We start from the raw sequence: 57671 nt of genomic DNA on the forward strand, positions 1-57671 counted from the left end.
GCCGGCCAGCGGGTCGAGGGCCGACCAGGCACCGGCCAGGCCCAGCAACAAACCGTACAGCGCCTGGGGAGTCGCCACCCGGGTGTTCAGGCTGCCTTCGACTTCCGGCAGGCGCGCCCACAAGGCGGTCATCTGCCGGCGGATCTCCAGCGCATCGTCCTGGTTGCCGGCCGCCTGAGCCTGGCGCAGCCGACCGGCGAGAAACAGGCACTTTTCCCGGGCCCGGGCACACAGCCCGGCCACTCGCCGGCCGAGCATCGATTCAGGCAACAGTACCGGCGTGGGCGGCGTATAGGGCATACGCAGAAAGCCGCCGCCGTCCTTGCGAATGCGCAGCAGCGGCAGGCAGATCGAATCGGCCTTGCTCAGTTGCGTGCACAGCCTCGGATTCGGGCGCCAGACGGTGATGGACTCGGGAAACTCGCCGCTGGTGAGATCCGGCAGCGCATCACCGACCACCGATTGCAGGCGCCCCTTGAGCGGCAGCAATTGCCCGGCACGCCAGAGCGGACTGATCGCCAGGTAGACGGTGACGGTAGCATCGTCGGTTTTGTTGACCGCCTCGGTGATATCCAGCTCCAGGGTCGGCCCGACGCCGGCCTGAAGATTGACCGGCAAGCCGTCCGGCAAGGTGCCCTGCAATTGCAGCAGCCGGACCTGGCCGGCGCTGAGGGCCGAAGGATCGACCTCCAGTTGACTGACACCCCAGAACCAGGGATTGCAGGCAGCCGCGACATGCGCAGCCAGGGCCTCGGCGCGCAGCCCTTGCAGTTGAAAATGTTGGGGCAGCAGTTGCATGCCCTCATGCCAGCACACCGCGTCAGGTAACAGACTCATACGACTCCCTTCGACATCCCAGTGTCGCCGCACAAGGCGGCCCGCGGTCATTCAAGGCTGACTTGCATTGAGCTGGCCATCATCGACGAGGCTCATCTCACGACTGTCGAACTTCAGCCAGGCCTTGCGCTGATCGTCCAGCCGGAGCCGGTGGGCTCCGGGAGTGTTATAGCTGGCGAAGACCAAAAGTCCAGCGGCGCGCCGGCCCTCCAGTGGGAAGGGCTGGCGGTCGATGAACTGCCCCGGGACCAGCTCCAGCCCCCACACCGACATGAGTTGACGATAGTCGCGCTGGAACTGTTCGCGCTCGGCGAACCACTGGCTGGCAGTGATAGCCGACAGTTGCTTGAGCAGTTCAGGATCATTCACGGCGATGAAATCCACGGCAATGGGCGTGTTGTCGTTGGCGCCGGACGCGACGTCGAGGGTCAGGCTGTCCAGGTCGACGCTTGGCGCAAAGAGCGAGCAACCGCTGAGCGCCATGCTGAAAAAAAATCCGTAAAAAAAAACACGCAAAATGAATTTTCCTTTTCGTCGCGGTCAAAATTTGTTTTTGCTTGCATTTTTATAGACCTGTTCTAGCTTCTTGGGTAGTTCGACCTGCACGGTCGAATGCACCAGGTTCGTCAAGGGAATGACAGATTTTCTGCTCTCCATTTGCAACCTGCGGATCAGCAAGGGAATGCGATGAGCGGGCCTCCCGATGCATTGCTCCCCCACATGCAATCGGAGTCGGCCGCCATGGCAGAAAGTACCCAGCACAAGCTTGACAGAGTCCGCCCTCCCCGCGTCCAGATCACCTATGACGTGGAAATCGGCAACGCCATCGAAAAGAAAGAATTGCCACTGGTCGTCGGCATTCTGGCCGACCTCTCGGGCAAGCCACTGGACCCGCTGCCCAAGCTGAACGAACGGCGCTTCACGGAAATCGATCGCGACAACTTCAACGAAGTGCTCGCCTCGATCTCCCCTCGCGCCACGCTCCAGGTGAACAACACCCTCAGCGGCGACGACAGCAAGCTCAACATCGAACTCAACTTCCGCCACATCGATGATTTCGACCCGGTCAAGGTCGTGGAACAGGTCACGCCGTTGCGCCGCCTGTTCGAAGCCCGTCAGCGCCTGCGCGACCTGCTGACCAAACTCGACGGCAACGATGACCTGGACAAATTGCTGCGCGACGTGATCGTCAACACCGAAGGCCTGCAAGAGATCAAGTCGGCCCGGCCCCAGGACGCGCCGCAAGAGCTGCCGGCCGTGGCCGCCAACGATGATCCGGCTCCGGCCGAACCACAGGCCTGATCGTGCTCATCACTCAAGGGAGATAAAGCCATGCCTGCTTCATCCAGCGCTCAAACCAGCGAGAGCACGACCCAGACCTTGTCCCTGCTGGACAAGATCATCGCCGAAGGCCGTATGGCCCATGACGACAGCCAACAGGACTACGCCCGCGACATGCTGGCCGAATTCGCCACCCAGGTCCTCGACGAAGGCATGGCCATCGACAAGGACACCGTGGCGATGATCAACGACCGCATCAGCCAGATCGACCAACTGATCAGCGCCCAGCTCAACGAAGTGCTGCACCACCCCGACCTGCAGAAACTCGAAGCGTCCTGGCGCGGCCTGCACCTGTTGGTGCAGAACACCGAAACCAGCACCCGGCTCAAACTTCGCCTGCTCAACGTCACCCAGAAAGAGCTGCAGAACGATCTGGAAAAAGCCGTCGAATTCGACCAGAGCGCGCTGTTCAAGAAAATCTACGAGGAAGAGTACGGGACCTTCGGCGGGCATCCGTTCAGCCTGCTGGTGGGCGACTACACCTTCGGCCGACACCCGCAGGACATCGGCCTGCTGGAGAAACTCTCCAACGTTGCCGCCGCGGCCCATGCCCCGTTCATTGCCGCCGCCAGCCCGCGCTTGTTCGACATGACCAGCTTTACCGAACTGGCAGTGCCCCGGGATCTGTCGAAGATTTTCGAGAGTCAGGAACTGATCAAGTGGCGCTCGTTCCGTGAAAGCGAAGATTCGCGCTACGTGTCCCTGGTGCTTCCGCACTTCCTCCTGCGCCTGCCCTACGGCCCGGACACCCGGCCGGTGGAAGGCATCAACTACGTCGAAGACGTCAACGGCACCGACCACAGCAAGTATCTGTGGGGCAACGCGGCCTGGGCACTGTCGCAACGCATCACCGAGGCCTTCGCCAAATATGGCTGGTGCGCGGCGATTCGCGGTGCCGAGGGTGGCGGCGCGGTGGAAGGCCTGCCGGCCCATACCTTCCGCACCAGTTCCGGAGACCTGTCCCTCAAGTGTCCGACCGAGGTGGCGATCACCGACCGCCGCGAGAAGGAGCTCAATGACCTGGGCTTCATCGCCCTGTGCCATAAGAAGAACAGTGACATCGCGGTGTTCTTCGGCGGCCAGACCACCAACCGGGCCAAGGTCTATAACACCAACGAGGCCAATGCCAACGCGCGGATCTCGGCGATGTTGCCCTACGTACTCGCGGCCTCGCGTTTCGCCCACTACCTGAAGGTGATCATGCGCGACAAGGTCGGCAGCTTCATGACCCGCGACAACGTGCAGACCTACCTCAACAACTGGATCGCCGACTACGTGCTGATCAACGACAACGCGCCCCAGGAGATCAAGGCGCAGTACCCGTTGCGCGAGGCGCGGGTGGACGTGACGGAAGTGGCCGGCAAGCCCGGAGCCTACAACGCCACGGTGTTCCTGCGACCGCACTTCCAGCTTGAGGAGTTGACCGCCTCGATCCGCCTGGTGGCGACCCTGCCGCCACCGGTTGCTGCCTGACCGCTGAAACCTGAGGCGAGGATGCTCGTTGTGGCGAGGGGATTTATCGAAACGTCGCACCGCCCCGCTGGGGCGCGAAGCGGCCCAAAATCCCGGCAACTCGGTCTATTCGAGAGATTGAGCTGACTGTTCAAGGGGCTGCTACGCAGCCCAGCGGGGATAAACCCCCTCGCCACAGGGGTTCGGCGTTCGTTTTTAGCGGTATTGGGTACCCCCCATTTGTCTTCTTCTGGAGTTCCACACCATGGATGCAATCATTCTCGACCTCGGCGGCGACATCAAGGGCGACAGCCTGCTGGAGGGTTTCACGGACAAGATCGAGGTCATGTCCTACAGCCACAACGTGGCGATGCAAGTCACCAACGACGTCAGCAACTCGGAGCGCACCTCGGGTCGACCGCATATCGGTGAGTTCACCCTGACCAAATTCATCGACAGCTCCACCCCTTCCCTCAACGAATATTGCTGCGCCGGCAAACCGATCCCGCAAGCCGTCATCACCATCGGACGCAATGCTGCCGAAGGCAGCGGCAAAATCATGCCCTTCATCGTCTACACCCTGACCAACGTCGTACTGTCCAACGTCAGTGTCAGCGGCGGCACGGGCGGCAAGCCGGTGGAAACCCTGTCGCTGAACTTCACCAAGATCAAATGGGAACTCACCGCCCAGAAAGACGACGGCACCAAGGAAGGCACGGCGGGCACGACCTGGGACCTGGCGGCCAACAAGATGACCAAGTAGGGACACTGCCCTGATGACTGGCTTCGGGCTTCGCCCGCCGCTGTTCGAACGCCTGGCCAGCCAGGCGGATGAACATGGCCGGGTGTTCGACCGGCAGGCGCTGCAGGATTCGGTCCACGCCGAACTGCATCGCCTGTTCAACACCCGACGCGGCCCCCAGGCGCTGACCGAACCGCCGAGCATTCTGGACTACGGCATAGCCGACTGGACCGCATTGCAACAGCAACGCAGCGATGACCGGCGCCTGCTGACTCGGGAAATACACCAGGCCATCAGCCATTTCGAACCCCGCCTGCAACTGGGCGAGGTCCAGGTCGTCCCGGTACCGGGCCACCCACAACAACTGGGCATACGGCTGTTGGGGGTGCTGCGTGGCGACCCGCACTCATGGCCCGTGGCGTTTGTCATCGAGCACGCCGGCGACGGTCTTGAGGTGCGACATGAGCGACTCGATTGATCCGCAACTGCTGGATTACTACCAGCGCGAACTGACCTGGTTGCGTCATGCCGGAAGCCTGTTCGCCGAACGTTACCCCAAGGTTGCCCGACGCCTGGAGCTGTCCCCCGGCGAATGCCCGGACCCGCACGTCGAGCGACTACTGGAAGGCTTCGCCCTGCTGTCCGCCCGGCTGCAACGCCGGCTGGACGACGACTACGCCGAATTCAGCGATGCCCTGCTCGAACAGCTCTATCCGTTGGCCATGCGCCCGTTGCCTTCGTGCGCAATCGTGCAGTTCGAGCCCGACCCGAGCAAAGGCAACCTCGACGACGGCTATCCCCTGCCCCGGGACACGCCCTTGTTCGTCACCACGGACAAGGGTCAGAGCATTCACTTTCGCACCACCGCCGCCGTGCACCTGTGGCCGCTGGAAGTCAGCGAAGCCCTGTTGCTGGGCAGTGACGAGGCCCAGGCGCTGACCGGGGTGGTCCAGGCGCGCTCAGCCTTGCGCCTGAACCTGCGATGCCTGGGCGAGCGCCAATGGTCGACGCTGGGGATCGACACCCTGCGGGTGCACCTGGCGGCCTCGCCAATGATCAACGCCTGGCTGTACGACCTGCTCGGCGCCCACACGGTCAAGGTCTTGGCCGGCTCGCCGGGCAGCGTACCGGAACCGTTGGCCGGCCTGCCGCGGATCGTCGGTTTCGCCAGCGACGAAGCCCTGCTGCCGGATGAGGATGGCGTGCATCCGGGCATGCGCCTGCTGGCGGAATACTTTGCCTTCCCCGACAAGTTCGGTTTCTTCGACCTGCCCCTGGCCGGAGCGACCAGCGACAGCTCGTCCCTGTACCTGTACATCGTCTTCGATCGCGCCCCCGCCAATCGCCTGCCGCTCCAGGCCAGCGACATCGCCCTGGGCTGCACGCCGGTGATCAATCTCTTCCCCAGGACCAGCGAGCCGCTGCGCCCTGACGGCACCCGCAGCGAATATCGGCTGGTGGCCGACAGTCATCGGGAAAACAGTGTCGAGATCCACAGCATCCGCACCGTGCGTGCCACGTCCAGCCAGGGCGTGCGTAAAGTGCCGACCTATTACGGCAGCCAGCACGGCAACGACCAGCACTGCTATTGGCATGCACGGCGGGTCAGCGGCATGAGCCCGAACCGGCTGGGCACCGACTTGTTGGTCAGCCTGGTGGACACCCAGCTCGACCCGCTCGCCGACACCCGCGACTACAGCCTCACCGCCGAATTGCTGTGCACCAGCCGACACCTGGCCCAGAGCCTGCCGGCGGGCACGCCGCTGGGCTTCGAGCGTCCGGGCCCGGTGGCCTGGGCCCGCCTGCGCAACCCGCCGAGCCCGCAGAGTCTGCCGCGCCTGAATGGTGAATCGCGCTGGCGGCTGGTGTCGCAATTGACCCTCAACCATTTGTCCCTGGTGGAAGGCCCCCAGGCGCTGGATGCGCTGCGCGAGATTCTGGAGCTGCATAACCTGCGGGACGAGGCCAGTGCCCACCGCCAGATCGAAGGGGTCATGGGCCTGGGTTGCGACCGGGTCATCGCCCATGTCGGTGAAGATGCCTGGCGTGGCTGGCGCAATGGCCTGGAAGTACGCCTGCAACTGGACCCGCAGCATTTCGTCGGCAGCAGCGCCGTGCTGTTCTCCGGCGTCCTGGCGCAGTTCTTCTCACTCTATGCCACCGCCAATCGCTTCGTGCGCACGGTGCTGGTTCAGTCCGACAGGGAGGTTAAGACATGGCAACCCCAAGCCGGCAAACCCCTGACGCTCTGAACCTGAGCCAGCGCCTGAGACGCGATCCACAGCGTTTCGAATGGCTCCAGGCCTTGTTGCTGCTGGAGCGCGAACATCCCCAGGCCGAGCCTCTGGGCAGCGGCACCGCGCCCCACGCCGAAGCGTTGCGCCTGCGAGGACCGTTGACGCCGCTGTTCGCCGCCAGCGAAGTCGAGAACCTGAGCCAGGAACCCGGTTCGCCCCCCGTGCTGACCACGCCGATCTTTGGCCTCGGTGGCCCCGACGGCCCGTTGCCCTACGCTTATCAGGAATGGCTGCAACAGCGGGCACGGGCGCGGGACCATGCGCCGGCGGAATTTCTCGACCTGTTCCAGCACCGGCTGCTCAGCCTGCTTTACAAAGTGATGCGCAAGCATCGCATTGCTCTGGGCTTCACTCCCCCGGGCGCCTCCGCCGTGCAGACACAATTGCGCGCCCTGACCGGCCTGCTGCCCAAGGCCTTGCAGGAACGCCAGGCCGCCCCCGATTCCGCCGCGCTGGCGTGCACCGCGCTGTACGCCGACGGCCGCCGCTCCCTGGCCGGGTTCGCGGCCATTGTCCGCGAGCAGTTCGGTCTGCCAGTGGAACTGACCGCCTATGAAGGCGGCTGGCGCGAGATCCCGCCGGCCAGCCGCAGCCGCTTGCAACCGGGCGGCCGCAACTTGCGCCTGGGTCGTAGCGCCGTGGCCGGCACCCGGGTCTGGGACGAGCATGCCGGCGTGCGTCTGACCCTCGGCCCATTGAGCGCAGCCCAGGCCAGCGGATTGCTGCCCAACGGCGAAACCCATCCGTTGCTTGCCAGCCTGTATGCCCTGTATTTCGGCCCCGACCTGGATTGCACCCTGGTGCTGCTGATCCGGGGCGCCGGCCCACTGCAACTGGGCCACCAGGCCCCGCCACGACTGAACTGGAACGGCGGCCTGCAACGGCAGTCGAGCCTGGCCCTGCAACGGATCGAAACCCGCCTTCGTCAGCCGGAGATCGCCTGAAATGGAACTGGCCAGCCTGATCGGACGCCTCAACCCGGACAATCGTCGCGCCCTGGAACGGGCCGCCCAGCGCTGCCTGCAACGCAGTCATCATTACGTGGAAATCGAACACCTGTTGCTGGAGTTGCTGGACATCGAAGGCGGTGACTTCGCCTGTCTGCTACCGCGCTTCGGCCTTGAGCGTGACGCGGTGGCGGCGGAGACCAACAAGGCCCTGGACCTGTTCAAGTCCGGTAGCACACGCACACCCGCGCTGTCGGCGCAAACCATCGGCCTGCTGGAAGACGCCGTGGTCCAGGCCAGTGTGCTCGGCCTGGCCAGCATCCGCTCGGGGCTGTTGCTGCTGGCGCTGCTGGACCGCGATGAGCGTCGCAGCCTGTTGCTCAACAGCGCCTCGTCGCTGCTGCGTATTCCCCGGGATGCCCTGCGCACCCATCTGTTGGAATGGACCGAAAGCTCCCGGGAACATGCCGGCGTTGCCCGTCCGGCGAAACCCGGGCAGGCAGCGCAAAAACAGGACCCGGTACTCGACCAGTACACCCAGGACCTGACCGACGATGCCCGCAATGGCCGCATCGACCCCATCGTCGGGCGCGACGGCGAGATCCGCCAATGCATCGATATCCTGCTCCGGCGCCGGCAGAACAACCCGATCCTGGTGGGCGCACCGGGTGTCGGCAAGACCGCCGTGGTAGAAGGCCTCGCCTTGCGCATCGCCGCCGGAGATGTGCCGCCGTCGCTGCAGGAGGTCACGTTGCGGGTGCTCGATCTCGGTCTGTTGCAGGCCGGCGCGGGGGTCAAGGGTGAATTCGAGCAACGCCTCAAAGGCGTGATCGACGCGGTACGCAGTGCCGAGAAACCGATCATTCTGTTCATCGACGAAGCCCATACCCTGATCGGTGCCGGCGGCGCAGAGGGCGGCAGCGACGCGGCCAACCTGCTCAAACCGGCCCTGGCCCGGGGCGAACTGCGCACCCTGGCCGCCACCACCTGGCTGGAATACAAGAAATACTTCGAGAAAGACCCGGCCCTGGCCCGCCGCTTCCAGTTGGTACAGGTCGAAGAGCCGGACGAACTCACTGCCGTGGAAATGCTTCGTGGCGTGGCCAGCAAACTGGAACACCACCATGGCGTGCAAGTGCTGGACGCGGCGATCCACGAAGCGGTGAAGCTCTCCCACCGCTACATTTCCGGACGGCAACTGCCGGACAAGGCCATCAGCGTGCTCGACACCGCCTGCGCCCGGGTCGCCCTCGGCCAGCACGACGTACCGCCGCCACTGGAAAGCCTGCGACACCGGCAGAACAGCCTCAAGGACGAAGTCGAACGACTGCGCCGGGAACAAGCCACCGGGCTGGACCATCGCGAACGCATCACCCTGCTCGAAGGCGAATCCGCCGACAACGTGCAGGCCATCCGCGAACTGGAAACCCGCTGGGGCGAAGAGCGCGAAGCCGTGCGCGAACTGCTCGATACCCGGCGCGAACTGCTGGCCCTGAGCGAACGCGCCGACGCTGAAAAAGCCGACACCGATATCGATAACCGCATCGACCACCTGGCGGCCGAACTGCTGCGCCTGGAAGCCGGCCTCGATGCCATTCGTCAGGACGACCCACTGGTGCCCGAGCAGGTGGACAGCAAGACCGTGGCCGCCGTAATCGCCGGCTGGACCGGTATTCCCGTGGGCAAGATGCTCGCCGATGAAGCCCATGCCGTGCGCACCCTCGGCCAGCGCATGGGCTTGCGGGTCATGGGCCAGGGCACGGCCCTCAATACCATTGCCCAACGCCTGCAAGCCTACCGCGCCGGCCTCACCGACCCGCAAAAACCGGTGGGCGTGTTCCTGCTGGTCGGCCCCACCGGAGTGGGCAAGACCGAAACCGCCTATGCCCTGGCCGATGCCTTGTACGGCGGCGAACGCAACCTGATCAGCATCAACCTCTCGGAGTACCAGGAAGCCCACACCGTCAGCCAACTCAAAGGCGCCCCGCCCGGCTACGTCGGCTATGGCAGCGGTGGCGTACTCACCGAAGCGGTGCGGCGCAAACCCTACTCGGTGGTGTTGCTGGACGAAATCGAAAAGGCCCACCCGGACGTGCTCGAAGCCTTCTACAACGTGTTCGACAAGGGCCTGATGGAGGACGGCACCGGCCTGGTGGTGGATTTCAAGAACACCGTGATGCTTGCCACCAGCAACGTCGGCGCCGAATTACTGCTGGACACACCGGCTGCGCAACTGGGCAGCGATGCCTTCAACGAAGCCTTGCACAAGGTGCTGCTGCAAGCGTTTCGTCCGGCGTTCCTGGCGCGCATGACGGTGGTGGCGTATCGACCGCTCGATGAGGCAACGCTGGAGGGCATCGTGCTGGCGAAGCTGGAGAAATTGCGCGGGCGCTACAAGGCCGCGACGGGCAAGCAGTTCGAGTTCGATGCCGGGATCGTCAAAGCGGTGCTTGCCAAGTGCAGCGCGGCGGGGGCACGGGATGTGGAGAATGTGTTGATGACGCAGGTGACCGGAAAACTGGCGGAATGGGCATTGGAATAAAACGTTGCCCCAGTGCCTATCGGAGATGTGATCAAAACCTACAGGAGCTGCAAATATGGGCTATGCACAATCAACACTTACCGCAGCGAGTATTGCCACGCACGATCCTTGGACACCGATGGTGAACTCCATCATTAAATCCGGGGCTGTCTACGGAGAGGAACTTGATGTAATCGGTGCTGTGGGTGGTACAAATCTTGTCACCGGCACCCGTTCAGGGATGCTTCTGCTTGATGGCCTGAAGGTGGGTGACAATAGCGCGCATATTTCTATTACTCCGAACGATTCAGGCATGTGGACCTATTTTCATGTAACTATGGTAGGTGGAAAAAATAACGGATCTATTTACTTTCAACTTGAAACTGACCAAGACGATCAACTTGACGTCAAGTCTTCAACGAAGACCTTGCTGAAAGAAGAAGGTAAAAAAGCAAAAATATCCAAAGCCACTCATACCATTACCACGCCACCTGAACACTTACTCAAAGACCTGAAAACAGTGATGGAGAAGCTGTTAGGCAGTAATTTCGTGAAGGGTGAGGCGGTATAGAGGTATCAATCGATGGCCCGCTCCACCGACAGCAACACCACCCTATCCCTCACCGCCGCCACGGTGTCGGCGCTGTACCCTGAATCGCTATCCGGCGAAGAAAGACTCAATGCCTTGGGCTCGCACATCCTCAATGGCGTCGTCGACGGCGCCCCGCTGACGCTCGCCAGCGCAGTCGCCAGCCATGTCACCACTACCCTGCACAAGGACGCCCTGCTACGTCCGCTGGATTGGCTGGTCGCCGAAATCCGCCAGTTGCCCGCCGACGCTACCGCCGAGCGCTATCAGCTGTTGCTCAGGCCCTGGCTCTGGTGGCTGAGCCTGGCCAGCAACAACCGGGTGTTCCAGAACCTCGCCACGTCGGACATCGTCACCACGATCTTCAAGGCCCACGCGTTTACCGATTTCCAGCTCAAACTCAGCGGCAGCTACACGCCGAGGGAGTATTGCGTGCAGTACGGCGAAACCGATCTGGCCTTCATTTCCCGACTGTTGGAAGAAGATGGGATTTTCTGGTTCTTCAGCCATGAAGCCGGCACGCACACCCTGGTGCTGGCCGACAGCAACGACGCCTTCGCACCGATTCCCAACGGACCGACGGTGAACTATCTCGGGCAGGGAATGGGCGAGCGGGAACTGCATGGCATCCGCTCGGGGCACGTGTCCCTGCAAGCGGTGGCCGGGGTCTATCAGGCGACCGACTATGAATTCACCACGCCGACGACCTCGCTCTACAGCCAGGCCGAAGCCGTGGCCGGCCCCAGTTCGATATACGAACATCCGGGCGGCTACAACGCCAAGGCCCAGGGCGATGCATTGACCAAGCAGCGGGTGGACGGCTTGCGCAGCCAGGCGCAGCGGTTTGTCGGTGAAAGCGATTGCCGCTGGCTGGTGCCGGGGTATTGGTTCACCCTCGCTGGCCACGAAGATCCGTCGTTGAACATCGATTGGGTGGTGACCTCGGTCAGTCATGAAGCCAGCCACGACAGTTACCGCAATCGCTTCGAAGCGATTCCCAAGGCCACGCCATATAGACCGGCCCGCCTCACGCCGAAACCGCGCATGCACACCCAGACCGCACTGGTGGTGGGCAAGGCCGGCGAAGAAATCTGGACCGATGAATACGGGCGGATCAAGCTGCAGTTCCCCTGGGACCGCACCGGCAAGAATGACGAAACCTCGTCTTGCTGGGTGCGGGTGGTCCTGCCCTGGAGCGGCAAGGGTTTTGGCATGCAGTTCGTACCCCGGATCGGCCAGGAAGTCATCGTTACGTTCATCGACGGCGACCCCGACCGACCGCTGGTGACTGGCTGCGTCTACAACGGCGACAACGCCCTGCCCTACGCGCTGCCGGCGAACCAGACCCAATCCGGGATCAAGACCAACTCGTCAAAGGGTGGCGGCGGTTTCAATGAGTTGCGCTTCGAGGACAAGAAGGATGCCGAGGAGGTGTTTCTCCAGGCCCAGAAGGACTTCAACATCAACGTGCTCAACGACACCACCGCCACCGTCGGCCATGACGAAACCCTTACCGTGCAGAATGCCCGCACCCGCACGGTCAAGGACGGCGATGAGACTGTCACACTGGAGAAAGGCAAACGCAACGTGACGATCCAGACCGGCAGCGACAGCCTCGATGTGAAAGACACCCGCACCGTGACCGTGGGCTCGGACCAGACCCACAGCACCGGCGGCAACTACACGCACAAGGTCACCGGCAACTACGAGCTGACCGTGGACGGCAACCTGACCATCAAGGTCAGCGGCACCCTGACCCTGCAAAGCGGCGGCAGTTTCGCCATCAAGAGCGGCGCGGACCTGGCGGCCCAGGCCAGCACGTCCATCAGCCAGAAGGCTGGCACGGCGCTGAGCAATCAGGCCGGCACCTCGCTGGAGAACAAGGCCGGCACCACCCTGACCAATGACGCCGGCATCAGCCTGGTCAATAAGGCCGCCGCGGAACAGACAGTGGACGGCGGCGGCATGCTGACCATCAAGGGCGGCCTGGTGAAGGTCAACTGACAGGAGCGCGACGATGGCCTCGAAGAAGCTTGACCTGGAACGTGGCGACAGCCAACTGAGCGGTCAGTTGATCGACGGCCGGCTCGACGGCCCATTGCACATCGAAGAAGCCCGACGCCCGCAAGCGAAACTCAACTACAGCCAAGGTGAACTGCAAGGCACCAGCACCTTGTACCACCCCAATGGAAAGGTTTCGGCGGTGTTGCCGTTCGTCAAAGGCAAGTTGCAGGGCGTGGCGAGCTTTTACGCGGCCGAAGGTGGGTTGCAGCGCCAAGCCACCTATCGCGGCGGGTTGCTGCACGGCGAAACCAACAACTATTTCCCGGACGGGCAATTGGCCGAGGCGGAGTTTTATCGCGACGGCGTGCGCGACGGTCGCTATCGCCGCCTGCACCCCAACGGTAACCCGGCCATCGAAGCCCGCTACCTCAACGGCCAACTGCTGGAACCCGCCCACGCCTACGCCGAGGATGGGCGCCCGCTGGATGCCGACGGCAAGCCGATTTCCCGGGTACGCTGGTGGTTCCGGCGCTGGAATGATCCGGCGCAGGCCTGAGCGCCTGGCTTCTGCTGGACTTTGAGACCTGAACCCACCGGCAAACCTTGTGGGAGCGAGCCTGCTCGCGATGGCGTCGGCACACTCAACATCTCCATGACAGACACTCCGCTATCGCGAGCAGGCTCGCTCCCACACTGGATTTGAGATGTAGGCATCAATTTCATACACCACCAGCCCCTGTGGGAGCCAGGCTTGCCCGCGATGGCGTCGGCACATCCAACATCTTCATTTCAGACTCTCCGCTATCGCGAGCAAGCTTTGCTCCCACACTGGATTTGAGATGTAGGCAGCAATTTCACACACCACCGGCCCCTGTGGGAGCCAGGCTTGCCCGCGATGGCGTCGGCACATCCAACATCTTCATTTCAGACTCTCCGCTATCGCGAGCAAGCTTTGCTCCCACAGCAGATCCTCGATAAAACGCCCCTGTCAGGGAATCAACATCTGCACCTGCCCCGGCACAACAATCTTGATCACCCCCGCCCAGGTACACATCAAGGTGCTGTTGGCATCGATCGCCGGCATATTGCCCAACAACAAGGTAGGCGCACCGCCGGGTATCCAGGGTGCGGCAGTAGCGGGAATACAAGGCATGGGCGTCAACACACCCAGGGCCGCCGCAGTCGCAGCGGCTACGGTGGGATTGGCCAGGCTCGTGCACATGCCGAACGTGGTGATGTTCACCAGCGGAATGTGATCCATGATATTCGCCGCCGGCATGCCACCGGTCAGCATTCGATTGACCGGCAATACGTTGAGCACCGCCGGGGCTGCACCGAAGCTGCATTGCAGGGTGGCGGTACTGCAGACTTGCGGGCATCCCATCGTGGGCGACTCCTTGAAGCGACCCCGAAACCATAGCTCACCTGCGCGCATCAGGCCCGCTGATTATCCGGCAACACGCTAACCTATAAGACCCGGGCGTGCTTGTGACGCCTCCCACACGCCATTAGATTAGCCAATGATTGATGGCCTCCAGAATAAGCAGAAGGGATAAGCATGGCGTTTACTGATCAGTCCACCCGCGTGCGCGACGGTGAAGAACTCGATGCCAACCTGATCGACCCGTACCTCAAGGCCCACATTCCCGGCCTGACCGGCGCGCCACGGATCAGTCAGTTTCCCGGTGGCGCATCGAACCTGACCTACCTGCTGGAGTATCCCGAACAGGAATTCGTCCTGCGCCGTCCACCGTTCGGCCACAAGGCCAAATCCGCCCATGACATGGGCCGTGAATTCCGCATCCTTAATCAGTTGCGCGACGAGTTCCCGTATTGCCCGAAAGCCTATGTGCACTGCACCGATGAGTCCGTCATGGGCGCCGAGTTCTACGTGATGGAACGGGTCAAGGGCATCATCCTGCGTTCCGACCTGCCGCCGGAGCTGGGTTTCGACGCCGCCCGCACCGAAGTGCTGTGCAAGAGCTTCATCGACCGGCTCGTAGAACTGCACCGAGTCGATTACCACGCTTGCGGCCTGGCCGACCTCGGCAAGCCCGAAGGCTACGTGGCCCGCCAGATCCGTGGCTGGAGCGAACGCTACGAAAAAGCCCTGACCCCCGACGCGCCGAAATGGGAGACGGTCAAGGCCTGGCTCAACGACAAGATGCCGGCCGACCATCCAGTTTCCAGCATCGTCCACAACGACTACCGCTTCGATAACGTGATCCTCGACCCGGACAACCCGATGCAAATCATCGGCGTGCTGGACTGGGAACTGACCACCCTTGGCGACCCGCTGATGGACCTGGGCAACAGCCTCGCCTACTGGATCGAAGCGACGGACCCGGCGCCGGTCCAGTTGATGCGCCGCCAGCCCAGCCACGCGCCCGGCATGCTGACCCGTCGCGAGTTCGTGGATTACTACGCCGAACGCGCCGGTATCCGCATCGACAATTTCGACTTCTATTACACCTACGGCCTGTTCCGCCTGGCCGGTATCGTCCAGCAGATCTACTACCGCTTCTTCCACGGCCAGACCCAGGACCAACGCTTCGCCCAGTTCGTTCAGATGAACAAACTGCTGGAGCAAATGAGTTTGCAGGTCATCGGCCAATCCACGCTCTGAGCGCTCCATGACAAGGAAACAGCATGTCCAAGACCCAGTTGTTCGACCTCGACGGTAAAATCGCTTTCGTTTCCGGCGCCAGCCGTGGCATCGGCGAGGCCATCGCCAAGTTGCTGGCCCAGCAAGGTGCCCATGTGATCGTTTCCAGCCGCAAGCTCGACGGTTGCCAGCACGTGGCCGACGCCATCATCGCCGCGGGTGGCAAAGCCACGGCCATCGCCTGCCACATCGGTGAAATGGAGCAGATCAGCCAGGTCTTCGCCGGCATTCGCGAACAGTTCGGGCGCCTGGACATCCTGGTGAACAACGCGGCCACCAACCCGCAGTTCTGCAACGTGCTGGACACCGACCTGGGCGCCTTCCAGAAAACCGTCGATGTGAACATTCGCGGTTATTTCTTCATGTCGGTGGAAGCCGGCAAGCTGATGCGCGAGCACGGCGGCGGCAGCATCATCAACGTGGCATCGATCAACGGCATCTCGCCGGGCATTTTCCAGGGCATCTACTCGGTGACCAAGGCCGCGGTGATCAACATGACCAAAGTGTTCGCCAAGGAGTGTGCGCAGTTCGGCATCCGCTGCAACGCCCTGCTGCCGGGCCTGACCGACACCAAGTTCGCCTCGGCACTGGTCAAGAACGACGCGATCCTAAAAACCGCCCTGGCGCAGATTCCGCTCAAACGCGTGGCCGACCCAAGCGAAATGGCTGGCGCCGTGTTGTACCTGGCCAGTGACGCGTCGAGCTACACCACCGGTGTGGCGCTGAATGTGGATGGTGGGTTCCTTTCCTGACATCGCACTTTCCCCCTGTGGGAGCGAGCCTGCTCGCGATGACGGTGGCTCAGTGGCATTGATGTTGACTGATACACCGCCATCGCGAGCAGGCTCGCTTCCACAGGGGCCCTCACCCACGAAAGAATATTTATTCCAATATTTGCAATTTACGAATATTTATTCCATAAAGAGCCCTCCTGAACATCACTATTCAAAGGGCTCTTTCTCATGCGCGAACTTGGCATTGGCTTGATTGGCACCGGTTTCATGGGCCGTGCCCATGCCTTGGCATTCAACAATGCCAAAGCGGTATTCGACCTCCCCTTTAACCTGACCCTGGCGGCCCTGGCCGATGCCGATCCGCAGCGTGCCCTGCAATGCGCCAGCAACTGGGGTTTCGAGACGGTTCATAGCGACTGGCAACAACTGATCGACGACCCGAAGGTCCATCTGGTAGCCATCACCACCCCCAACCACCTGCATTATCCGATGGCCATGGCGGCGCTGGCGGCGGGCAAGGCGGTCTACTGCGAAAAACCCCTGGCGGTGTCCCTGGAACAGGCCGAGCAGATGCGCCAGGCCGCCAAGGCCGCCGGCGTGGTCACGCGGGTCGGCTACAACTACCAGCACAACCCGATCATTCATCTGGCACGGGAGATGATCCAGCGCGGGGAGCTGGGCCGGATCATCAGTTTTCAGGGTGAGTTCAGCGAGGACTTCATGGCCGACCCGACTTCGCCATGGTCATGGCGCTGCGAAGCGGCCCATGCCGGTGGCGCATTGGCGGACCTGGGCAGCCATCTGCTGGCCATGGCCCGTTACCTGCTGGGCGATGTCGAAGCGGTCTGCGCCGACAGCCAGACCGTGCACAACCAACGCCCGGCCAGCACGGGCAATCCCGAACAACGCACCATCGCGGTAGATGATCAGGTCCACGCCCTGCTGCGCTTCAGCAGCGGCGCCCGCGGCACAGTGAGCAGCAGTTGGCTGAAACACGGGCGCAAGAATCATCTGGGCTTCGAGATCAGCGGCACCCTTGGCACGCTGATATTCGATCAGGAACGACTGAATGAACTGCAGGTGAGCCGTGTCGGCCAGGCGGGTTTCCAGCGGTTGCTGGCCGGCCCGGACCTGCCGGGCTATGCCGCGTTCAGCCCGGCCGCCGGGCACCAGTTGGGCTACAACGAATTGAAGACCCTGGAGGTACAGGAACTGATCATGACCCTCGCCGATCAAGGTGGCAGTGGGACGGACTTCGAAGAGGCCTGGGAAGTGGAGCGGCTGGCGGCGGCCATTCGCTTGTCGGCACGGGAACAGCGGTGGGTGCAAGTCTGCGGATTATGACCCCCTCTTCCACCTCACCACTGGCTGTCTCGTCTCCAGAGGTCAAATCACCACGTTGCGTACGAACCGCGTCGCCTCCGCCCCATCGTTGCGGTAACCATGGGGCTGGTTGCTGGCGAACATGAAAAACTCTCCCGCGCCGATCCGAAGCTCATCATTGCCCAGCAGCAAGGTCAGGCAACCCTCGAAGACATAAAGCTGCTCACTCCAACCATCGTTATCGGGCTCGGAGGCGTAGTGTTCGCCAGGCTCCAGGCGCCATTCCCACAGTTCGACTTCACGGCTGGCATTGGCTTTGGCCAGGAGCACGGCTTTACTGCCAGGGACCGCGCCGGCCCAGGCCAACTCGTTGATGCGACTCGGGTCACGGGCATCGGGGGCCTGGATCAAATCGCTGAAGGCCACATCGAGAGCTTCAGCCACACGGTCGAGGGTGGTCAGGCTGACGTTCTTTTCACCGGCCTCGATGGCGACCAGCATCCGCCGGCTGACCCCTGACAACTGCGCCAGCGCTGTCTGGCTGAGCTGCGCGGCGTGTCGCAAACGGCGGACGTTCTGGCTGACGTGTTGAAGGACTGAGGCGCGCGGGCCATTTTCTTTGTTCACGGTATGACTCATTTTTCGAGATTGCGCATTATACTGCCCAACTTCGGACGCATTGTGCGTCCCTCTCCAGTGGCGCGCAAGGTCATGGCATCGGTGAACTCTCCTCAAACTTCCTCCCGCTTTCTGCGGCTCAGCAAGGCCGAGTGCGTGCTGGTGCTGATCACCATGATCTGGGGCGGGACTTTCCTGCTGGTGCAGCACGCCATGACCGTCAGCGGGCCGATGTTTTTCGTCGGCTTGCGCTTCGCCGCCGCAGCGGCGTTTGTCGCGCTGTTCTCCTGGCGCCATCTACGGGACCTGACCCTGTTCGAACTCAAGGCCGGCTGCTTCATCGGCGTGGCGATCATGCTCGGCTATGGTTTGCAGACGGTCGGCCTGCAAACCATCCCCAGCAGCCAGTCGGCGTTCATCACCGCGCTCTACGTACCCTTCGTGCCGCTGTTGCAATGGCTGGTGCTGGGCCGTCGGCCGGGCTTGATGCCAAGCATTGGCATCATGCTGGCGTTCACCGGGCTGATGCTGCTGTCAGGCCCCGCCGGCGCATCGCTGAACTTCAGCTCCGGCGAAATCGCCACGTTGATCAGCGCCATCGCGATTGCCGCCGAAATCATCCTGATCAGCACCTATGCCGGCCAGGTCGATGTTCGCCGGGTGACCGTGGTGCAATTGGCAAGCACGGCAGTGCTGGCGTTCCTGATGGTGGTACCGACCCAGGAAACGATCCCGGGATTCTCCTGGCTGCTGCTGTCCAGCGCCGTGGGCCTGGGGGCCGCCAGCGCGGCGATCCAGGTGGCGATGAACTGGGCGCAGAAAAGCGTCTCGCCGACCCGCGCCACGCTGATCTACGCCGGTGAACCGGTATGGGCCGGCATCGCCGGACGCCTGGCGGGCGAGCGGTTGCCGGGGATTGCCTTGCTCGGCGCGGCATTGATCGTGGCGGCGGTGATTGTCAGTGAACTGAAGACCCGGAATAAAACTGCCGTCGAGGCGGATAACGTGCTGGAGGGTGAAGGTTGAGGTCCGCCACTGAAACAACGCAAAGCAGGAAAAATCTGCCTATCTTGTAGGATTCTGCGACACCCTCGCGGTTGGTGATCGGGGACACGCCACGTATGATCCCTCACTATCTCCCGCCGAATAGAAGCCTATGTCACTGATAGTTCTATTGCTTTTGCCCTTCATCGGCAGCGGCGTCGCGGCGCTGCTGCCGCATAACGCCCGTAACGCCGAATCGCTGCTGGCAGGCCTCGTCGCCCTGGTCGGCACCGTTCAGGTGGCCTTGCTTTACCCGCAGATCGTCGACGGCGGCGTGATCCGTGAAGAATATTTCTGGCTGCCGAGCCTGGGCTTGAACTTCGTGCTGCGCCTGGACGGGTTTGCCTGGTTGTTTTCGTTGCTGGTGCTGGGCATCGGTACGTTGGTGTCGTTGTACGCCCGCTATTACATGTCACCGGAAGATCCGGTGCCGCGTTTCTTCGCGTTCTTCCTGGCATTCATGGGGGCCATGCTCGGGCTGGTGATCTCCGGCAACCTGATCCAGATGGTGTTTTTCTGGGAACTGACCAGCCTGTTCTCGTTCCTGCTGATCGGCTACTGGCATCACCGCGCCGATGCCCGGCGCGGCGCCTACATGGCCCTGATGGTGACCGGGGCCGGCGGGCTGTGCCTGTTGGCCGGAGTGTTGCTGCTCGGCCATGTGGTGGGCAGCTATGAACTGGACAAGGTCCTGGCGGCGGGCGACCTGATCCGGGCCCATGCCCTCTATCCCATCCTGCTGCCGCTGATCCTGATTGGCGCCCTGAGCAAAAGTGCCCAGTTCCCGTTCCATTTCTGGCTGCCCCACGCCATGGCCGCGCCCACGCCGGTCTCGGCCTATCTGCACTCGGCGACCATGGTCAAGGCCGGGGTGTTCCTGCTGGCACGGTTGTGGCCGTCGCTGTCGGGCAGTGAACAATGGTTCTACATCGTCGGCGGTGCGGGAGCCTGTACGCTGCTGCTGGGTGCCTACTGCGCGATGTTCCAGAATGACCTCAAGGGATTGCTGGCCTATTCCACCATCAGCCACCTGGGATTGATCACCCTGCTGCTGGGCCTGAACAGCCCGTTGGCGGCCGTGGCCGCGGTGTTCCACATTCTCAACCACGCCACCTTCAAGGCCTCGCTGTTCATGGCCGCCGGGATCATCGACCATGAAAGCGGCACCCGGGACATTCGCAAGCTCAGCGGCCTGGTGCGGCTGATTCCCTTCACGGCGACGCTGGCAATGGTCGCCAGCGCGGCGATGGCCGGGGTGCCGCTGCTCAACGGCTTCCTTTCCAAGGAAATGTTCTTCGCCGAAACGGTGTTCATTTCCGCCACCGCCTGGGTCGAGCTGGCGCTGCCGATCATCGCCACCATCGCCGGGACCTTCAGCGTCGCCTACTCCTTGCGCTTCACGGTGGACGTGTTCTTCGGCCCCGCGGCCACCGACCTGCCCCATACCCCCCACGAACCACCGCGCTGGATGCGCGCGCCGGTAGAGTTGCTGGTGTTCACCTGCCTGCTGGTGGGGATCTTCCCGGCCCAGGTGGTCGGCTCCTTGCTGGCGGCGGCCGCGCTGCCGGTCGTGGGCGGCAGCCTGCCCGAATATAGCCTGGCAATCTGGCATGGCCTCAATGCGCCAATGATCATGAGCCTGGTGGCAATGTCCGGCGGCGTCGTGTTGTACCTGCTGCTGCGCAAGCAATTCAAGCGCGGGCAGATCACCCGCACGCCGCTCATTGGCCGGTTCAGCGGCAAGCGACTGTTCGAGCGCAGCCTGGTGCTGATGATGCGCCAGGGCCGGCGACTGGAACGACTCATCAGCACTCGGCGCCTCCAGGCCCAGTTGTTCCTGCTGGTGCTGGCTGCGTTGCTGGCCGGGCTGATCCCGATGCTGCACAGCTCACTGGCCTGGGGCGACCGGCCGAAGATCCCCGGTTCCATCGTCTTCGTCATCCTTTGGCTGCTGGCCATCGCCTGTGCCCTGGGCGCGGCGTGGCAGGCCAAGTATCACCGTCTCGCGGCCCTGACCATGGTCAGCGTCTGCGGCCTGATGACCTGCGTGACCTTCGTCTGGTTCTCCGCCCCCGACCTGGCCCTGACGCAACTGGTGGTGGAAGTGGTGACCACGGTGCTGATCCTGTTGGGCCTGCGCTGGCTGCCGCGGCGGATCGAGGACGCATCACCCCGGCCCAACAGCGAACGGCGCGCGCGTATCCGTCGCCTGCGGGATTTGCTGTTGTCCGGCGCAGTGGGCGGCGGCATGGCGCTGTTGTCCTATGCGATGCTGACGCGCCAGACGCCCAACGACATCTCGTCGTTCTACCTCAGCCGGGCCTTGCCCGAAGGCGGCGGCAGCAACGTAGTGAACGTGATGCTGGTGGATTTCCGCGGCTTCGACACCCTGGGGGAAATCACCGTGCTGGTGGCAGTGGCCCTGGCCGTGTTTGCCCTGCTGCGACGTTTCCGGCCACCTAAGGAAAGCATGCAATTGCCGGCGCAGCAGCGCCTGCTGGCGCCGGACGTGGTCACCGACCTGGTCAATCCGCGGCATGCCAGCGATACCGCATTGGGCTTCATGATGGTGCCGTCGGTGTTGGTGCGCCTGCTGTTGCCGATTGCCCTGGTGGTGTCGTTCTACCTGTTCATGCGCGGCCACAACCAGCCGGGTGGCGGCTTCGTTGCCGGCCTGGTGATGTCGGTGGCGTTCATCCTGCAGTACATGGTGGCCGGTACCCAGTGGGTTGAGGCGCAAATGAGCCTGCGTCCACTGCGCTGGATGGGTACCGGATTGCTGTTCGCAACGGCGACAGGCCTGGGCGCTATGGCCGTGGGCTATCCGTTCCTCACCACCCACACCTGGCATTTGAAGTGGCCACTGCTGGGTGACGTTCACCTGGCCAGCGCACTGTTCTTCGATATCGGCGTGTACGCCGTGGTGGTTGGCTCGACGCTACTGATCCTCACCGCACTGGCGCACCAGTCGGTGCGGGCCCACAAGCCGGCCCTGCTGTCCAAAACCGCCGCCCCCCTCAAAGGAGCCACCTCCTGATGGAAGAAGTCATCGCTATAGCAATCGGCGTCCTGACCGCCTCCGGCGTCTGGCTGGTGCTGCGGCCGCGGACCTTCCAGGTAGTCATGGGCCTGTGCCTGCTGTCCTACGGCGTCAATCTGTTCATCTTCAGCATGGGCAGCCTGTTCATCGGCAAGGAGCCGATCATCAAGGACCGCGTGCCCCAGGACCTGCTGCACTACACCGACCCCCTGCCCCAGGCCCTGGTGCTGACCGCCATCGTCATCAGCTTCGCCATGACCGCGTTGTTCCTGGTGGTATTGCTGGCCTCCCGGGGCCTGACCGGTACCGACCACGTGGACGGCCGGGAGCCCAGGGAATGATGCTGACGCCTCACCTGATCGCCGCGCCTATTCTCCTGCCATTGCTCACCGCCGCGTTGATGCTGATGCTGGGGGAAAAGCACCGCGCGCTCAAGGCACGGATCAATCTGTTCTCCAGCCTGCTGGGCCTGGGCATCGCGGTGCTGTTGCTGTACTGGACCCAGGACCAGGCCCTGCCCGCCTCCATCGGCGTGTACCTGCCGGGCAACTGGCAGGCACCGTTCGGCATCGTCCTGGTGGTGGACCGCCTGTCGGCGCTGATGCTGGTGCTGACCGGCATCATCGGCGTCAGCGCCCTGCTGTTCGCCATGGCCCGCTGGCATGGCGCTGGGGCCAGCTTCCATGCCTTGTTCCAGATCCAGCTGATGGGCCTCTATGGCGCCTTCCTCACCGGGGACCTGTTCAACCTGTTCGTGTTTTTCGAGGTATTGCTGGCCGCCTCCTACGGCTTGCTGCTGCATGGCTCGGGCCGGGCACGGGTGTCGTCGGGTTTGCACTACATCTCGATCAACCTGCTGGCCTCCTCGCTGTTCCTGATCGGCGCGGCGCTGATCTATGGCGTCACCGGCACCTTGAACATGGCCGACCTGGCGCTGAAAGTGCCTCTGGTGCCGGAAGCCGACCGCGGCCTGCTGCATGCGGGGGCGGCGATTCTCGCCGTGGCGTTTCTGGCCAAGGCCGGCATGTGGCCACTGAACTTCTGGCTGGTGCCGGCCTATAGCGCCGCCAGTGCCCCCGTAGCAGCGCTGTTCGCAATCATGACCAAGGTAGGCATCTATACGATATTGCGCTTGTGGACCTTGCTGTTCTCCGGCCAGGCCGGCGCTTCAGCGTATTTCGGCGGCGACTGGCTGATCTACGGTGGCATGGCGACCATCGTCTGCGCGGCCATCGCCATTCTGGCGGCCCAGCGCCTGGAGCGCATCGCCAGTCTGAGCATCCTGGTATCGGCCGGCATTCTGTTGTCGGCTATCGGCTTCGCGCAGCCGAACCTGGTGGGCGCTGCGCTGTTCTATCTGGTGAGTTCGACCCTGGCGCTGTGCGCACTCTTCCTGCTGGCCGAATTGATCGAGCGCTCGCGTTCGGCCAATGAGCTGTCGCTGGAGGACGACCTCGACACCTTGCCGCGACCGCTGGAGTCCCTGCAACCGCCCAAGGGCACCAACCTTGATGACGAGCAAAAAGCCGTGGTCGGGCAAGTGATTCCCTGGACCATGGCCTTCCTCGGCCTGAGTTTCATTGCCTGTGCGCTGCTGATTGTCGGCATGCCGCCATTATCGGGATTCATCGGCAAGCTGGGTCTGTTGAACGCCCTGCTCAATCCCCACGGGCTCGGAGTCGACGCCGGCCAGCCGGTGTCGCCTCAGGCCTGGGGGCTGCTGGCGCTGCTGATCCTGTCCGGGCTGGCCTCGTTGATCGCTTTCTCACGCCTGGGCATCCAGCGCTTCTGGACGCCGCAAGAGCGACCCTCGCCCCTGCTGCGGCCGTTCGAGTGCCTGCCGATCATTGCACTGCTCGGCCTGGGAATCGCGCTGACGTTCAAGGCCGAACCCCTGCTGCGCTACACCCGGGACGCCGCCAATGCGTTGAACACCCCCGAGCACTATGTGATGTCGGTGCTCGGCACCCGCAGTGTCCCCAGCCCTGATGCCCTCAGTGCAATGCCGGAGGTGCGACCATGAAACGCCTGTTTCCCGCGCCATGGCTGTCCCTGGCACTCTGGGCGCTGTGGCTGCTGTTGAACCTGTCCCTCAGCGCCGGGCACCTGCTGCTGGGGGCGGCGCTGGGCTTCCTCGCACCGCTGATGATGCGCCCGCTGCGGCCACGCCCCATTCGTATCCGACGCCCCGGGGCGGTGCTGCGGCTGTGCCTGCGGGTGGGACGCGATGTGCTGGTGTCAAACCTGGCGGTGGCCTGGGGCGTGCTGAATGCCGGGCGGCACCCGCCTCGCTCGCGGTTCGTCAAGGTGCCGCTGGACCTGCACGACGCCAATGGCCTGGCGGCATTGTCGATGATCACCACAGTGATTCCCGGAACAGTCTGGTCGGAACTGGCCCTGGATCGCCGTATCCTGCTGATGCATGTGTTCGATCTGGAAGACGAAGCGTCGTTCATCGCGCATTTCAAGGCCACTTATGAGCGACCGCTGATGGAGATTTTCGAATGAGTCCGTTGCTGTCCAATGCGATTTTGCTGAGTCTGTTCCTGTTTTCTCTGGCGATGGTGCTGACCCTGTTGCGGCTGTTCAAGGGGCCATCGGCGCAAGACCGGGTCCTGGCCCTGGATTACCTGTACATCGTTGCGATGCTGATGATGCTGGTGCTGGGCATTCGCTACGCCAGTGACACCTACTTCGAGGCGGCGCTGCTGATCGCCCTCTTCGGCTTTGTCGGCTCTTTTGCCCTGGCCAAGTTCCTGCTGCGTGGCGAGGTGATCGAATGACCGGGCACTTGTCGATGTGGATCGAGATCCCGGTGTCGGTCCTGCTGGTACTCGGCAGCCTGTTCGCCCTGGTCGGGGCGATCGGCCTGGTGCGGTTGAAGGATTATTTCCAACGCATGCATCCACCGGCCCTGGCCTCGACGCTGGGAGCCTGGTGCGTGGCGCTGGCCTCGATCATTTATTTCTCGGCGCTCAAGTCCGGGCCGGTGCTGCATGCCTGGCTGATACCGATCCTGCTGTCGATCACCGTACCGGTGACCACCCTGTTGCTGGCCCGGGCGGCGTTGTTCCGCAAGCGAATGGCCGGGGATGATGTACCGGTGGAGGTGAGTAGCCGACGTCAGTGAAGGATCAGACGGTGCAAACCTGTGGGAGCATAGCTTGCTCCCACAAAATCTCCTGGGCACAACGGTGATGCTGTGTTTCAGGCCCAGGCCACCGCCAACAAGCCGGCACCCAGCACAACGCACAACGGGGAATAGACCCAGGTGTCGAGCCGGGCGAAGGTCGACTCCTTGAACTCCTTGAAGAAGCCCACCAGGTTCGACTCGCCAATGGCCCGGGCGAACATCAGCAAGGCAATCGCACTGATCAGCCACTGCAGCGCTCGATGGGTGACAGGCGGCGCCAACAGGCCGCCTCGCAGGCTCACCAGCACGGCTATGAACAGCAGCGCCAGGGCCACCAACAGGGTCAACCAGCCTGAGGGGTCGAACGCCGGTCGCAGGATATCCCCCTGCTTGACCGGAACCTGGGGTACCACCGCCTGGGCCGCCCAGCGTCCACCCAAGGCCCAGTACAAATGAATCAAACTGATGGTCGCAAACACAGCGACCAGCGTTCGTGCCAATAAAAGCGTCATTCGCCAGCCTCCTGGAACAGGTTGAACAATCATCCTAGCTCGAATTTGGCATTTCGCAGGACGAGCACAGATTGCCCGCTTCCAGCGGATGACACATTGCTCGGGATCAAGTGTTCAAACCGGTCCTGGTGGTCTGTACGGTCAGGTTGAGTGCTCGAGTCTGCCATACGGGCCACTAGAGGCCCGCAGAGACCTTGTCCGCCACTTCGCTGGGCAGCCAGGCCTGCCACACCTGGGGATGGGCCTTGAGGAAAGCCTCGGCAGCCTCGCGGGGCGGCGTACGCTTTTCGCTCATCTCGGCCAGGGCCTTGTTCAGCGGATCGATCGGCAGGTCGACCTTGCTGAAGAATTCGGCAATGTCCGGATGCTGTTTCTGGAACGGCGCCGAAACGCCGATCGACAGCTTCGACGCCAGCGAGCGGGTCGGCCTGGGGTTGGGATTGTCGGCGTCGGTCAGGGTTTTCCAGGCCTCGGCATCGAAGGGCGGCTCTTGCAGTTGCACCAGTTTGAATCGCCCGAGTAGCGGCGTGGGTGACCAGTAATAGAACAGGATCGGTTTGCCGCGGCGAATCGACGAGGTGATTTCCGCGTCCAGCGCCGCCCCGGAGCCACTGCGGAAATTCACATAGCTGTCGGTCAGGCCATACGCCTTGAGCTTCTGCTTGTTGACGACCTCGGATGTCCAGCCGATGGGGCTGTTGAGGAAGCGCCCCTTGTCGGGACTCTCCGGATCCTTGAACACATGCTTGTAGCGCGCCAGGTCGCTGACGCTGCGAAGGTCCGGCGCCAGCGGTTTGATGCCCTTGGCGGGATCGCCCTTGATCACGTATTCCGGCACCCACCAACCTTCCGTCGCGCCCTTGACCGTATCGCCCAGGGCGATCACCTTGCCTTCGGCTTCGGCCTTGACCCACACCGGACTGCGACCGGCCCACTCTTCGCCGATGACCTGTATGTCGTTATTGGCCAGCGCGGTTTCCAGGGTGATGGTGGTACCCGGCAAGGTGTCGGTTTTCAGGCCGTAGCCTTTTTCGACGATGATCCGCAGGATATCGGTGATCAGGCTGCCGCTTTCCCAGTTCAGGTCGGCGAAGTGGATCGGTGCTGAAGCAGCCGATGCGGGAAATGATGAAGCCAATACAGCGCAGGTGGCCCAGGCAGCCAGCCACTGTCGAACGCGTTTCATGCGATGTTCCTCATACCAGACAGCAATAGCTGAACGGTCCTGCGTAACCGAACGCAAGTCCCTGAATAACTCAGTCAACTGACTTTAGCCGAGGTTCCAGCAAAACGGTCGCCGCCTGGGTGCGAACCGCAACTGTGAGTGCAAGCCTGCTCGCGAAGCGGCTTGTCAGTCTGCGAAGAAAGCCGGTAATCCATCATTTCGGCAAACGGCCAACTGCAGGCCCCCGACTCGACTTCCCCGGGTATCACTCGCTGGCCTTGAAGGTCACCAGTTCGCCCTTGCGCCATTTCGCGGCTTTGGCGGTGACTGCCTTGAGGATCTTGGTCAAACCTTCTTGCAGTTGTTCGTTCGCCGCATACACCGTCACCACGCTGTGGCCTTCCTTGAACAGAATGGCCTGACCGCCCGGGGTCGTTACAAATGCATAGTCCCCAATTCCATAGACCGTCAGCTTGATTTCGCGAAACCTGATCTCAAACTTTCCCCCCTCGCGACTTGGCAATACCGCCGCGCGAAAATGGTCGCCCACCTTGAGCTCCAGCCGGGGCTTGTCATCGACCACAAGGGCCGACTCGGCGTCGATTTCGGCGACGTAGATACCTTCGGCGGTCTGCTCGGTGATGTAGACGAAACGTGACTGGAACAATTTGACCAGTTTCGCCCGAAGATCACCCAGTACAAATAACGCATGCGTGTCGAGATTACTTACTGCCAAGGAAACATCCCCATCTTTGAAAACGGCCCGTTCCGCAGAAAGGACGGACCACGAGAACCCGTGCCGACTGTAGTGTGGCAATGGACCTGTAACTGAAATTCGAAGTGAACGGCGCACCCTGTCCCGGGGCGAGAGAAGACTAAAGGATTGTCACTCTCGCCGTCTTTTCCAGGAGGTCGTCAGAAGCTGAAGGAAATAGCCACTCTGAGCATCGGAAAAGGTGGGACTACTAACTTTAGGGAAAATTCTCACTTAAAAAAGCATTTTTCTGACATCGAGCCTAAAAAAAATTGCTTTAGATAGGCGCAACCGTCCACTCAGCGCTGTTGATTCTAGAGCAGCCGGAGGTGCGGAGACTACTTGAAATACCTGCCAATTCGTCGGTAAACCATAGAAAAGGACTTCACATGGGCACTTTCACAACCTTTACCAACCCCATCACACCTCGCATCGTCAACCGCTATGACGCCTTTGACGGGATCGACTACCTGCCGGTTTCGTTGATTCAACCGCGTTATCGGGTCGTCCTGGCCGGCAAATGTTTTTTCCATATTGAAGAAACATCGACTGGACGTGTGAGAGGTTTCCGCACTGATCATAACGAAGCCTGCTACCTGGCCAGGCATCTCGAGAGAAATGCCGGAACACAGCAATAATCGAACTCCTGACGCTCGCTTGCCTCAGATAGAGGGACGCAACCGAAGCGCCATGACGGCGCATGCCCAAAGGAGAACCCCCATGGAACAGCCTTCCCACGAACTCAAGACCCTGTTCGATCAGCTGGGCCTGTCCTCGGACGACAAAGCCATCGACAGCTTCATCGCGGCACACCCTCTGGACCCGGAGACAAAACTGGTAGAAGCCGATTTCTGGTCGGATCAGCAGAAGGACCTGCTACGGGAATGGCTGCTCGCCGATGGCGAAGAAGCGGTGTTGGTGGATCAATTGAACGTGCGTCTGCACGACGGCAAATAGCGGTTCAAGGCATCCGGGCTTGCTCGCGATGGCGGTGGCACTTCCCGGTATCGATGCAAGCTGGTCCACCGCTATCGCGAGCAGGCTCGCTCCCACAGTGGCCTTCGGTGGCCGCAAGATCCGCGAACACCACAAATCCCCTGTGGGAGCGAGCCTGCTCGCGATCAGCGGTGAGCCTGCTCTATCCAAATGGAAACCTATCGCGGCTTCTCGGGCTTATAGCCCAACCGCAACCCACCCCAGTGCCGGCCCTTGATCATGATGGGCACGGACAGGTCATGCATCAGCTCGCCCGTGTCGCGGGTATAGGTCTGCAACAGCACCGGCTGCTGGTGGCTGCCACATCGAATCCCTGTGCGATCGGAGAACTTGCGCTTGGTACGGTTGTTCAGCGTGTCGACGGCTGGATCTCCGGTCAACGGCTGGCTGAAGACTTTGTTGTGGGTTGGCACGTACCCCTGTTGGGTGCAGGCAATCGCAAACACCAGCCCCTCATGCCGAGCAAGCAAAGGCTCCTGGATGGCCGGCAGGACCTGGTCGGTATAACGGTCGAAACGGGTCTGGAACTTGGCTGGATGAGTATCGGGAATGGCTTGGTAGTTACGATCGAACAGATCCTCCAGGCTGATACGTCCTTGATCGACATCCGCCTCGAATTGCGCGGCGATCTGGCTCGCGCCTTCACGGGCCAGGTCATAGACCCGCTGGTGATAATCGTCGAGCCCCACCTCGGCCAGGCGCTCGCTGATGGTTTCCGCCTGGCCCTCCATCTGCACAGCCGCCTCGGCCAGGCGTTGGGTCTGCTGGTCGCTGATGGACAGATCGCTGCGCATCTGCTCGATGGCGTGGAACAAGCTGTCGAGTTGTTCTCGGTTGGTGTCGGTGCCCTGGGCAATGGAACTGACCTGGGTTTCGACACCTGCGGCGAGCCGGGCAATGTTCTCAAGGTGCTGGCCCGTGTGCTCGACCTGCTGCACACCGCTGTCCAGATCTGCGGCCAACTGACGAATCTGTTCAACCACCTGGGTGGTGCGCTGCTGGATGTCGGCCACCATGACCCCAACTTCACCGGTCGCTGCAGCCGTGCGGCCCGCCAGGCCACGGACTTCATCGGCAACCACGGCGAACCCGCGGCCATGCTCCCCGGCCCGTGCCGCCTCGATGGCCGCGTTCAGCGCCAGCAGGTTGGTCTGGCTGGCAATCGACTGAATCACCAGGCTGACCCGCTGGATCTCGTCGCTGCGCACGCTCAAAGCCTCGATCAACTCGCGGCTGTCGTTTGCCCGCTGGCTGAGCTGGTGCATGCGGCTGATGGACTCCACCAGTTCGCTGCGCCCGGCAACGCTGCTGCGATGGGCTTCGCTGGCAGCGCCCAGGGCTTGCTGGCTGAGTTGGGAAGTGGCCTGTTCGGTGACGATCATCGCCTCTGCATTGCTGACGATCTGCGCTGCCGCATCGAGTTGTGACTGGACTTTGCCGGCCAGTTGCCTGACCGAATAGGCGACGCCGGCGGCCGACAACGCGTTATGACTGGTGGTGTAGGACAGGTCACGGGTCAGCTCGGCCAGTGAGCCGGAATTCGACAAGGGCTCGGGCGCGGTGACCAGGCGCGAGCGCAGGCGCGGCAACCAGACGATCAGCATCGCCAGGGGCAGGCCCAGGTATAGCGACCAGCCTCCCAGCACCATGCCGCACAAGAGCAAGGTCAGGGCAAGACTCTGCAAGGTCGGCGTAAGCCAGCGCGCCGTGCTTTTTGTAGCCGATACCGAGGCAGGCACCGCCGCCAGAGATCCGTCTGTCGCCATGTTCGTCACCACACTTCTCGTTGTTATGCCAGCATTAAACGCCACTACAGAGCCATTATCCATGGTCCATTAGTCGCGTTCTTGCAGCAGATCAACGCAGGTGTGATGAGTTTCGAGGGCTGTTACCCGGCCTGGCGGGAGCAAGCGCCCTCGTCACAAGGTCTGTACAGCCTTCGGTATCTCGAATGGCAGGTAGCGATCAGGCCTGACGCTGGTGCTTGTCGATCTGCTCGTGACGTTCCTGGGCTTCGATGCAGTACTTGGTGGTCGGGCTGATCAGCAGGCGCTTGAGGCCGATCGGCTCGCCGCTGTCGTCGCACCAGCCGAAGCTTTCATCGTTGATGCGATCCAGGGCCTGCTCCAGCTGGGGCAGCATGCGCTGGTCACGATCGATGGCGTTGACCAGCCAAGTGCGCTCTTCTTCTACGGAAGCAGCGTCGGCCGGGTCAGCCGGGGAGTCCAGGCTCTCAATGGCGATTCGGTTCTGTTCGATGCGCTCGTGGGTTTCGACTTTCATGTTCTGCAACAGCTTGGTGAAGAAAGCCAGCTGCTCGGCGTTCATGTAGTCATCCGCCGGCATGGCCAGCAACTTTTCCTTTGTCATTGATATCTCTATAAAAAAACGTGCATTAAGGCGAATTATGGAGCGTCCCGCAGCGCAGCTGCCACGCTCGTCAGGAAGGCGCCGTCTATTCCAAGCGCCACCCGGCACTCAATTTACGAGGGGCGGCAGTCTAAGGCCGAGTCGAGGCCTCAGCAACCGAAAACATGGGAAAATGTCCGACAACCCCTTCAAATGTTCTCTGACAGGCTTCTGGCGATCATCGGAGTGCGTTTATAACAAGAAATTCGCTGCGATGGCTGTATTAAGAAGACAAATGGCAACGCCACGCGGATCAGGCGTGGCGCTTTGTCGCAGCACGGTGATCGTTAACGCTTGAGCTTGCGCTTGTTGCGGTACTGATCGATGACCACCGCTACCACAATGATCAGCCCCTTGATGATGTCCTGGATGTACGCATCGACGCCGACGAATGTGAAGCCGCTGGCCATGACGCCGAGGATCAGCGCCCCGATCACCGTCCCGGTGATGCGCCCCACTCCACCGGCCAGGCTGGTGCCGCCGATCACCGCCGCGGCAATCGCGTCCAGCTCATAGGACATGCCCATGCCGGCCTGCCCGGTCGCGGCCCGCGCCGAGGCCACCACCCCGGCAAGCCCCGCCAGCAACCCGGCGATGCTGTAGACGATGACCAGATGCCGCTTGACGTTGATTCCCGAGGTACGCGCCGCCTGCATGTTGCCGCCGATGGCGTAGGTGTATTTGCCGTACTTGGTGTAGCGCAGGGCGATATGGAAAATCATCGCCACCACCAGGAAGATGACCACCGGCATCGCGCCATGACCGATGGCAGTGTAGGAATCCGACAACATGCTCACCGGCTGGCCTTCGGTGTAGTAACGCGCCAGGCCACGGGCCGACACCATCATGCCGAGCGTGGCAATAAAAGGCGGGATACCGGTGATAGCGATGATGCTGCCGTTGATTGCTCCGGCCAGCAGCCCCACGCCCAACCCCGCCACCACCGGTATCCATACCGGTAGATCGGTAAGGGAAGGAAACACGGCACGGGCAAAATCCGAGGTCTGGGCCAGGCTGGCGGCGATCATGGCCGACAACGCCAGCACGGAACCGGACGACAGGTCGATACCGGTGGTAATGATGACCTGGGTCACACCTATGGCCAGCAGACCAATAATCGACACTTGCAGGATCATCAGAACCAAGCGTTGGGAATTCATCAGGAAACTCTGGTCGCGCATGATCCAGCCGAACAACTCGAACACCAGGCCAATGCCGATCAGCACCAGGAAGATACTCAGCTCCGTCGGCAGCCGCCGACGTGTCCTGGCCGGTGCGGCCGCGGGTTTGTTTTCCAGTATTGCGTTCATTGCCATCCACCTTTTTATCAGTTGCGAGGGACCTTGCCCCCCGCTCGGGCACGATGCGGCCCTGTGTTTGGGTCTGCCGCGCCCGAGGCGTCGGACCGGCCCAGCGGGAGCAAGCTCCCTCGCCACGGGCTTATCGCTCGGCTTTGCGACCTCAGGACAGCCCCGAGGCCAGCTGCATGACCCGCTCCTGGGTCGCTTCGCTCCGGTCGAGGGTGCCCATCAGGTCACCTTCGTGCATCACCAGGACCCGGTCGCTCATGCCCAGCACTTCCGGCAGTTCGGAGGAGATCATGATGACCGCCATGCCCTCGCCGGCGAGGTAGGCAATGAGCCGGTAAATCTCGGCCTTGGCCCCAACATCGATGCCACGGGTCGGCTCGTCGAGGATCAGGATCCGCGGGTTGGTCATCAGCCAGCGGGCCAGCAGCGCCTTCTGTTGATTGCCACCGGACAGGGTGTCGATGCATTGCTCCAGGGACGGGGTCTTGACCCGCAGCTTCTTGCACATGTCTTCGCACAGCGCGCGCAAGGCCTTCTGCTGGATGAAGCCGTTGCCGACGTAATGGGGCAGCACGGCCATTTCCATGTTTTCCAACACCGACAGGCAGGGGAACAGTCCACTGAGCTTGCGATCCTCGGTCAGCAAGGCGAAACCCTTCTCGATCGCCATGTGCGGATCGCTGATGCGCACCGGTTGGCCGTCCAGCAAAATCTCACCACCGGTACTGGGCGTGACGCCGAAAATCGCTTCGGCTACGTTGGTCCGTCCCGAGCCCATCAGCCCGGCGATGCCGAGAATCTCCCCGGCATGAAGATCGAAGGAGACCCCCTTGAAGATGCCATCCAGGCTCAGGTCGCGCACCGACAACACCAACTCGCCAATGGGTTTTTCCCGTTCCGGAAACAGCTGGCTCAATTCCCGGCCGACCATCATCGAAATCAGACTGTCGCCGTCCATGCTGTCGGCCCGCTGCAGACCGATGTAGTTGCCGTCGCGAAACACCGCCACTTCATCGGCGATGGCGAACACTTCGTTCATTTTATGGGTGATATAGATGATGCCCTTACCCTGGGCCTTGAGGTCGGCAATGATCGAAAACAGGTGGGCAACTTCCGTTTCAGTGATGGCCGATGTCGGTTCGTCCATGATCAGGATGTCGGAGTCATAGGACACCGCCTTAGCGATTTCCACCATCTGCCGCTCGGCAATGCTCAGGTTGCCCACCTGCTCCTCGGGGTCGAGGTTGATCCGCAGGCGCTCCAGCAACCTGGCGGTGCAACGGTGCATCTCCCCGTGGTCGATCATGTGCAGGCCATTGAGCTGCTCGCGACCGATCCAGATGTTTTCGGCGATGCTCATGTGAGGCATCAGGTTCAGTTCCTGATGGATCATCGCAATGCCGGCCTGCAACGCCGCCAGGGGCGTGTCGAATGTGATCGGTTTGCCCCTCAGGCGCAGTTCACCGGCGTCCGGCTGGTAGATGCCGGCGATGATCTTCATCAGGGTGGATTTACCCGCGCCGTTTTCGCCCATCAAGGCCAGGACTGAACCGGGGCGTACCCGCAACTGCACGTCGGACAAGGCCACCACGCCGGGAAATCCCTTGCTGACATTGACGACTTCCAGCAGATACGGTTCGTCAGGTAGTACGCCCGGCGGGACATTCATTGCCGGGGCGCTCGAAGCTATCGCTGAGGCAAACATGGTCAGGTACTCCCTCGGCAAGGTCGGCGTGGCGTCCTTGCCTGCTTATTGTTGTGGTCGGACCGCTGGTGCGTGGAACGTTACTTGAACTGGTCGACGTTTTCCGGCGTGATCAGCCGATATGGCACCCACACGGATTGCTCCACCGGCTGCTTCTTGATCATCTTCACCGCCGTGTCGATCGAACCGTCGGCCTGGCCCTTGGCATCCTGGAACACCGAGACCGCCATGTCGCCCTTCTTCACGGCGTTCAGGCCATCCGGCGTGCCGTCGACCCCGGCAATCAGTACGCTGCCCTTCTCCTTGCCGGCACCTTTGAGCGCCATGGACGCGCCGATGGCCATCTCGTCGTTGTTCGCCACCACGGCGTTGAACTCACGCCCCTGGGTCAGCCAGTCGTTGACCAGAGTCATGCCCTTGTCTCTGGACCAGGTACCAGTCTGTTCCTGTTCGATCTTGATGTTCGGGTATTTGGCGAGCACTTCCTTGACGCCCTTGGTGCGGTTGGTGGTGGAGTTGTTGGCCAGGTCTCCCAACAGGATCACGATGTCGCCCTTGCCACCCATTTTGTCGGCCAGGTATTGCATCTGCATCCGGCCGGCTTCCAGGTCATCGGAGGCAACGGTCACCACGCCAGCCGGCAGCTTCAGGTCATCGGGACGACGGTTGACGTAGACCAGTGGAATGCCCGCGGCCACGGCGGCCTTGGTGATGCGCTGGGTCGCAGCGGTGTCCACCGGGTTGACGATGATCGCGTCGACCTTCTGACTGATGAAACTTTCAACCTGGCTCAGTTGCTTGACCACATCACTGCGTGCGTCTTCGAACTGCAGGCTGACGCCATCCGGCATGGACTTGGCTTTCTTGTCCATGGATTCACGCAAGTAAGTCAGCCAGGTGTCGTCGAACTGCGACATGCTGACCCCGATCTTCAGGTCCGCCAGGGCAGCGCCGCTGGCAAGCATCAACGACAGAGCCAACGAGGCGATACGGGTCTTGGTCTTCATGAACGGTCTTTCTCCACATTCTTGTTGGTTTTATGGATAAGGCGTGTCGGAACTCAGGAACGGGGCAAACGCACGATGGGCGCACCGGGCATGCAACACACCACGGCGCCGTTGCGCTGGATGCACAGGGATTCGAACAGCGGAAGGGCTGCGGACAAGCGCAGCAGACGTGACAGGTGAAACGCAGAGCGGCTGAAGGTTTTCATCGACGGTACCTGGCTGTGTTTCTTGTTTTTGTTGAGTCCGCCGCTTGTTTAAGAAGCCGGTGCACAAGCGGGAACAGGATGTCGGTAACCTGGAAAAGACTTTATTGGAAAATTTTTTCCATATCAACAAATTTTAGAATTTTATTCGTTTTTTGTTCCATGGCCGATGGGCGTGGCTAACACCACCACTTCATGGCGTTCCGCGCTCTGCCGGGCAGCGTCCAGCAGACGGGTAGTCGCCAGTGCATCACGGGGTTGGACTGGCAGCGGGCCAGCTCCCTGCAATGCGATTTGCAGGCGCTGATAGAACTCAATCCAGCAACCTCGCTCCGACGTCACCCGCTCACGCTCGGCGCCGTGCTCGAACCAGCCCCAGCGTCGATGCTCTTCGGTCCCCCAGCGCTCGCCCTCCGTCGCCGGGCTCAAACCGGCCAGAGCCTGGGCTTCCTGCCCGTCCAGGCCCTCGACGGTATAACACCCCTCGGAACCACTGACCCGGAACCGTGGGCGCGGCGCGTTCTGCAGGCAGCTGCCATTCAAGTGCGACACCACGCCGTTGGCATGGGTCAGGGAGATAAAGAAGCCATTGTCGAAAACCTGACCTGGCTGCCGATAGTCCAGTTCGGCGTAGATCCGCACCACCGGCCCGAACAGCTGCAACGCCTGGTCCACCAGATGACTGCCCAGGTCACGCAGGAATCCGCCACCGCTGCCCTTGCCCACCGATGTCGGCGAATAACGCTCGACACTGGACTCGAACCGCAGGACCTGTCCCAGGACACCGGACGCCAACAATTTACGCACGGTCAGGAAGTCCGAGTCCCAGCGCCGGTTCTGGTACACACACAGCGGCACGTTGCGTCGCTCGGCAGCCAGCACCATCGCCTCGGCCTGCGCGGCATCAGCGGCGAACGGTTTGTCGCTGACCACCGCCACGCCCCGCTCGATGGCCTCCATTACCACGGCCGGGCGACCGTCCAGCGGTGTGGAAACCACCACCGCGTCGACGCCGACCGCCACCAGTTGCTCCAGTGTGTCGAAAGCCTGGACATCGGGATGTTCGGTCGCCAGTTGTTGGCGGCGCTCGGCGGACCGGGTCACCACACCCACGAACGTCGCCCCCGGCAAACTGCTGATCAGCGGCGCATGAAAAAACCGTCCACCCTTGCCGTAGCCCACCAGTCCGATTCGCATGAAAGCTCCTTATAGATCGTTGAGTGGACGCGCTCGTTGTGGGAGCCGAGCTTGCTCGCGATAGCGTCGGATCAGATGGCATCGATGCTGACTGAACTACCGCCATCGCGAGCAAGCTCGGCTCCCACAGGGACAACCATCAACCGTAGAATGATGTCGCCTGACACACCGTCTTCGCGAGCAAGCCCGCTCCCACAGGAACCACCATCAGCCGTAGAAACGCGGGCGCTCGGGCAGTTGCACCTTGACGATCTGCCCACTGCCCTGCGCCTCGATGCAGGCATCCGCCGCCACCGCCGCCGCGAAACCATCCCACGCCGAAGGGCCGCCCACCTGCCCGGCGCGAACGCCGTCGATAAAGGCCTGCAACTCGACGTCATAGGCGGCGATGAAGCGATCCTTCCAGTCCATCAGGATGGCATTGGACAGCTTGGCGCCGCTGCGCAACTGTACCTGGGACGGTTCCGGCAACTTGGCGATGCCGGTCTCCCCCACCACCTCGCATTGGATGTCATAGCCGTACTGGCAGTTGACGAACACTTCCACGTCGATGCGCGTGCCCCTGGCGGTTTCCAGCAGGACGATCTGGGGATCGCGCAGGTGGGCCAGGGCCTTGCTGGTCTTGCGGGGGAAGACCACTTGCACCGACACGTAGTCGTCCGCCAGCAGCCAACGCAACACGTCCAACTCATGGATCAAGGTGTCGGTGATCGCCATGTCAGTCTTGTAGTTCTCACCCACGCTGGGGTTGCGGTGGGCACAATGCAGCATCAGGGGTTCGCCGATCTGGCCGCTGTCGATCACCGCCTTGAGCGCCCGATAGCCTTCATCGTACGGACGCATGAAGCCGACCTGCACCAGTCGCTTGCCATGGACCACCTCGGCCTCGACGATCCGGCGGCAGCCTTGTGCAGTGACCGCCAAGGGCTTCTCACAGAACACCGGTTTGCCGGCAGCAATCGCCGCCAGCACGAACTCCTCATGACTAGGTCCCCAGGACGTGACCAGGATCGCTTCGACCTCCGGTGCCTTGATCAATGCGTGTCCATCGGGATAGACCTCGGCGGTCAGCTTCAGGTCGGCCACCACTTTCGCCGCCTGGGCCAGATTGATGTCGGTCACCGCCACCACCTGGCTGTTGAGCAAGGTCTGGCTGCAACGACGGATATGGTCCTGGCCGATGGCCCCGGTGCCAATGACGCCCAGCTTCAAAGACATGTAGAACTCCTTATGTAGGGTTGGGGCAAATCAGTACTGACGGGCCTGGGCCAGTCGTTCATTGAGGGCCTTGGCGACCGCATTGGTCCGGGCGCTGGTGGAGACTTGCGCCACACCGACCCGCCACCACGACAGGTAGCCGTGGATCATGGTCTTGGGCAGGACTTTGATATCGATCAGGGTCGAGACCGTTTGCAGTCGTGCGTCCGCCAGGGCCGCGAGCAGTTCGTCGAGGGTCTTCACCTTGTAGGTCTTGCAGCCGTAGGCCGCCGCGCTCATGGCGAAATCCACCGGCACGAAGCCGCCGTCGAGCTTGCCGGTGTCGGGGTTGCGAAAGCGGAACTCGGTGCCGAAACTGTCCATGCCGTTCCCCATCTGCAAGTTGTTGATGCAGCCGAAGGTCATGTTGTCCAGCAGCACCACGTTGATCTTGCGCCGCTCCTGGATCGAGGTCGCCAGCTCCGAATGCAGCATCATGTAGGAGCCGTCACCCACCAGGGCGTACACCTCTTTATCAGGCTCGGCGAGTTTCACCCCCAGCGCCGCATTCACCTCGTACCCCATGCAGGAATAGCCGTATTCGAGGTGGTAGGTATTCACGCCCTTGCTGCGCCAACTGCGCTGCAGGTCACCGGGCAGGCTGCCGGCGGCGGCGACGATGATCGCGTCATCCGCCAAGGCCTCGTTGAGCGTGCCCAATACCCGACTCTGGGTCAGGCAGGAGCCGGTAAGCTCGATGAACTCGCGAAACACTGCCGGGTCCATGCCGTCATCGATTTCCGGGACGAACCCCTCGACCTGATAATCGGCCTGGTAGACCCGGTCCACCTCAGCCTCCAGTTGCCCCTTGGCATCGGCAATCCGCCCGCCCCATTCGGCACGATAATCCCCCATGGCGGCGGACAGCGCGTCCAGCCCCGCGCGGGCATCGGCCAGCAGTTGCACGCCGTCGAGTTTCAGTGCGTCGCATGGGCTGATATTGAGGTTGAGGAATTGCACATCCGGATGCTGGAACAACCATTTGGAGCCGGTGGTGAAGTCGCTGTAGCGAGTACCGATGCCGATGATCAGGTCCGCTTCCTTGGCCAGCAGATTCGCCGCCAGGCAACCGGTTTCGCCAACACCGCCGACGTTCAGCGGATGGCTGGAGACCACCGCGCTCTTGCCGGCCTGGGTCTCGGCAAAAGGAATGTCGAAGCGTTCGGCAAAGGCTTGCAATGCGCGGTTGGCGCCGGCGTACTTTACTCCACCGCCACAGATGATCAGCGGCTGGCGCTTGCCCTTGAGCAGGGCCAGGGCGTCCTCGAGCATTGCCTCGGTGGCCGGACGGCGGTCGATGCGATGCACGCGTCTTGCCAGGAAGTAGTCCGGGTAGTCATAGGCTTCGGCTTGCACATCCTGAGGCAACGCCAGGGTCACCGCGCCGGTTTCGGCCGGATCGGTGAGCACGCGCATAGCGTGGATCGCGGCGCTCATCAACTGTTCGGGACGGTTGATCCGGTCCCAGTATTTGCTCACTGCCTTGAACGCATCGTTGGTGCTGATGCTCAGGTCGTGGAACTGCTCGATCTGCTGCAACACCGGGTCCGGTTGACGACTGGCGTAGACATCGCCGGGCAACAGCAGCAATGGAATGCGATTGGCCGTCGCCGTGGCCGCCGCCGTCAACATGTTCGCGGCGCCAGGACCGACCGATGAAGTGCAGGCGTAGATCTTGCGGCGCAGGTTCTGTTTGGCGAAGCCAATGGCGGCGTGGGCCATGCCCTGCTCGTTGCGGCCTTGATGGACCACCAGGTCGCCGCTGTCCTGCTCTAGCGCCTGGCCCAGGCCCAGCACATTGCCATGGCCGAAAATGGTAAAGACTCCGGCGACGAACTTGCTCTGGACACCGTCGACCTCGACGTACTGGTTATCGAGGAATTTCACCAGGGCCTGGGCCATGGTCAGTCGTGTTGTGGACATGCTTGCACCTTGTCTGGAATGCGATCCCTGTGGGAGCGAGCCTGCTCGCGAAGCGGTGTATCAGACAACATCACTGTCGAATGTGAGATCGCTTTCGCGAGCAGGCTCGCTCCCACAAGGGGGCTCATCATTTTTGAGAGGCGTGTCAGGCCTGGGAGTTCTGCAGATGGCTCATGCTCGCCCCCAACGCCTGGCGGATATCGGCCAGTTCATGCACGCTCTCGGCGAACGGTTCGAAGGACAAGTAACCTTCGTAGCCACCAGCCCGTAGCGCCTCGATCTGTGCGGCGTTGCCGAGGATGTCGGCCTTGCCCACCAACACCCGGTGGCCGTCGCGGATCGTCGCCAACGGCACTTGGGCATCTTCCACGCCGGAGATGTGCACCAGCCCGGTCAGTTCGGGGAAGAACGCCTGTTCACCCGCCAGATGGTGGTGAAAGGTATCGTGCACCAGGCGGAATACATCCAGCCCGCCGATGGCCTTGATCGCTTCCACCGCCGCCCCCTTGCGGCGCAACGAGCATTCCTCGAACCCCAGGGGCTCGATGAAGCCGTAGATACCAAAGGCTCGCAGAATCGGCGCCAGTTCGCTGAGCGCCGTGCGCAGCCCCTCCCCGCGCTCGGCCTCGCTACGCGGGTCGGCACGATCATTGAGCGGGCACATGACCAGGCCCTCGGCGCCACATTCGCGCGCATAGTCGGCCAGCCTCAACGCCTGGCCGCGACGCTCATCGTTCCACACATCGAAAGGATAGAGGGCGTTGATCGACAGCACCTTGATGCCCCGCTCTTCGCACAACTCGCGCACGCGAACAGGCGCCATGCCGTTCTCGATCTCGACGCCTTCAAGATCGTTGCGGATCTCGATGGCATCAGTTTTCAAGGCCAAGGCCAGATCGATGAATTCGGGCAACGCCAGGCGCGGGGCAACCATTCGGTTCAAGGCAAAACGCAGGGGCTTATTCATCTTGTTATCCCTCCAGTGTCCATACGAAACGGCTTGGGTGAGCGGGCAGCAAACAGTGCTCAGAGATCCAGTAACCAACTGTGCTGCGGATCGTTATGGAACTGCCAGACCCGCTTCGGGCCGGCCATGACGTTCAGGTAATACGACTCGTACCCGTAGGGCACGCTGACCGGGTGGTAGCCCTTGGGTACCACCACCAGGTCGCCGCTCTCCACGGCCATGGCCTGGTCGATACTGCGGTCGTCGGTGTAGACCCTCTGGAACACGAAACCCTGGGAAGGACTGACCTGGTGATAGTAGGTTTCCTCCAGGAAACTCTGGTGCGGCAGATCGTCGGTGTCGTGCTTGTGGGGTGGATAGCTCGACGAATGACCCGACGGTGTGCGCACTTCCACCACCAGCAACGAGTGGGCCGGTTCGCTGTCCGGCAGGATGTCGCAGACATACCGGGTATTCGCCCCTTTCCCGCGCACGCTGCGCTTCATGCTGTCGGGACGGATCAGCCGTGGGCCGTAATCGTTCAGGCTGGAGCCCGGCGCGCTACAGACGGCGACCTGTACGTCGCTCAGGGCGATCACCTGGGCCTGGCTGCCGGGCGGCAGGTAGGCGGCGTAGGGCGATTTATCCTCGAACACCGACTGGCGATCGCCGAGGTTGTCCCAGGCGAAGCTGCCCTGCCCCGGCGCTTCGCCCTTGAGGCTGATGCGGCCACTGAGCAGCACCAGGCACAACTCCTTGTCGCCGGCAGCCACCGGCAGGGTTTCGCCGAGGCTCAAGCGGTAGGCCGCGAACCCGACGTATTCCAGCTCGCCCTGGGGCAGTTGGACCATGGTCCGACCACTGGACTGGCTCTTGATCAACAGACTCATGACGAACTCCTTTCCTGCAGCAAGGCGCGCAAGGTGTCGTAACCCTTTTTGGCGTAGGCATAACTCGGCGCCACGGCCGGATCCTGCTCGGCTTCCACCACCAGCCAGCCCTGGTAATCGGCGGCCAGCAGGACGTCCAGCAACGCGGCGAAATCGATGTCGCCGTCCCCCGGCACAGTGAAGGTGCCATTGACGATGCAGTCCGGGAAGCTCCAGAGATGGTTGCGCGCCAGTTGTACCACCGGTTTGCGCACATCCTTGAAGTGCACATGACAGACCCGCTCGATGTGCTTGCGCAACACCTGCAACGGCTCGCCGCCGCCCATGTAGCAGTGGCCGGAATCGAACAACAGGCCGACCTCACTGCCGGTCAAGGCCATCAGTTTGTCGATGTCCGAGGGCGATTCGACGTAGGCCCCCATGTGGTGGTGATACGCCAGTCGCACGCCTTGGGACAAGGTGAAACGTGCCAGTTCGGTCAGCTTGTCGGCATAAGCCTGCCAGGCGTCGTCGGTGTGGAAACGCGGCCGCTCGATCAGGGGAATGCGCTGGCCCTGGATCGAGTCGGCGACTTCGCCATAGACCAGCACTGTTGCACCGTTCTGCGCCAGCAACTGGACGTGGGCGGCAATCGCGTCGATCTCCTCGGCCGCCGAGCGCCGTGCCAGGCGACTGGAGTACCAACCGGACACCAGTGCCAGGTCGTAGGGGCGCAGCACATCGCCAACGCCCTTGGCGTCCTTGGGAAACTTGCCATTGAGCTCGAAACCCTCGTAGCCGATGGCCTTGCCTTCGCTCAGCGCGGTGCTCAACGGCGTCTCCCCGCCCAGGGACGGCAAGTCGTCGTTGCTCCAGGAAATCGGGTTGATACCAATTCGAATAGCGGGCATGGCTGCACCTTTTATTGTTTTTACATAGCAATTGAAAGCTGCGCAGAACCTTGTGGGAGCGAGCCTGCTCGCGATAGCGGTCTTTCAGGCGACTGATGCTCAACAGTTAGTCCGCTATCGCGAGCAGGCTCGCTCCCACATCAGGTTCAGTGTTCACATTATTCAGCTCCGGGCAGCGCGCCACGCCTCGATCAACTCCACAAACGTGCCCTGCACCTGCTGGATCAGGGTTTCGTCATCGATTTCTCCCGCCAGCCAGGCCCGGCTCGGCTCCTGAAAAATCGTGCGACCCACGGCGAATCCCCGGCAGGTCGTGCTCTGGCTGGCCTGGCGAAATCCTTCGGCCAAGGCGGCAGCCGGGGCGTTGAGCCCCAGGAGCACGACCCCGCGGCAATAGGGATCGCGCTGCTGGATCAGTTCGTCGAGCTGCTTCCACTCATCCGCAGTCTGAGCTTCAATCTTCCACCACGCCGGGTAGATGCCCAGGTTGTAGAGGCGCTTGAGTGCGCGGTACAACACATCAGGATGCTGCGAGGGATGATCCTTCGGTGGAATGACCTCCAGCAGCAATTCATGGCCGCTGACCTGGGAGGCCTTGTAGAGTCCCATCAGCTGCGCCTCCTGCTCCAGGCGCAGCAGTGGTTCGTCATCGGGGTGGAACTGCACCAGGCACTTGATGATTTGCTCGCTGGGCCAGGCGATCAGGTTGCTGCCGATGGAACGCCCGTGTTCGAACGCCAGCGGCCGCGAGCCTTGCACTTCCACGGGCCGCGCGACCCACCAGCCGCGCCCGGTGGCGGCGTTCAACGAATCCTGGCCGAAGCGTTGATCGGCCAGCAAGCCAACGTCGGCCTCGATGCCCTGGTGCTTCAGGTCAGCTTCGACCCGCTCCACCGCCTGGACGAACAGTTGCTTGAGTGCACCAATGCAACTCAGGTCTCGATCACCTTTTTGCGCCAGTTCCACCAGTTGCCAACGATGGTCGAAGGCAAAGATGAACAGTTGTTTCCAGGACTTGCGCGGCACGCTGACCTGATGCAGTCGCTGCAGCACGAGGTCCTGGTCCGGCCGGGTGATCGGCACCGGGCTGTCGAACAGGTAGTCGAGTTCAGCCCGGGTCGGCATCGCCGGCGCACAGCCGTGACGCGACACCACCAGGCCACCGCAAGCGTTGGCCAGTTGGCAGCAACGCTCATCGCTGGCATCCTCCAGCCAGCCGGCGAGGAAGCCCGACATGAATGCATCGCCGGCGCCCAGTACATTCAGGACCTCGACCCGGACACCCGGATAAATGGCGCCGTCCTCGAGTCGAGCCGGGATGGCGCCGTGAATCACCGTGCAACCCTGCGGGCCGAGCTTGACCACCAGGGTGGCCGCCGTCAGCGAACGGACAGTACGCAGCGCCGTCAGCAGATCTTCGCTGCCGCCGGCAATCAGGAATTCTTCTTCGGTGCCGACGATCAGGTCGAAGCGCGGCAGGATGCCTTGCACATGCTGGCTGACTTTCTGGTCGGCGACAAAACGGGTTTCCCCATCGGCCTTGCCCGTCAGGCCCCAGAGCACCGGTCGGTAGTCGATGTCCAGTATGCGTTTGACGTTGTGCTTGGCAGCATGCTCCAGCGCCTGGAGACTGGCCTTGTAGACGCCTTCGGTGGAGAAATGAGTGCCGGTGATCAGCAGGGCCTTGCTGGAGGCAATGAAGGCCTCGTCAATGTCTTCTGCGCGCAACGCCATGTCGGCACAGTTTTCCCGGTAGAACACCAGGGGAAAGCTTTCCCGATCCTTGATGCCCAGCAGGACCAGGGCGGTCAGACGCTCAGGGTCGACCTTGATACCGCTGACATCGCAGCCTTCGCGCGCCAGGGATTCCACCAGGAAACGGCCCATGTGGTCATCCCCCACCCGGCTCAACATCGCCGACCTGAGCCCAAGTCGTGCGGTGCCGAAAGCGATGTTGGCCGACGATCCGCCCAGGTATTTGGCGAAGCTCGACACATCCTCCAGCCGCGCCCCGACTTGCTGCGCGTACAGGTCCACGCCCAGGCGTCCCAGGCAGATCACATCCAATTGACGCCCACTGGCAAAACGAGTCTGGCCCATGCTGGCTCCTGTTATTTTTATCAGCCCGCGTTCGCTGCCGGACCGGCGCCAACGCTTTTGGTGGATGCAGACTAAAACGAGCAAGGCCCAACAATCAATAATTTTTCTATAATATTTTTATGTGGAATATTTTTTCCAATAAGATGGAAAGCAGGCGTGTCAGACGCAGTGCATCGTTTCAGCCAGTGATTGCAATGTCACCCACCATGATTTTCCCTGCGCCTACGCTGTAGACTGCGAGCAGCCAACTTATTGTCGAGGGCCGGTCTTTTACCGGGCGGTCCTATAAGAACAAGCCAGAAGGATTATCTATGACCCGCCCCGATCTGCCGGCGCTATCCGAGAGCGCGTCCGAGGCCGCCCTCGCCAGCCCACCGATCAATGCCGAGCGTCTTTTGCAACTGATCACCGATGAGTATGAAAGCCTGCCGCGCCAGCTCAAACGCATCGCCAGCTACATGAGCCAGCAAAGCGACCGGATCATGGTGGATCGCATCAGCGACATCGCCCGCGAGTGCGAAGTGCATCCCTCGGCCATCGTGCGTTTCTCCCAACGGTTCGGCTTCAGCGGGTTCAGCGAAATGCAGGCATTGTTTCGCGAGGCCTATACCCACAAGACCACGCCGGTGCAGAACTACCAGCAACGCATTCGCAGCATGATCGCCAACAAGTCGCAGAAAGCCAGTGGCGGCGACCTGGCACGCGAATGCATCAACGCCACGCTGTCGGGCATCGAGCGACTGGGGCTGGAATTGGACGACCTGGCGTTCGACAAGGCTGTCGATCTGGTGGTCAACGCCGACAACATCTATGTAGTGGGCGTGCGGCGCTCCTTCGCGGTGGCTGATTACCTGGTCTATAACCTGCAGCACACCAACAAGCGCATCCATCTGGTTTCCGGCCTGGGGGGCAGTTATCGCGAGCAGATGCGCAGTGTGCGGGCCAACGACCTGGTGATCGCCATCAGCTTCACCCCCTACGGCAAGGAAACCCAGCACTGCCTGCGCATCGCCCAGCATCACCAGGCCAAGACGCTGATCATCACCGACAGCAACTTGTCGCCCCTGGCAAAACGGGCCAACACCGTGCTGCTGGTGAACGAAGGCAGCTCCTTCGCCTTCCGCTCGCTGAGTGCCACCCTGTGCCTGTGCCAGGCGTTGTTCATTGCCGTGGCCTATCGGCTGGAACTCAAGGTTGATGAGATTCATGAACAGGTGGGGTTCGAGGATTGACGCTCGATCTACAACCCATCCCTGTGGAAGCAAAGCTTGCTCGCGATAGTGGCAGACCAGTCAATATTGTTGCTGACTGACTTAACGTAATCGCGAGCAAGCGTTGCTCCCACAGGGTGGAGGCTTCACTGACTTGCATTCGAGCACAGGCTCGCTGCCTCAGGCCAATTCCATTTCCTTCGGTTCAGCGGCCATCAGGATGACCTCGAAGCGGTCCGCCAGGAACGGCGTGATATCCAGCGGCAGCGGCTCGTTGTTTACCAGCCTGTCCAGCAAGACGCCGGTGATGGCCGAGGTGAGGATGCCCGTGCGGAAATGCCCGCACGCATTGAGGTAGCCTTCCACGCCTCGCATCGGCCCCAGGATCGGCAACTCATCGGGGGACCCCGGACGCAGGCCGGCCCAGGTCCGCTTGAGGTTGATGTCGGCCAGTTGCGGGATGCACCGCATCGCGCCCTGCACCAGTCCCTCGATCTCGGGGTAGGTGGTGGTCACGTCGAAGCCCTTGTCTTCGGTGGTGCTACCGATGAGGATTTCGCCGTTGTCTTTCTGCGCCACGTAGCAGTCGCTGGTGGTCAGGCATCCGTTCAGGAGCTTCGGCATGCGCTCGGTCAGCAGGATCTGCCCCTTGACCGGCTTGACCGGAATCCGCACGCCGGTGGCCTGCTCGCTCAGGTCCGCCGCCCAGGCACCGGTGGCATTGATCAGGGTCCGGCAGTGGAAGGTTCCGGCCTCGGCGGTGTTTACTCCCGTCACCCGCGCCCCGCTGCGCAACACCTCGGTAACGTGGGTATTGAAGTACAGGTCGACACCATTCTGCCGGGCACCTTCGGTGTAGGCGTCGGCCAGCCGGAACGGGCTGACCTGGTGATCGCACAGGAACTCCAGGGCGCCCCGGGCTTCATGGCTGACGCCGGGCTCGGCCTGGCGCAGGGCAACCTGGTCGAGCCAGCGCACCTGATCGGCCAGGTGGGGAATGCAGGCGACGATGTGCTCGGCATACAAGCGATCCTCATCGTCGTAGATCACGAACTTGAGCCCGGTTTCCTCGAATTTGATATCCATGCCATGGTTGTCCAGCAGCTCCCGGTGCAGTTGGGGGTACATCGCATTGGACTGCAAGGCAAAGTCGAAGAACGACTGCGGAAGGATATGCGGCGTGCTGGCATCCACCGCCACAGCCGCTCCCTGGGTCTGGCGCTTGCGGTTGGCCGACATCATGCGAAAGAAGATCACCCCGCAACCCAGCCCCACCGACTCGCCAATGGCCCACAGCCCGCCAGCCGAAGCGCGGGTCGCGTTGCCGGGGCGCTTGGCGTCGATCAGGGCGACTCTCAGGTGCTTGCGCTTGGACAGTTGGTAGGCACAGGAAGCGCCGATCACGCCGCCACCGGCGATGACTACATCGTAGTCCTGGATCCCTGGATGTTCAGTCATGCCGGGCGGCCTCCATGTCAACACTGCGGAACGCTGAAAACGGTATCGGATCGATCGGGAAGCGTGGCCGCAGCCAGCCGACATCGGCACGCCCGGTGGCTTCGCGCAGGCGGTCGCTGCAGTACCCGACGCACATCCGTCCCTGGCAATCGCCCATGCTCACGCGGGTGCGCATCTTCAGGCTGGCCATGTCCTGCACACCCTGCTCCAGGGCCCGGTCGATATCGGCGCGGGTGGCGTGTTCACAGCGGCAGATCACCGTATCGGCCGCTGGCAGCGCGGTTTGTCCGGCACCGCGTCGGGTGTAGCGGTCCACGGCGGCACGGAAGCGGAGGATCCGATCCAACTGTGCCTGATACCGCTTGCGGCGCTCGAGGGCGACATGGGGCTCCAGCACATTGCATTGCATCAGCACCGACAGCGCAGCGATGCGCCCGCTCAGCATGGCCGCTTCACCACCGCGAATCCCACCCATGTCACCAGCCAGGTGAATGTGCGCCTCGCTGCTTTGCTGCCAGGCATCGGACACCGCCCGCAGGTAGCCATCGTCGCTGAAACCATGTTCCAGACCGATCTGCTGGCTCAACTGGGTGCGCGGTATGAAACCGTAGCCGACCGCCAACGTCTGGGCCGGCACCTGTTCGGCGCGTTCCAGGTCGGGCTCCCAGTCGCTGGAATACGGCGCGACGGTGACCATGTTCAACTCGCCCTCGCCATGGGCCTGCACCACGCCCCAGCCATAGCGTACGGGTATGCGATGACGCTTGAGGTAGGCCAGCATGCTCAGGCCATCGAGAAAGAGTTGCGGCTTGTTCAGCAATGCCAGGCTTTCCCTGGCGATCCTGCCGAATGCGCAGGCTTCATAGACACCGGCCACGGCCACGCCTGCGGCATGCAGCTGACACGCCACCAGCGGCAGCAACGGACCGGTACCCGCGATCACCACCGGGCTCGGTGGCTTGACCACCCCGCTCTTGATCTGCAGTTGCAGGCCACCCAGCAGCATCACTCCCGGCAAGGTCCAACCGGGGAAAGGCACGCTGCGCTCATGACAACCGGCCGCCAGGACCAGGTGTGAATAGGTGACCTCGCGCACGCGTTCGCTGGCATCGAGCAACATCAGCGCCCGCAGCCCTTCGACCCCGATGACGCGGTGGTTGAGCCGGACGTCGATCAGCCCGGCATGCCGGCCGAACTCACCATGGAGTTTTTCCAGGGCTTCGCTGTAGCGCGGTCCCAGGTAGTCGAGGCTGACGCCGTCGCGCAATGGACCCCGATACACAACGCCGCCAAGGCGCGGCGCCTCTTCAAGCAAGGTACAGCGCACCCCGTGCTCCGCCAGCTCGATGGCGGCCGCCATACCCGCCGGCCCACCGCCGACAATCACCGGATCGAGGCTCATGGCGCCTCCATTTCGACGATGCGGTTGGTCCGGGTTTCGATCTGCATGCCAGGGCGCACCTGGGTCTGGCAGGCGCGGCGCTTGTGACGGCCGTCGATCCTGACCAGGCAGCATTGGCAGACGCCCATGCCGCAGTAGGCACCGCTGATCTGCCCGTGATCGTTGCGGGCCACCTGGCGCTGGCCCTGGGACTGGATGACGGTCAGGACGGTTTCGCCCCGGGCGGCATTGACGACCCGCCCGTCCAGGTGCACCGTCATGTCGGGTCTGGTTAATGGCTGGATATCGAATTTTTGGCGTAGAAGGTCTTGAGGCTGCATGATGCGGCTCTTCCTTGATGCTTTTATTGAATGCTTTATCGAAGACCGGTGAGGTCTCGGCTCCTTGCGGCACACCACCACCGGTTAGCGTCATTACCCGACAGCGACAGCGCGCCAAAGCAGGGCAACGAACGCAACATAATAGTGCGCACTCAATTCATGTTAGGGATTATTTGTGACCAAGTGTTGATCCAGGCCGGTGAAACCGCTTGCCCTTCCATGAACTTTTTTTCAGAAAGCCGACAGGTTTTCTTTGGCAGAATGCTGCGCAATGGCATCAATTTCTCAACTCGGTACCGCCCATGAACCGCATCCTGACCATCGAAGACGACGCCGTGACCGCCCGTGAAATCGTCGCCGAACTGACCCGTAACGGCCTGAACGTCGACTGGGTCGATAACGGTCGCGAAGGCCTGGAACGAGCGGTGAGCGGAGACTACGATCTGATAACCCTCGACCGCATGCTGCCCGAGCTCGACGGCCTGGTGATCGTCACCACGCTACGCACCATGGGCGTGGCGACACCGATCCTGATGATCAGCGCTCTTTCCGACGTGGACGAGCGTGTACGTGGCCTGCGCGCCGGCGGCGACGATTACCTGACCAAACCGTTCGCCACCGATGAAATGGCCGCCCGCGTGGAGGTGCTGCTGCGGCGCAGTAATGGTGCCAGGGAACCGGAAACCGTCCTGCGCGTGGCCGATCTGGAGCTGGATCTGATCAGCCGCGAGGCGAGCCGCAACGGGCAGTTGCTCAGTCTCCTGCCCACCGAATACAAACTGCTGGAATTCCTGATGCGCAACAGCGGGCAGATTCTTTCACGCATGATGATTTTCGAAGAAGTCTGGGGCTACCACTTCGACCCCGGCACCAACCTGATCGACGTCCATATCGGTCGCTTGCGCAAGAAAATCGATCCGCCGGGCCTGGATCCGCTGATTCGCACAGTGCGGGGTTCGGGCTATGTCATTGCTGAACCCTGCTAAGGGCTGGCGCTCTTCCAGCAGCCGCCTGCTGGCGCTGTACAGTTCACTGTTCGTGCTCTGGAGCGCGATCCTGATGGGGGTGATGTACTACGAGGTATTCGGCTACCTCGACAGCCTGGCCAAACATTCCCTGATGCAACGCCAACACCTGTTCGCCCGCATCCACGGCGATCAACTGGAAGACGCGCTCATGGCCAGCCTGACCCTGGACGACCGCGGTGTCGACGCCTACGGCCTGTTCGACCCTCAGCTGCGCCACCTGAGCGGACCGATCCTGCGGATTCCGGCCGCCCTGCCGCTGGACGGCAAAATCCACATACTCAGCGATTGTGTCGACTACGACGACCCGAGCGTGCCTTCGGACAGTTGCGATGCCGTGGCGACCCGGACCCAGGATGGACGCTGGCTGGTACTGGCGCGGGACAACGGTTCGCTCTTCGCGGTGACCCGCATCATCCTCCACGCGTTGTTATGGGGTGTGTCGCTGACCATCCTGCCGGGAGTTGCCGGTTGGCATCTCTTGCGCCGTCGACCGCTGCAGCGTATCCGTAAATTGCAGGCCAGTGCCGAAGCCATCGTGGCCGGTGACCTGAGACATCGCCTGCCGCTGTCGAGCCGGCGGGATGAATTGGACATGCTGGCGGCAATCGTCAATGCCATGCTCGATCGCATCGAACGCCTGATGAACGAGGTCAAGGGTGTGTGCGACAACATAGCCCATGACCTGCGCACGCCGCTGACCCGCCTACGCGCCCAGCTTTATCGTATCCAGCAGCAGGCCGCGGATGGGTCGCCCGAGGCCTTGCAGATGGATCAGGTGATTGCCGAGACCGATACCCTGATGGCACGGTTCCGAGGTTTGCTGCGGATCTCCGAGCTGGAAGACCAGCAGCGCCGCTCAGGCTTCGTGCGTGTCGACCCGCTGCAGTTGCTGCAGGAGTTGCATGACTTCTATCTGCCCCTGGCCGAAGAAGGTGAGTTGATCTTCAGCCTCGAAGTGCCCGAGACCCTGCCCTTGCTCAACGGCGACCGGGCGCTGCTGTTCGAAGCGGTGTCGAATCTGTTGAGCAATTCCATCAAGTTTACCCCGGCGGGGGGCAAAGTGACCCTGCGCGGTATCGACCAGGGCGACAGCACCCGCATCGAGGTGCTCGACTCCGGCCCCGGCATTCCAGAGCCAGAGCGCAAGGCCGTGTTCCGCCGCTTTTATCGCGCCGAGGGCAGCACCCACCACGGCGGGTTTGGCCTTGGCCTGTCGATCGTCGCGGCGATTGTCAATTTACATGGGTTCACTCTGGAGGTAGGCAGCAGCGAATACGGCGGCGCGCGACTGGCGCTCGATTGCCGGGCAACGCTGTTGTAAGGCCGAACCCTGTCAAATGAAGCCACAAATGGATCAGTCAGCGGGATCGTTGCGATGACCAGGGGTGCTCTGTAGCTCATACCGCAATTCGTCGATCAGCTTTGCCAAACTTTCTTCCGAGCGAACGCTGTCGAGGTTCAAGCCACTCACCACAAGGTCCACCTCCCCGCTCTCGCGGCGATAGAGACGGACAGTCAGGGTGCCATCGCCGTTGAGGCTGCATTCGCAGGACAACGGCGAGAAACTTTCTTCGAGTCGGGCGCGCAGGGGGGCCAATTGAGTCATGGACTGCCCCCTCAACGCAAGACACGCAGAGGACCGGCAAACAACGCCAGGCTCCCGGTTTGAGCAGACATCCTGTCGATGACACGTTGGCGTTGATTACTACACATTGCGGCGTATTCCTTGACTGTTTCGTGGGGACGCGGCCCTGCTCTGAGAGTGCCGCACCCCCATATCCTAAGCAGCCGCCTGCTCGCCAGAAACCCGAATTTGCACTAACCCATCCAGTGCATTTGCACTGGCTATCATGGTGCCTTCACATTCCAGTCGCTCACGAACAAACCTCGTTCCCGGGCCCAGACAATGGCCTCGCTGCGGCTGTGGACATCCAATTTTGAGTACAGCGTAGCGACGTGATTTCGCACGGTATTGGGAGCCAGTTTCAAGCGTGCGGCAATCTCTTTGTCTGCCAGTCCCTGACAAATAAGCCCCAACACATCACGCTCGCGGGCAGTCAGTTCGGTGTAGGAGGTGCTGGGCAATTGCGTGTTGATACTCTTCACATTGGCCAGCTTCTCGATCAGCGTTCGGCTGAACCAGGAAGCATCCTTCATCACCTCCTCGATCGCCGCCACCAGCTCCAGTTGCGAGCGCTTGCGTTCAGTGATGTTCACCAGGACCAGCAGGTAACAAGGCTGGTCCTGGATGACCACGGTGTCGGCCGCCACCTCGCAGTCGATCAGCTCGCCACCCCTTTTGCGGACCTTGACGTCGACATTGGACACCGTCGTGGTCTTCTCCAGGCGGGCAAACAGCGTGGCACTGGCGTCCTTGTCGAGAAAGCCGATTTCTGCCACGGTCTTGCCAAAGAGTTCTTCACTGGCGTACCCGGTGGTGTCGAGAAACGCATCGTTGATTTCCAGCAACAGCTGCTCGGCGCTGCATACCAGGGTGGGCACGGGGGACAGGCGAAACGACTTGGCAAAGCGCTCCTCGCTCTGGCGCAGCGCCGTTTCGGCCTTGCGTCGCGGCTCCATGTCCATGAAGGAAAACAGCATGCAATCCTCGTCGTGCAGGTCCAGTGGCTGGCCGGCGACGATCACTTGCTTGCTCGTGCCTTCCGGCAACTTCAGCTCGGCCTGCATCTGCGGAATAGTTGCGCCCTGCCCCAGGCGCTCGATGGCCAGCTCACGGCGCTCGGCCGCCTCCAGCACATCCAATTCGTAGACTGAACGGCCAATCACCTGTTCGCGGCTGTAGCCGGTCATCTCCAGGAAGCCCTGGTTGACCTTGATGTAGCGCAGGTCGCCGAGGCGGCAGATCACCGCCGGCGCCGGATTGGCAGCGAAGGTTTTCTCGAAACGCTGTTCGGCGCTGGCCCACTCTGTGGCGTCGCTGAGAATCAGCACCAGCAACGTCGGTGCGTCGTTGCGGTCGGTCAGTACCATGCTGCGAATGCGGTGGACCCAGGTGCGATCAGGATCATCCACCGGTGTGACCTCCACCAGCACATCACTGAACTCATCGCCACGGGCGACCCGGGCAATGGGGTAGTTGTCCGCTGTCAACGGGTGGTTGTTGCGATAGCGCAAGTTGAAGCGCCGAGCGTACTCCCGGGCATTGGCGCCCAACTCCCCGAGGTCCTTGACTCCGTGCATGTTCAGCACGGCCTCGTTGGCCCAGGCGATGGTCTGGTCGACTTCGATCAACATCACCCCGTCCGACAGTCCGGCGATGATTTGCAGCAATTGACGACGATTGGTCTCCGTGGTGGGGACGTCCTGGCTCATTGGGTCTCCATAGGTCAGAAGCGCATGGAGGTTACGACCGTCCGTGGTCGTCGTGCGTTCCCTTGCGGGTACTGGTGGAGCCGCCGATTCCCCCGTTCAAGCCGCCATGCGCCCTTCGGCAATGGCCTGGGAGGCGGCGAGCATCGCCCGCAGCAACACCGCGCAGCCGGCAGCGAGATCATCAGGGGCGGCGTTCTCGATTTCGTTGTGGCTGATCCCGCCTTCGCAGGGCACGAAGATCATCCCGGCCGGGCCCAGTTCGGCCAGGAAAATCGCGTCATGGCCGGCGCCGCTGACGATGTCCATGTGTGACAGGCCCAGCCCCTGGGCGGCACCGCGTACGGCGTCGACACAACCCGGATCGAAATACAACGGCGGGAAGTCAGCGGTGGGGGTCAACTCATAGGTCAGGCCGTGTTGCCGGCAAGTGTCATCGATGACCTGCTTGACCTCGGCAATCATCGAATCCAGCTGCGCCGGTTCCAGATGACGGAAATCCAGGGTCATGCGCACTTCGCCCGGAATGACGTTGCGCGAGCCTGGGTAGGCTTGCAGGCAACCGACAGTTCCACAAGCATGGGGTTGATGGCCGAGGGCGGCACGGTTGACGGCTCCGACGATGATCGATGCGCCGACCAGGGCGTCCTTGCGCAGGTGCATCGGGGTCGGGCCGGCATGGGCCTCGACACCCCGCAGCGTGAGGTCGAACCACTTCTGCCCCAGTGCGCCCATGACGACGCCGATGGTCTTGTGTTCGTCTTCCAGGATCGGGCCCTGTTCAATGTGCGCTTCGAAATACGCGCCCACCGGATGACCGGTGACCTGACGCGGACCGGCGTAGCCGATGGCATTCAGCGCTTGCTCAACGGTGACGCCTTCGGCGTCGACCTTGGCGAGGGTTTCTTCGAGGGTGAATTTCTCCGCGAACACCCCGGATCCCATCATGCAGGGCGCGAAGCGTGAGCCTTCTTCGTTGGTCCACACCACCACCTCCAGCGGCGCTTCGGTTTCGATATTCAAGTCATTGAGGGTGCGCAGCACCTCCAGCCCGGACAACACGCCAAAGCAACCATCGAATTTGCCACCCGTGGGCTGGGTGTCGATGTGGCTGCCGGTCATCACCGGGGGCAGGATTGGATTGCGCCCCGGACGGCGAGCGAAAATATTGCCCACCCCATCGATGCTGACGGTGCAGCCAGCCGCCTCGGCCCACTGCACGAACAGGTCCCGGGCCTGACGATCCAGGTCGGTCAAGGCCAGTCGACAGACGCCGCCCTTGACCGTGGCGCCCAATTTGGCCAAGTCCATGAGCGACTGCCAGAGGCGGTCGCGGTTGATGTGTCGATGGGTGGATTGCAGGACGTCGATGGCGGCGTTCATGGGGATCTCCTTTTTCCAGGCATTTTTTCGCTGTATTCGAAGCCGCCATCGCGAGCAGGCTCGCTCCCACAGGGGAATGCATTGCACATGTGGGAGCGAGCCTGCTCGCGATAGGGCCCTCCTCTACACGGCGGACTTGGCGACGGATGGGCTCGCACGCAAACTGCACAACCCGTAATAAATCACCCCACCCAGGGCCGAGCCGGTGAACCATCCATAGCTGTAGAACCAGCTGAACGCATCACTGCCCAGGGATAGCAGCGTCAACACCACCGGCACGCCGAAGGCGATGAAGCCCTTCCAGTTCCATGCCGGGTAAACGTCGTCGCGGTACAACCCGGCCAGGTCCAGCTGTTGTTTCTTGATCAGGAAGTAATCCACCACCATGATCCCGGCAATCGGCCCCAGCAGGCTCGAATACCCCAGCAACCAATTGGAATACACCGATTCAAGGCTGACGTCGGAGACGATCCAGCCGAGCTTTTTCAGCAGTTCGTGGGCCATCAATGCCAGCCCCACCAGCCCGGTCAGTATCACCGCCTTGGAACGGCCGATCACTTTGGGCGCCAGGTTCTGGAAGTCATTGGTGGGCGAGACGATGTTGGCGGCAGTGTTGGTCGAGAGCGTGGCGACGATGATCAGCACCATGGCCAGCGCGACCCACAACGGACTCTGGATATGTCCGATCAAGGTCACCGGGTCGGAGACGGTCACGCCCACCAGTTTTTCCGAGGCGGCGGTCATGACCACGCCGAGGGAGGCGAACAGGAACATGGTCAGGGGCAAGCCGATGATCTGCCCCACGATCTGATCCTTCTGGCTTTTGGCATACCGGCTGAAGTCCGGAATGTTCAACGACAGGGTCGCCCAGAAACCGACCATGGCCGTCAGCCCTGCAAGGAAGTAGCCGGTTACGCCGGCCCCCTCGGGCCGTTTCGCCGGCACCGCCATCAGTTCGGTCACGGAGACATTGGGCACGGCCCACACCAGTAAGCCGGCCCCCACCAGCACCAGCAGCGGCGCAGACAAGGTTTCCAGCCATTTGATCGATTCGGCGCCCCGCAATACCACCCACAGGTTCATAACCCAGAACATCATGAAACCGAGCACCTCACCCGTGCCCCCCAGGCTCTTCCAGCCTTCGAATACCGAACCGAGAAACAGATGGATCGCCAGCCCGCCGAACAGGGTCTGGATCCCGAACCAGCCGCACGCTACCAGGGCGCGGATCAGGCAAGGGACGTTGGAACCGATGACTCCGAAGGACGAGCGCAGCAGCACCGGAAACGGAATACCGTACTTGGTTCCGGCAAAGGCGTTCAGTGTCAGGGGAATCAATACGATGATGTTGGCAAACAGAATCGCCAACAGGGCTTCGCCCACCGTCAGGCCGAAATAGGCGGTGAGTACGCCACCGAGGGTGTAGGTCGGCACGCAGATCGCCATGCCGACCCACAATGCGGTGATGTGCCATTTGTTCCAGGTTCGCTCATGCACCTTCGTCGGGGCGATATCGTGGTTGTAACGGGGGCTCTCGAGTACGTCGCTGCCAGCTTCAAGCTCGAACAATCCGTCGCGCTCGGTCACAGTTGATCTGGTCATGTCCGCTCCACTGTTTTCATTATTTTTGCTCATCGACGGGGCGATGGCCGGAGTACTTGCATGTAAAGCACGCTGGTGACCGACGACCCCGCCTGGCAATACGGACACTCAATTACCGTGCCGAATGACGCGCCGGGTTGACTGGTCGATAGATATAAGCGTTACAACCCTCTGATTCCTTGAGATTAATCCCCCATTCGAGGTTCTGCTGCATTGCACTGTTGCCGTGTTCAGGCTAGATGACGTGCGCAATCTGTCGAGCCCGGGATTCAAAGTGGTGCATCCAGAATGAACGCAACGTGTCCAGGCCGCACGCTCACTGTTTTCAAGCCGCTGATTTACCATGACAAATCTCGCTCAAATAACGATCCTGTCAAGTGCGTCAAAATGGTGAGCCCCCTCATCATTTTGGTGATTTATGAAATTAACTGTTTATTTTCAACAAGTTATGAAAACAGTTAGCTTATTTAAAATAATCTTGATCATTTCAAAAACTCCAGCTAGCGTCTAATCCTGACAGCGATGACAGGATCGGCAATCCGCAGAACTGCGTCACAGTCCAATCGTGATCTATAAAACATAAAGAACCGGCATCAGTCGGTCATGCCTGCGAGGAACTCGGAATGTCTCTGTTGATCCGTGGCGCCACCGTTATTACCCATGATGAAAGTTACCGCGCCGATGTGTTCTGCGCCGACGGCGTGATCAAGGCCATCGGCGAAAACCTGGATGTTCCGGCCGCGGTTGAAGTGCTCGATGGCAGCGGTCAATACCTGATGCCCGGCGGCATCGATCCCCACACCCATATGCAGTTACCATTCATGGGCACGGTCGCCAGTGAAGACTTCTTCAGCGGTACGGCCGCAGGCCTGGCCGGAGGAACCACCTCGATCATCGACTTCGTGATCCCCAATCCCCAGCAGTCGCTGATGGAAGCCTTTCACCAATGGCGCGGCTGGGCCGGGAAAAGCGCCAGCGACTACGGTTTTCACGTCGCAATCACCTGGTGGAGCGAGCAGGTCCGTGAAGAAATGGCCGAGCTGGTCAACCACCACGGTGTGAACAGCTTCAAGCATTTCATGGCCTACAAGAACGCGATAATGGCCGCCGACGACACCCTGGTGGCGAGTTTCGAGCGCTGCCTGGAGCTGGGCGCGGTGCCCACGGTGCACGCCGAGAACGGCGAACTGGTCTATCACCTGCAACGTAAGCTGCTGGCCCAGGGCATCACCGGGCCCGAAGCCCATCCGCTGTCACGGCCTTCGCAAGTGGAAGGTGAAGCCGCGAGCCGGGCCATCCGGATTGCCGAGACACTGGGAACGCCCCTGTACCTGGTGCACGTTTCCACCAAGGAAGCGCTGGACGAAATCACTTACGCCCGCAGCA

At 61.9% G+C, this 57671-nt stretch carries 53 protein-coding genes (2 of these 53 only partly in view); 26 read left to right on the plus strand and 27 right to left on the minus strand.

What is annotated here, in order from left to right; all coding sequences use genetic code 11:
• Together tssK and QZH45_RS18155 are read right to left on the minus strand one after the other, a co-directional pair.
• On the minus strand, positions 1-837 hold the 5' portion of the coding sequence (gene tssK, locus QZH45_RS18150) for a type VI secretion system baseplate subunit TssK (protein ID WP_024776580.1). The gene continues 495 nt to the left of window position 1, outside the view; only the first 837 of its 1332 coding nucleotides appear in the window; the start codon lies at positions 835-837; its stop codon lies beyond the left edge, outside the window.
• Positions 838-888: 51 nt separating this feature from the next.
• Entirely contained in the window at positions 889-1320 is a 432-nt protein-coding gene (locus QZH45_RS18155; RefSeq protein ID WP_050593774.1) for a hypothetical protein, read from the minus strand.
• Positions 1321-1578: 258 nt separating this feature from the next.
• Between QZH45_RS18155 and tssB the strand changes: the two genes are divergently transcribed.
• The 10 genes from tssB (at position 1579) to QZH45_RS18205 (ending at position 13286) form a co-directional block, all read left to right on the plus strand.
• Complete coding sequence (gene tssB / locus QZH45_RS18160) at positions 1579-2139, plus strand: type VI secretion system contractile sheath small subunit (protein ID WP_024776582.1); 561 nt, start codon at positions 1579-1581, stop codon at positions 2137-2139.
• A 30-nt stretch (positions 2140-2169) separates the two neighbouring features.
• Positions 2170-3651 carry a type VI secretion system contractile sheath large subunit gene (gene tssC / locus QZH45_RS18165; protein ID WP_024776583.1) on the plus strand — a complete coding sequence of 494 codons (1482 nt, stop codon included), beginning with the start codon at positions 2170-2172 and terminating at the stop codon, positions 3649-3651.
• A 244-nt stretch (positions 3652-3895) separates the two neighbouring features.
• A complete protein-coding gene (locus QZH45_RS18170; RefSeq protein WP_024776584.1) occupies positions 3896-4393 on the plus strand; it encodes an Hcp family type VI secretion system effector in 498 nt (165 codons plus the stop codon).
• Positions 4394-4406: 13 nt separating this feature from the next.
• A complete protein-coding gene (gene tssE, locus QZH45_RS18175; RefSeq protein ID WP_024776585.1) occupies positions 4407-4850 on the plus strand; it encodes a type VI secretion system baseplate subunit TssE in 444 nt (147 codons plus the stop codon).
• Entirely contained in the window at positions 4834-6624 is a 1791-nt protein-coding gene (gene tssF / locus QZH45_RS18180) for a type VI secretion system baseplate subunit TssF (RefSeq protein WP_024776586.1), read from the plus strand. The genes tssE and tssF overlap by 17 nt, the downstream gene beginning before the upstream one ends.
• Positions 6588-7613 carry a type VI secretion system baseplate subunit TssG gene (gene tssG / locus QZH45_RS18185; RefSeq protein ID WP_024776591.1) on the plus strand — a complete coding sequence of 342 codons (1026 nt, stop codon included), beginning with the start codon at positions 6588-6590 and terminating at the stop codon, positions 7611-7613. Before tssF ends, tssG begins: the two co-directional genes overlap by 37 nt.
• Before the next feature lies 1 nt (position 7614).
• Positions 7615-10158 carry a type VI secretion system ATPase TssH gene (tssH, locus tag QZH45_RS18190; RefSeq protein ID WP_024776587.1) on the plus strand — a complete coding sequence of 848 codons (2544 nt, stop codon included), beginning with the start codon at positions 7615-7617 and terminating at the stop codon, positions 10156-10158.
• Positions 10159-10213: 55 nt separating this feature from the next.
• Complete coding sequence (locus QZH45_RS18195) at positions 10214-10708, plus strand: hypothetical protein (RefSeq protein WP_024776588.1); 495 nt, start codon at positions 10214-10216, stop codon at positions 10706-10708.
• Positions 10709-10720: 12 nt separating this feature from the next.
• Positions 10721-12730, plus strand: a complete 2010-nt coding sequence (tssI, locus tag QZH45_RS18200) for a type VI secretion system tip protein VgrG (protein WP_024776589.1) — start codon at positions 10721-10723, stop codon at positions 12728-12730.
• A gap of 13 nt (positions 12731-12743) precedes the next feature.
• Positions 12744-13286 carry a toxin-antitoxin system YwqK family antitoxin gene (locus QZH45_RS18205; protein WP_024776590.1) on the plus strand — a complete coding sequence of 181 codons (543 nt, stop codon included), beginning with the start codon at positions 12744-12746 and terminating at the stop codon, positions 13284-13286.
• A gap of 432 nt (positions 13287-13718) precedes the next feature.
• Here the strand turns inward: QZH45_RS18205 and QZH45_RS18210 are convergent, their stop codons facing one another.
• Positions 13719-14114, minus strand: a complete 396-nt coding sequence (locus tag QZH45_RS18210) for a DUF4280 domain-containing protein (protein WP_024780030.1) — start codon at positions 14112-14114, stop codon at positions 13719-13721.
• Between the two features lie 174 nt (positions 14115-14288).
• On the opposite strand from QZH45_RS18210, the gene QZH45_RS18215 reads away from it, so the two are divergent.
• The 3 genes from QZH45_RS18215 to QZH45_RS18225 all read left to right on the plus strand — a co-directional run bounded on the left by QZH45_RS18215 (position 14289) and on the right by QZH45_RS18225 (position 17473).
• A complete protein-coding gene (locus QZH45_RS18215) occupies positions 14289-15356 on the plus strand; it encodes a phosphotransferase family protein (protein WP_024780031.1) in 1068 nt (355 codons plus the stop codon).
• Positions 15357-15379: 23 nt separating this feature from the next.
• Positions 15380-16147: an SDR family oxidoreductase gene (locus QZH45_RS18220; protein WP_024780032.1), complete on the plus strand. Its 768-nt coding sequence runs from the start codon at positions 15380-15382 to the stop codon at positions 16145-16147.
• A 210-nt stretch (positions 16148-16357) separates the two neighbouring features.
• Positions 16358-17473 (plus strand): Gfo/Idh/MocA family protein, encoded by a 1116-nt coding sequence (locus QZH45_RS18225; protein ID WP_024780033.1) that lies wholly within the window; start codon positions 16358-16360, stop codon positions 17471-17473.
• A 42-nt stretch (positions 17474-17515) separates the two neighbouring features.
• Here the strand turns inward: QZH45_RS18225 and QZH45_RS18230 are convergent, their stop codons facing one another.
• A complete protein-coding gene (locus QZH45_RS18230; RefSeq protein ID WP_024780034.1) occupies positions 17516-18079 on the minus strand; it encodes a helix-turn-helix domain-containing protein in 564 nt (187 codons plus the stop codon).
• Positions 18080-18082: 3 nt separating this feature from the next.
• On the opposite strand from QZH45_RS18230, the gene QZH45_RS18235 reads away from it, so the two are divergent.
• The 7 genes from QZH45_RS18235 to QZH45_RS18265 all read left to right on the plus strand — a co-directional run bounded on the left by QZH45_RS18235 (position 18083) and on the right by QZH45_RS18265 (position 25284).
• On the plus strand, positions 18083-19096 hold the full coding sequence (locus tag QZH45_RS18235; protein ID WP_080686267.1) for a DMT family transporter: 1014 nt from the start codon (positions 18083-18085) through the stop codon (positions 19094-19096).
• Positions 19097-19226: 130 nt separating this feature from the next.
• Positions 19227-22151, plus strand: coding sequence for a monovalent cation/H+ antiporter subunit A (locus tag QZH45_RS18240; RefSeq protein ID WP_024780036.1), 2925 nt, complete (start codon positions 19227-19229; stop codon positions 22149-22151).
• On the plus strand, positions 22151-22495 hold the full coding sequence (locus tag QZH45_RS18245) for a Na+/H+ antiporter subunit C (RefSeq protein WP_024780037.1): 345 nt from the start codon (positions 22151-22153) through the stop codon (positions 22493-22495). Before QZH45_RS18240 ends, QZH45_RS18245 begins: the two co-directional genes overlap by 1 nt.
• Positions 22492-24177, plus strand: coding sequence for a monovalent cation/H+ antiporter subunit D (locus QZH45_RS18250; protein WP_024780038.1), 1686 nt, complete (start codon positions 22492-22494; stop codon positions 24175-24177). Before QZH45_RS18245 ends, QZH45_RS18250 begins: the two co-directional genes overlap by 4 nt.
• Complete coding sequence (locus QZH45_RS18255) at positions 24174-24662, plus strand: Na+/H+ antiporter subunit E (protein WP_024780039.1); 489 nt, start codon at positions 24174-24176, stop codon at positions 24660-24662. The genes QZH45_RS18250 and QZH45_RS18255 overlap by 4 nt, the downstream gene beginning before the upstream one ends.
• Entirely contained in the window at positions 24659-24937 is a 279-nt protein-coding gene (locus QZH45_RS18260; protein WP_024780040.1) for a K+/H+ antiporter subunit F, read from the plus strand. Before QZH45_RS18255 ends, QZH45_RS18260 begins: the two co-directional genes overlap by 4 nt.
• Entirely contained in the window at positions 24934-25284 is a 351-nt protein-coding gene (locus tag QZH45_RS18265) for a Na+/H+ antiporter subunit G (protein ID WP_055135825.1), read from the plus strand. Before QZH45_RS18260 ends, QZH45_RS18265 begins: the two co-directional genes overlap by 4 nt.
• A 77-nt stretch (positions 25285-25361) precedes the next feature.
• On the opposite strand, the gene QZH45_RS18270 is transcribed toward QZH45_RS18265, so the two are convergent.
• The 3 genes from QZH45_RS18270 to QZH45_RS18280 all read right to left on the minus strand — a co-directional run bounded on the left by QZH45_RS18270 (position 25362) and on the right by QZH45_RS18280 (position 27700).
• A complete protein-coding gene (locus QZH45_RS18270) occupies positions 25362-25799 on the minus strand; it encodes a DUF3995 domain-containing protein (RefSeq protein WP_024780042.1) in 438 nt (145 codons plus the stop codon).
• Positions 25800-25974: 175 nt separating this feature from the next.
• Positions 25975-26985, minus strand: coding sequence for an ABC transporter substrate-binding protein (locus QZH45_RS18275; protein WP_024780043.1), 1011 nt, complete (start codon positions 26983-26985; stop codon positions 25975-25977).
• A 244-nt stretch (positions 26986-27229) separates the two neighbouring features.
• Entirely contained in the window at positions 27230-27700 is a 471-nt protein-coding gene (locus QZH45_RS18280) for a hypothetical protein (protein ID WP_055135826.1), read from the minus strand.
• A gap of 407 nt (positions 27701-28107) precedes the next feature.
• Here QZH45_RS18280 and QZH45_RS18285 point away from each other — a divergent pair, with 407 nt between their 5' ends.
• The gene (locus QZH45_RS18285; protein ID WP_152980118.1) at positions 28108-28356 is read left to right on the plus strand and encodes a hypothetical protein; all 249 of its coding nucleotides are present in this window, start codon (positions 28108-28110) and stop codon (positions 28354-28356) included.
• Between the two features lie 82 nt (positions 28357-28438).
• Complete coding sequence (locus QZH45_RS18290; RefSeq protein WP_024780045.1) at positions 28439-28675, plus strand: DUF2789 family protein; 237 nt, start codon at positions 28439-28441, stop codon at positions 28673-28675.
• A 197-nt stretch (positions 28676-28872) separates the two neighbouring features.
• Here QZH45_RS18290 and QZH45_RS18295 read toward each other — a convergent pair whose 3' ends face one another.
• The 13 genes from QZH45_RS18295 to QZH45_RS18355 form a co-directional block, all read right to left on the minus strand.
• A complete protein-coding gene (locus tag QZH45_RS18295) occupies positions 28873-30480 on the minus strand; it encodes a methyl-accepting chemotaxis protein (protein WP_055136819.1) in 1608 nt (535 codons plus the stop codon).
• 199 nt (positions 30481-30679) lie between these two features.
• Positions 30680-31084 carry a TraR/DksA family transcriptional regulator gene (locus tag QZH45_RS18300; protein WP_024780047.1) on the minus strand — a complete coding sequence of 135 codons (405 nt, stop codon included), beginning with the start codon at positions 31082-31084 and terminating at the stop codon, positions 30680-30682.
• A 326-nt stretch (positions 31085-31410) separates the two neighbouring features.
• Positions 31411-32433, minus strand: coding sequence for an ABC transporter permease (locus QZH45_RS18305; protein WP_024780048.1), 1023 nt, complete (start codon positions 32431-32433; stop codon positions 31411-31413).
• Positions 32434-32584: 151 nt separating this feature from the next.
• The gene (locus QZH45_RS18310; RefSeq protein ID WP_053191076.1) at positions 32585-34138 is read right to left on the minus strand and encodes a sugar ABC transporter ATP-binding protein; all 1554 of its coding nucleotides are present in this window, start codon (positions 34136-34138) and stop codon (positions 32585-32587) included.
• A gap of 80 nt (positions 34139-34218) precedes the next feature.
• Positions 34219-35145 (minus strand): sugar ABC transporter substrate-binding protein, encoded by a 927-nt coding sequence (locus QZH45_RS18315; protein ID WP_055135827.1) that lies wholly within the window; start codon positions 35143-35145, stop codon positions 34219-34221.
• Positions 35146-35198: 53 nt separating this feature from the next.
• Entirely contained in the window at positions 35199-35351 is a 153-nt protein-coding gene (locus QZH45_RS18320) for a hypothetical protein (RefSeq protein WP_167355715.1), read from the minus strand.
• Between the two features lie 141 nt (positions 35352-35492).
• The gene (locus tag QZH45_RS18325; RefSeq protein WP_069018273.1) at positions 35493-36545 is read right to left on the minus strand and encodes a Gfo/Idh/MocA family protein; all 1053 of its coding nucleotides are present in this window, start codon (positions 36543-36545) and stop codon (positions 35493-35495) included.
• Positions 36546-36752: 207 nt separating this feature from the next.
• A complete protein-coding gene (locus tag QZH45_RS18330) occupies positions 36753-37763 on the minus strand; it encodes a Gfo/Idh/MocA family protein (RefSeq protein WP_024780052.1) in 1011 nt (336 codons plus the stop codon).
• Between the two features lie 30 nt (positions 37764-37793).
• Positions 37794-39725 (minus strand): 3D-(3,5/4)-trihydroxycyclohexane-1,2-dione acylhydrolase (decyclizing), encoded by a 1932-nt coding sequence (iolD, locus tag QZH45_RS18335; protein WP_024780053.1) that lies wholly within the window; start codon positions 39723-39725, stop codon positions 37794-37796.
• A 145-nt stretch (positions 39726-39870) separates the two neighbouring features.
• A complete protein-coding gene (locus QZH45_RS18340; RefSeq protein ID WP_024780054.1) occupies positions 39871-40692 on the minus strand; it encodes a TIM barrel protein in 822 nt (273 codons plus the stop codon).
• Positions 40693-40751: 59 nt separating this feature from the next.
• Positions 40752-41561: a 5-deoxy-glucuronate isomerase gene (gene iolB, locus QZH45_RS18345; protein ID WP_024780055.1), complete on the minus strand. Its 810-nt coding sequence runs from the start codon at positions 41559-41561 to the stop codon at positions 40752-40754.
• Positions 41558-42451 carry a myo-inosose-2 dehydratase gene (gene iolE, locus QZH45_RS18350; RefSeq protein WP_024780056.1) on the minus strand — a complete coding sequence of 298 codons (894 nt, stop codon included), beginning with the start codon at positions 42449-42451 and terminating at the stop codon, positions 41558-41560. Before iolE ends, iolB begins: the two co-directional genes overlap by 4 nt.
• A gap of 162 nt (positions 42452-42613) precedes the next feature.
• Positions 42614-44551: a bifunctional 5-dehydro-2-deoxygluconokinase/5-dehydro-2-deoxyphosphogluconate aldolase gene (locus tag QZH45_RS18355; RefSeq protein ID WP_024780057.1), complete on the minus strand. Its 1938-nt coding sequence runs from the start codon at positions 44549-44551 to the stop codon at positions 42614-42616.
• A gap of 311 nt (positions 44552-44862) precedes the next feature.
• Between QZH45_RS18355 and QZH45_RS18360 the strand changes: the two genes are divergently transcribed.
• Positions 44863-45783 carry a MurR/RpiR family transcriptional regulator gene (locus QZH45_RS18360; protein ID WP_024780058.1) on the plus strand — a complete coding sequence of 307 codons (921 nt, stop codon included), beginning with the start codon at positions 44863-44865 and terminating at the stop codon, positions 45781-45783.
• 159 nt (positions 45784-45942) lie between these two features.
• Here the strand turns inward: QZH45_RS18360 and hcnC are convergent, their stop codons facing one another.
• Genes hcnC through hcnA form a run of 3 tightly spaced genes read right to left on the minus strand, consistent with a single transcriptional unit; the run spans position 45943 to position 48942 of the window.
• The gene (gene hcnC / locus QZH45_RS18365) at positions 45943-47220 is read right to left on the minus strand and encodes a cyanide-forming glycine dehydrogenase subunit HcnC (RefSeq protein WP_033034803.1); all 1278 of its coding nucleotides are present in this window, start codon (positions 47218-47220) and stop codon (positions 45943-45945) included.
• The gene (hcnB, locus tag QZH45_RS18370; RefSeq protein WP_024780060.1) at positions 47213-48622 is read right to left on the minus strand and encodes a cyanide-forming glycine dehydrogenase subunit HcnB; all 1410 of its coding nucleotides are present in this window, start codon (positions 48620-48622) and stop codon (positions 47213-47215) included. The genes hcnC and hcnB overlap by 8 nt, the downstream gene beginning before the upstream one ends.
• Complete coding sequence (hcnA, locus tag QZH45_RS18375; protein ID WP_024780061.1) at positions 48619-48942, minus strand: cyanide-forming glycine dehydrogenase subunit HcnA; 324 nt, start codon at positions 48940-48942, stop codon at positions 48619-48621. The genes hcnB and hcnA overlap by 4 nt, the downstream gene beginning before the upstream one ends.
• A gap of 302 nt (positions 48943-49244) precedes the next feature.
• Between hcnA and QZH45_RS18380 the strand changes: the two genes are divergently transcribed.
• Positions 49245-49928: a response regulator transcription factor gene (locus tag QZH45_RS18380; RefSeq protein WP_024780062.1), complete on the plus strand. Its 684-nt coding sequence runs from the start codon at positions 49245-49247 to the stop codon at positions 49926-49928.
• Positions 49906-51291, plus strand: coding sequence for a sensor histidine kinase (locus QZH45_RS18385; RefSeq protein ID WP_024780063.1), 1386 nt, complete (start codon positions 49906-49908; stop codon positions 51289-51291). Before QZH45_RS18380 ends, QZH45_RS18385 begins: the two co-directional genes overlap by 23 nt.
• Before the next feature lie 33 nt (positions 51292-51324).
• On the opposite strand, the gene QZH45_RS18390 is transcribed toward QZH45_RS18385, so the two are convergent.
• The 4 genes from QZH45_RS18390 to QZH45_RS18405 form a co-directional block, all read right to left on the minus strand.
• Positions 51325-51576: a DUF1652 domain-containing protein gene (locus QZH45_RS18390; protein WP_024780064.1), complete on the minus strand. Its 252-nt coding sequence runs from the start codon at positions 51574-51576 to the stop codon at positions 51325-51327.
• 242 nt (positions 51577-51818) lie between these two features.
• Complete coding sequence (locus QZH45_RS18395) at positions 51819-53303, minus strand: helix-turn-helix transcriptional regulator (protein WP_024780065.1); 1485 nt, start codon at positions 53301-53303, stop codon at positions 51819-51821.
• Positions 53304-53399: 96 nt separating this feature from the next.
• Positions 53400-54683, minus strand: coding sequence for a Zn-dependent hydrolase (locus QZH45_RS18400; RefSeq protein WP_024780066.1), 1284 nt, complete (start codon positions 54681-54683; stop codon positions 53400-53402).
• Between the two features lie 123 nt (positions 54684-54806).
• Positions 54807-56285 carry an NCS1 family nucleobase:cation symporter-1 gene (locus QZH45_RS18405; protein WP_024780067.1) on the minus strand — a complete coding sequence of 493 codons (1479 nt, stop codon included), beginning with the start codon at positions 56283-56285 and terminating at the stop codon, positions 54807-54809.
• A gap of 623 nt (positions 56286-56908) precedes the next feature.
• On the opposite strand from QZH45_RS18405, the gene hydA reads away from it, so the two are divergent.
• Positions 56909-57671 carry the 5' portion of a dihydropyrimidinase gene (hydA, locus tag QZH45_RS18410; RefSeq protein ID WP_024780068.1) on the plus strand. 677 nt of this gene lie beyond the right edge of the window, so 763 of the gene's 1440 nt are visible here — the first part of the coding sequence; it begins with the start codon at positions 56909-56911; the stop codon falls past the right edge of the window.

The organism is Pseudomonas corrugata (genome assembly GCF_050920615.1).
Classification (GTDB): Bacteria; Pseudomonadota; Gammaproteobacteria; order Pseudomonadales; family Pseudomonadaceae; genus Aquipseudomonas; species Aquipseudomonas corrugata.

Bases quoted from the DNA above. Each gene is read 5' to 3' on its own strand.
- QZH45_RS18155 (WP_050593774.1), bottom strand. From the start codon at position 1,320: ATGGCGCTCAGCGGTTGCTCGCTCTTTGCGCCAAGCGTCGACCTGGAC.
- tssB (WP_024776582.1), top strand. From the start codon at position 1,579: ATGGCAGAAAGTACCCAGCACAAGCTTGACAGAGTCCGCCCTCCCCGC.
- tssC (WP_024776583.1), top strand. From the start codon at position 2,170: ATGCCTGCTTCATCCAGCGCTCAAACCAGCGAGAGCACGACCCAGACC.
- QZH45_RS18170 (WP_024776584.1), top strand. From the start codon at position 3,896: ATGGATGCAATCATTCTCGACCTCGGCGGCGACATCAAGGGCGACAGC.
- tssE (WP_024776585.1), top strand. From the start codon at position 4,407: ATGACTGGCTTCGGGCTTCGCCCGCCGCTGTTCGAACGCCTGGCCAGC.
- tssF (WP_024776586.1), top strand. From the start codon at position 4,834: ATGAGCGACTCGATTGATCCGCAACTGCTGGATTACTACCAGCGCGAA.
- tssG (WP_024776591.1), top strand. From the start codon at position 6,588: ATGGCAACCCCAAGCCGGCAAACCCCTGACGCTCTGAACCTGAGCCAG.
- tssH (WP_024776587.1), top strand. From the start codon at position 7,615: ATGGAACTGGCCAGCCTGATCGGACGCCTCAACCCGGACAATCGTCGC.
- QZH45_RS18195 (WP_024776588.1), top strand. From the start codon at position 10,214: ATGGGCTATGCACAATCAACACTTACCGCAGCGAGTATTGCCACGCAC.
- tssI (WP_024776589.1), top strand. From the start codon at position 10,721: ATGGCCCGCTCCACCGACAGCAACACCACCCTATCCCTCACCGCCGCC.
- QZH45_RS18205 (WP_024776590.1), top strand. From the start codon at position 12,744: ATGGCCTCGAAGAAGCTTGACCTGGAACGTGGCGACAGCCAACTGAGC.
- QZH45_RS18210 (WP_024780030.1), bottom strand. From the start codon at position 14,114: ATGGGATGCCCGCAAGTCTGCAGTACCGCCACCCTGCAATGCAGCTTC.
- QZH45_RS18215 (WP_024780031.1), top strand. From the start codon at position 14,289: ATGGCGTTTACTGATCAGTCCACCCGCGTGCGCGACGGTGAAGAACTC.
- QZH45_RS18220 (WP_024780032.1), top strand. From the start codon at position 15,380: ATGTCCAAGACCCAGTTGTTCGACCTCGACGGTAAAATCGCTTTCGTT.
- QZH45_RS18225 (WP_024780033.1), top strand. From the start codon at position 16,358: ATGCGCGAACTTGGCATTGGCTTGATTGGCACCGGTTTCATGGGCCGT.
- QZH45_RS18235 (WP_080686267.1), top strand. From the start codon at position 18,083: ATGACTCATTTTTCGAGATTGCGCATTATACTGCCCAACTTCGGACGC.
- QZH45_RS18240 (WP_024780036.1), top strand. From the start codon at position 19,227: ATGTCACTGATAGTTCTATTGCTTTTGCCCTTCATCGGCAGCGGCGTC.
- QZH45_RS18245 (WP_024780037.1), top strand. From the start codon at position 22,151: ATGGAAGAAGTCATCGCTATAGCAATCGGCGTCCTGACCGCCTCCGGC.
- QZH45_RS18250 (WP_024780038.1), top strand. From the start codon at position 22,492: ATGATGCTGACGCCTCACCTGATCGCCGCGCCTATTCTCCTGCCATTG.
- QZH45_RS18255 (WP_024780039.1), top strand. From the start codon at position 24,174: ATGAAACGCCTGTTTCCCGCGCCATGGCTGTCCCTGGCACTCTGGGCG.
- QZH45_RS18260 (WP_024780040.1), top strand. From the start codon at position 24,659: ATGAGTCCGTTGCTGTCCAATGCGATTTTGCTGAGTCTGTTCCTGTTT.
- QZH45_RS18265 (WP_055135825.1), top strand. From the start codon at position 24,934: ATGACCGGGCACTTGTCGATGTGGATCGAGATCCCGGTGTCGGTCCTG.
- QZH45_RS18270 (WP_024780042.1), bottom strand. From the start codon at position 25,799: ATGACGCTTTTATTGGCACGAACGCTGGTCGCTGTGTTTGCGACCATC.
- QZH45_RS18275 (WP_024780043.1), bottom strand. From the start codon at position 26,985: ATGAAACGCGTTCGACAGTGGCTGGCTGCCTGGGCCACCTGCGCTGTA.
- QZH45_RS18285 (WP_152980118.1), top strand. From the start codon at position 28,108: ATGGGCACTTTCACAACCTTTACCAACCCCATCACACCTCGCATCGTC.
- QZH45_RS18290 (WP_024780045.1), top strand. From the start codon at position 28,439: ATGGAACAGCCTTCCCACGAACTCAAGACCCTGTTCGATCAGCTGGGC.
- QZH45_RS18295 (WP_055136819.1), bottom strand. From the start codon at position 30,480: ATGGCGACAGACGGATCTCTGGCGGCGGTGCCTGCCTCGGTATCGGCT.
- QZH45_RS18300 (WP_024780047.1), bottom strand. From the start codon at position 31,084: ATGACAAAGGAAAAGTTGCTGGCCATGCCGGCGGATGACTACATGAAC.
- QZH45_RS18305 (WP_024780048.1), bottom strand. From the start codon at position 32,433: ATGAACGCAATACTGGAAAACAAACCCGCGGCCGCACCGGCCAGGACA.
- QZH45_RS18310 (WP_053191076.1), bottom strand. From the start codon at position 34,138: ATGTTTGCCTCAGCGATAGCTTCGAGCGCCCCGGCAATGAATGTCCCG.
- QZH45_RS18315 (WP_055135827.1), bottom strand. From the start codon at position 35,145: ATGAAGACCAAGACCCGTATCGCCTCGTTGGCTCTGTCGTTGATGCTT.
- QZH45_RS18320 (WP_167355715.1), bottom strand. From the start codon at position 35,351: ATGAAAACCTTCAGCCGCTCTGCGTTTCACCTGTCACGTCTGCTGCGC.
- QZH45_RS18325 (WP_069018273.1), bottom strand. From the start codon at position 36,545: ATGCGAATCGGACTGGTGGGCTACGGCAAGGGTGGACGGTTTTTTCAT.
- QZH45_RS18330 (WP_024780052.1), bottom strand. From the start codon at position 37,763: ATGTCTTTGAAGCTGGGCGTCATTGGCACCGGGGCCATCGGCCAGGAC.
- iolD (WP_024780053.1), bottom strand. From the start codon at position 39,725: ATGTCCACAACACGACTGACCATGGCCCAGGCCCTGGTGAAATTCCTC.
- QZH45_RS18340 (WP_024780054.1), bottom strand. From the start codon at position 40,692: ATGAATAAGCCCCTGCGTTTTGCCTTGAACCGAATGGTTGCCCCGCGC.
- iolB (WP_024780055.1), bottom strand. From the start codon at position 41,561: ATGAGTCTGTTGATCAAGAGCCAGTCCAGTGGTCGGACCATGGTCCAA.
- iolE (WP_024780056.1), bottom strand. From the start codon at position 42,451: ATGCCCGCTATTCGAATTGGTATCAACCCGATTTCCTGGAGCAACGAC.
- QZH45_RS18355 (WP_024780057.1), bottom strand. From the start codon at position 44,551: ATGGGCCAGACTCGTTTTGCCAGTGGGCGTCAATTGGATGTGATCTGC.
- QZH45_RS18360 (WP_024780058.1), top strand. From the start codon at position 44,863: ATGACCCGCCCCGATCTGCCGGCGCTATCCGAGAGCGCGTCCGAGGCC.
- hcnC (WP_033034803.1), bottom strand. From the start codon at position 47,220: ATGACTGAACATCCAGGGATCCAGGACTACGATGTAGTCATCGCCGGT.
- hcnB (WP_024780060.1), bottom strand. From the start codon at position 48,622: ATGAGCCTCGATCCGGTGATTGTCGGCGGTGGGCCGGCGGGTATGGCG.
- hcnA (WP_024780061.1), bottom strand. From the start codon at position 48,942: ATGCAGCCTCAAGACCTTCTACGCCAAAAATTCGATATCCAGCCATTA.
- QZH45_RS18380 (WP_024780062.1), top strand. From the start codon at position 49,245: ATGAACCGCATCCTGACCATCGAAGACGACGCCGTGACCGCCCGTGAA.
- QZH45_RS18385 (WP_024780063.1), top strand. From the start codon at position 49,906: ATGTCATTGCTGAACCCTGCTAAGGGCTGGCGCTCTTCCAGCAGCCGC.
- QZH45_RS18390 (WP_024780064.1), bottom strand. From the start codon at position 51,576: ATGACTCAATTGGCCCCCCTGCGCGCCCGACTCGAAGAAAGTTTCTCG.
- QZH45_RS18395 (WP_024780065.1), bottom strand. From the start codon at position 53,303: ATGAGCCAGGACGTCCCCACCACGGAGACCAATCGTCGTCAATTGCTG.
- QZH45_RS18400 (WP_024780066.1), bottom strand. From the start codon at position 54,683: ATGAACGCCGCCATCGACGTCCTGCAATCCACCCATCGACACATCAAC.
- QZH45_RS18405 (WP_024780067.1), bottom strand. From the start codon at position 56,285: ATGACCAGATCAACTGTGACCGAGCGCGACGGATTGTTCGAGCTTGAA.